Consider the following 55,663-nt stretch of genomic DNA (forward strand, 5'->3'; position numbering starts at 1 on the left):
ACGTCCTGTGGGCGATGATCCGCGACGGCCAGCGCTATCAAGTTTCACCTCCCGCCACTGCTGCGGCTTGACATCACGATTGGGAAGTCCTTTCGCCGACGAACGGATAACGCATTGCACCGCAGATCCGGTATGTCGGAAAAGAACTTGCCGCCGAACTGTCCGGTAAATGTTTGGCCGCGGTGGCGATCGGCCCAGCGCCGGCTCAGTCGGCCGGATCAACCAGCGCGTCCGCCACGGCCGCGATGTCCTCCGGGCGCACCCGGCAGCAGCCGCCGATCACCTGGGCGCCGGCCGCGCGCCAGCCGCGGGCCTGCTCGACCGACAGCCGGGCGCGGCCGGTCCACGCGCGTCGCTGCGCATCCCAGACCTCGCCGCTGTTGGGGTAGACGACGATCGGCTTTTCCGTTGCGGCGCGGGCGATTTCGATCGCGGGCAGCACGTCGTCGGGCGCCGAGCAGTTGACGCCGACCGCGGTGATCGCGTCGCTGCCCGCAGCCACGGCGAACGCTTCCGCCAGCGGCTGGCCGGCGCGGGTCCGCTCGCCGCTGATGGTGAACGACAGCCAGGCCGGGACGTCCAGGCCGGCGACCGCGTCCACCAGCGCCTCCGCCTCGTCCACGTCCGGCACGGTCTCCAGGGCGAAGACGTCGGGGCGAACCTCCGCCAGCACCTCCAGCCGCGGCCGGTGGAAGTCGTGCAGCTGGCGCTTCGTCAGCCCGTAGCGGCCCCGGTATTCCGAGCCGTCGGCGAGCATCGCGCCGTACGGGCCGATCGACGCCGCCACCCAGCGGTGCCGGCCCGGCTCGACGTCGCCGGCCAGCCGGGCCAGCTCCACGCTCCGCCGCATCAGCTTCGCCGCTTCGGCGCGCTCGATGCCGCGCTCCGCGAACCCCTCGAAGCTCGCCTGGTAGCTCGCGGTCGTCGCGATCTCCGCGCCCGCCCGGAAGAACGCGGCATGCGCCGCGACGATCTCCTCCGGCGCGTCCGTCAGCAGGCGCGCCGACCACAGCGCGTCGGAGAGGTCTTGGCCGTGCGCTTCCAGCTCGGTGGCCAGGCCGCCGTCCAGGATCATCGATGCGCCGCTGAGGCTGAACGCGTTCATGCCACCCACCCTAGTGCCGTCCGCCTTCCAGACCGGACCAATGATCACGCTCCGCAGCCGGCGCCGCGCTCCGCGACCCGCGCAATTTCGTGAGAAATCGCCCCACCCGCCGCCAGGAGTGACGGCTCAGCCCTTCACGCTGCCCGCCGCCAGGCCGCTGACGAGGAAGCGCTGCACCAGGTAGAACACGATCACCGCGGGCACCGCCACCAGCACCGATGCCGCCGCCAGGTGGCCCCACTCGGCGCGGTTCTGCTGCACGAACACCTGCAGGCCCACCGCCAGCGTCTTCGACCGGTCGCCGGCCGACAGGAACGCCGACGCGAACGCCACCTCGCTCCAGGCCACGATGAACGAGTAGAACGCCGTCACCGCCAGCCCGGGTTTGGCCAGCGGCAGCACCAGCCGCCAGAACACGCCGAACGGCGACAGCCCGTCCACCCGTCCCGCTTCGTCGATGTCGCCGGGAATCCCGTCGAAGTAGCCCTTCAGCATGTAGGTGCAGAACGGGATCGCGGTGCTGCAGTACACCAGCACCAGCCCGAACACGCTGCCCTGCAGGCCCAGGCTCAGCAGGATGTTGTACAGCGGCACGATCAGCACCGCGAACGGGAACATCTGCACCACCAGGAACGACAGCAGCAGCCAGTGCCGCCCGGGGAAGCGGAACCGGCTGGCGGCGTAGGCGGTGGTGGCCGCCAGCAGCACCCCGAGCACCGTCGTCAGCCCCGCGATGAGCACCGAATTGCCGAACCAGCTCAGGAACGCGCCCTTGGCGCCGGCGAGCACGTCCCGGTAGTTGTCCAAACTGGACTCGTTGAACAGCGTCGGGGTGGCTTCGATCGCTTTGGCGTTCGGCTTGAACGAGACCACCACCACCCAGAACACCGGGAACACCGCGATCAGCGACGCGACGATCAGGGCCGAGTGCAGGCCGATGCTCGCCGCGGTGGACCTCCCGCGCGCCCGGCCCGGCTCGGCTACCGCGGAAGCCGCTTGCAGCGATGCTGCGTCGATGGTCATGTCAGAGCACCTCTCCCCGCCGGGACATCGCCCGGCGGTAGATCGTCGCGAACACCAGCAGCACCGACAGGATCAGCACGCCGTAGGTCGAGGCGATCGCGTAATCCCGCGTCGCGCCGGAGAAGAACCGCTCGAAGGCGTAGCTGACCAGGATCCGGGTGTGCGGGTTGTTCCCGGTGATCAGGTAGATGACCGGGAACATGTTGAACGTCCAGATCACGCCGAGCAGCACCACCGTGCCGGACACCGGCTTCAGCCCCGGCAGCGTCACGTGCACGAACCGGTGCCACGGCGACGCCCCGTCCATCTCCGCGGCCTCGTACAGATCCGCCGGGATGGCCTGCAGTCCGCCCAGCAGCGCCACCATCATGAACGGCACGCCCAGCCACACGTTGACGACGATCACCGACACCAGCGCCAGATCCGACTGCCCGAGCCACACCTGGGCTGGCAGCCCCACCGACTCCAGCACCCAGTTGATCAGCCCGTACTCGGCGTTGAACAGGTACCGCCAGGCGAACGCGCTGATGAACACCGGCACTGCCCACGGCAGGATCAGCAGCACCCGGTACAGCCCGCGCAACCGCATCCGCCGGTTGAGCAGCATCGCCAGCGCCAGCCCGATCGCGTAGTGGCAGAGCACGCACGCGGAGGTCCAGATCAGCGTGCGCACCAGCGTCGACCAGAACGAGCCGAACGCCGGATCGCCGGAGAGCACGTTCAGGTAGTTGGCCGGCCCGACGAACTCGTAGCTCGCGTCGCGGTCCAGCACCGGGTTGGCGATGTTGGTGTCGTTGATGTCGGTGAACGAGAAGAACAACCCCTGCAGCAAGGGGAACACCACGAGCAGCGCGAGCACCGCGACGACCGGCAAGATCATCGCGTAGACGAACCAGTGCCGCGCCAGGAGATTCCGCAACCGCATTGAAGCCGCCTCAGAGCCTGTTGATGAGTTCGGTTGTTTTGTCTTTGAAGCGAGTTAGCCCACCTACGCAACCGGCACCGCCGCGGGTTCTCAGACAGTGCCCACCCCGCCGGGGTTCTTGGCGAGGACAGCCCCGATGCCGCGTATTGGTCATACGCGAGTCGGGGCTCCCACAGCCAGGCGGCGGCCGTAATTCCCGCAGGGGGGGCCGCCATCCGCACCGCCACGCAAAAGGAGTCTGGAAACCGGCTTTCAGCGTTGCGCGTAGTCGGTCAGGACGGAGGTTTTGTAGGTCTGGGCCGTTTCGTCCAGCGCTGTTTGGGCGTCCTTCCGTCCGGAGAGGATGTCGGCGTAGGAGGTTTGCAGCGGTTCCAGGAGTTCGCTGTTCTCCGGGATCCACGGCCGGGAATGCGCGTTGGTCGCCAGCGGCCGGAACGCGGACACCACCGGGTTCTGCGCCACCGCCGGAACGTCGTAGGCGGACTTGCGGGTAGGCAGCAGCCCGAGCTTCTCCGCGACCTTCGCCTGGTTCTCCGCGCTGCTCATGCACTGGACGAACTTCACCGACGCTTCGGTGGCGTCGCTGCCCTGCCGGATCACGTAGTCGTGGCCGCCCACCGGCGACGGCGTCGCGGAGCCCGGAACCGGGGCGATGCCGAGGTTCGACGGGTCGGCGAACTGCTCGGATTCGGTGAACTCCGAGACCGCCCACGGCCCGTCGATGACCATCGCGACCTCGCCGCCGGTGAACGCCGCCTTCATGCTGCTGTAGGAGTTCGGCTGGTCCAGCGCGGTGCGGGCGGCCTTCGCGTCGATCAGGTCCTTGGCGACCTGCACGCCGCGCACCGCCTCCGGCGCGTTCACCGTGATCAGCCGCCCCTCGGTGTCGACCAGGTCGCCGCCGAAGGTGTAGATGAATGGCAGCGCGTAATACTCGTCGTTGTTGATGAACAGTGCTCGGTCGCCGCCGAGCTTCGGCGCGACGGCCTTCAGCTCGTCCCAGCTCTTCGGCGGCGTCACGCCGGCCGCCGTGAGCTGCGTCTTGTTGTAGAACAGCGCGAGCGCGTCGGTGACCTGCGGGACGCCGTAGGTCTTGCCCTGGTACTTGGTGGATTCCAGCGGTGCGGGGAGGAAGTCGCCGGTGTCGGCGGCCAGCGGGGTGCCGGAGAGGTCCTGGATCAGCCCGGCCTGTGCCAGCTGCGCGACCCAGCCGACGTCGGCGCGCAGCACGTCCGGGCCCTGCCCGCCCTGCGCCGCGGTCTTGTAGTTGTTCAGCGCCTGGTCGAAGGCGACCGTCTCGACGCGCACCTGGTAGCCGCCGGTGCGGCCGCACTCGGTGGCGATCTCGCCGAACACCGCGCTCTCCGCGGATCCGCTGGTGTCCCAGAAGATGACCTCGCCGGCGTTCCCGGAGTCGCTCCCACAGCCGGCGGCAAGCGCGCCGACCAGGCCCAGGGCGGCGGTGACCGTGGCCCTTGGTCTCATGTCCGGACCTCCTGGTTGCAAAAATTTGCGATCAACTGGCGTTAAATTGCATACCCAAAATGTGACGTAAGTCAAGGTGTTCAGGTATAAATGGGTAGCGGAGCAACGATCTGCGTTGCGCGGTGATTGCAAAATATTTCGGCCGTGTGCAGGATTGTGGCGGCGGATGATCCCGGTGCGGAGGAGCGGAGCAGTGGCGGGTCTGGCCGATATCGCCCAGGCGGCAGGGGTGAGCGTGTCCACGGTGAGCCGGGTGCTCAACCGCAAGGCCGGCATCAAGGAGGAGACCCGGCAGCGCGTCCTCGAAGTGCTCAACCAGATGCCGCACACCGCGCGCGGCGTCGGCGCGCTGCGCCGCACCGGCGTCGTCGGCCTGCTGGTGCCGGAACTGTCCAACCCGGTCTTCCCGGCTTTCGCCGAAGCCCTGGAAAGCCGCGCCGCGCTGGCCGGATACGCGTCGCTGCTGTGCAACACGCGCGCCGCGATGACCGAGCGGGACTACGTCCGGATGCTGGTGGCGCGGGGCGTCGAGGGCATGATCTTCGTGTCGCCGGAGATCGCCAACCCGGACAACGACGAGCGCAAGAGCCGCAACTACTACGAGGAACTGCGCGCCGAAGGCGTCCGGATGGTGTTCGTCAACGGCGGCGCGCCGAGCCTGGACGTTCCGGACATCACCGTCGACGAGCACCTCGCCGGCTACGCCGCGGCGACGCACCTGCTCGAACTCGGCCATCGGCGGATCGGCTTCGTCAGCGGCCCGGCCCGCGCGCTCCCGTCCCGGCTGAAGCGGGCCGGTTGGGCGGCTGCGCTGGAAGAAGCCGGTGTCGAGCCTGCCGCCGAGCTCGTCGCGAACGCGTCGTTCGGGGCCGAGGGCGGCGCCGAGGCGATGAGTCGGCTGCTCGACGGCCCGCGGCCGACCGCGGTGCTCTGCTCGTCGGACGTCATGGCGCTAGGCGCGATGCGCGAAGCCAAGCGCCGCGGCCTGAGCACGCCCGAGGACATCTCGGTGGTCGGCTTTGACGGCATCCCGCTGGCCGCGTACTGCCAGCCCGCGCTCACCACGCTGGCGCAGCCGATCCACGACATGGCCGCCGCGGCGGTCGACGAGCTCGCGCGGCAGCTCGACCCGGACGAGCCGGGCCGCGGTTCGGCCGGCTTCAGCCGCATGTTCCGCCCGAACCTCATCGTCCGGGAATCCACCTGGCAGATCTGAGATGGCCTGCGGAACGAAGATGCCGAGCGCCAAGGCCGCAAGTTGTCGTCAGGCAAGCGGCGTAGCCGCTTTCTCTTTCGCCACGCACGCAGCTTGCACCGCGGCGGGTTCTCAGACGTCGTCTGGCGAGGACAGCCCCGATGCCGCGTATTAGGTCATACGTAAGTCGGGGCTCCCACAGTCCAGGCGCCGTCTGAGGTTCCGCTACCTGCACCGCTACGGAAATTGACCACACACGTCAAAAAGACGGGAGCAGAGATGTCGCAGAACTGGTGGCGTGACGCAGTCGTCTACCAGATTTACGTGCGCAGCTTCGCCGACAGCGACGGCGACGGCGTGGGAGACCTGGCCGGGGTGCGCGACCGGCTGCCGCACCTGGTGCGGCTGGGCGTCGATGCCGTCTGGCTGACCCCGTTCTACCCGTCCCCGATGGCGGACGGCGGCTACGACGTGGCCGACTACTGCGACGTGGACCCGATGCTCGGCACGATGGCCGACTTCGACGCGCTGCTGGCGCAAGCGCACTCGCTCGGGCTGCGGGTCCTGGTGGACGTGGTTCCCAACCACACCTCCGACCGGCACCCGTGGTTCGCCGAGGCGCTGGCGGCCGCCCCGGGCGCGGCGGCCCGGGACCGGTACGTCATCCGGGACGGGCGGGGCCCGGACGGCGAATCGCCGCCCAACGACTGGGAATCCATCTTCGGCGGCCCGGCGTGGACCAGGCTCGCCGACGGCCAGTGGTACCTGCACCTCTTCGCGCCGGAGCAGCCCGACCTGAACTGGCGAAACCAGCAGGTGCGCGCGGATTTCCGGAAGGTGCTGACGTTCTGGCTGGACCGCGGGGTCGACGGGTTCCGGATCGACGTCGCGCACGGCATGATCAAGCACCCGGACCTGCCGGACACCGGGCTGAACAAGCAGATCTCCCTGCTGGGGCGCGGCGAGCTGCCGTACTTCGACCAGGACGAGGTGCACGAGATCTACCGCGACTGGCGGCAGCTGTTCGACTCCTACGAGGGCGCCCGCATCGGGGTGGCCGAGGCGTGGGCGTCGACCAGCGAGCGGCTGGCGCGCTACGTCCGGCCCGACGAACTGCACCAGGCGTTCAACTTCGCGCTGCTGGAAGCGCCGTGGTCGGCGGCCGGTTTCCGGACCGTGGTCGAAGAATCGCTGGCCACCACCGCCCGGGTGGGCGCCACCACGACGTGGGTGCTCGGCAACCACGACGTGCCGCGGCCGGTGACCCGCTACGGCGACGGGGAGCTGGGGACGCGGCGGGCCCGCGCCGCCGCCCTGTTCAGCTTCGCGTTGCCCGGCTCGGTCTACGTCTACCAGGGCGAAGAACTCGGGTTGCCCGAGGTGCTGGACCTGCCCGACGAGGCGCGGCAGGACCCGATCTGGGAGCGCTCCGGCGGCGCCGACCGGGGCCGCGACGGCTGCCGCGTGCCGATCCCGTGGTCCGGCGAGCAGCCGCCGTTCGGCTTCAGCTCGGCGAACGGCTGGCTACCGGCGCCGGGGGAGTGGGCGGAGTCGACTGTGGCCGCGCAGGACGCCCGCGACGGCTCGGTGCTGCGGACCTACCGCGACGCTTTGGCCCTGCGACTCGAGAATCCGGCGCTCGGTGACGGCACCTTGCAGTGGCTCGACGCGCCGGAAGACGTGCTGATCTTCCGCCGGGAGCCGGATTTCGTGTGCGCCGCGAACTTCGGTGCGACGCCCGTCGAGCTGGACCTGCCGGGAGATCTGCTGCTGCGCAGCGACGGAGCGGCCGACTGGAGCGGAACGCTGCCCGCCGCCACCGCGGTCTGGCTGTCGGCGGGAAAGATTAACCGCGAATCCGCCTAATAGGTCTGTTCTTGCCCGATTCGCCGTGATCGCATGAATCCCCCTGGTACAGGAGGTGGTTCATGTTACGACGATTAGGCACGGGCCTGGCGGCGGTGATGCTCGCCGCGCTCGGCGTGGTCGGTTTCGGGCAGGCGCCCGCGTCCGCCGCGCCGAACTTCCAGGTCCCATTCCAGTGCGGGCAGACCGTCACGGCCGCGACCTTCAGCGGCCACAACCCGCAGTACTCGGTGGACTTCCAGAAGTCCGGCATCACGGGGATGCCGGTGCTGGCCTCGGCGGCGGGCACCGTGACCCGCGTGGCGAACGAGGGCAACGTCAGCTACGGCCGCTGGATCGAGATCGACCACGGCAGCGGCTGGCGGACCCGCTACGCCCACCTGTCGACGCAGGGCGTGTCGGAGGGCCAGCAGGTGAGCCTCGGCACGAAGATCGGCACGGCGGGCGCGACGGGCGGCGTCACCGGCCCGCACCTGCACTACGAACAGCGGCTCAACGGCGCCGTGGTCAAGGCGAAGCTCGACGGCGTCGCGGTGCCCTACTTCGGCCACACCTCGTTCACCAGCAAGAACAACTGCAACGGCAACCCGCACTCGCCGACCGAGGTGTGCGGGTCGGGCTACAGCGTGATCGACTCGGCGGGACTGTCCGGCGCGGGCACGGTCTACCTGCTCTACAACGCCTCGAACAAGAACAACTGCGTCGTGACGCTGAAGGCGACCTCGCTCGGCACCGCCTCGCCGACCGCGGCGTTCCTCGAGGTGGAAGGCAAGACCCGGGTCACCGACTCCGGCAACTTCACGTACTACGCGGGCCCGGTCAGTCAGGCCGCGGGCACGACCTGTGTCAAGTGGGGCGGCTCGGTGGGCGACAAGTCCTACACCAGCCCCTTCGAACACTGCGGCTGAGCCGGCTGCGCACGGGCTCGTGAGTGGTTTGGGCCGCCATGGCGATCCAAAGTGCTCACGAGCCCCGATCAGGCGGCACGTTCATCTGGGCCGACCAGGAAAGCGAACGGCCCGTTCGCCTCGGTAGATGAGGTGAACGGGCCGTTCGCTGCTGGGAATCGTCAGAGGCGGACCGGGTAGTGGGGCTCCGGGACCTCGGGGGACAGGCGGCCCTCGATGAAGATCCCGTGCCAGAGCATGAACACCAGCAGCGCCCACAGGCGGCGGCTGTGGTCCAGCACCCCGGAGCGGTGCTCCTCCAGCAGTTGCAGCACCGCCGTGCGGTCGAGCAGGTGGTCGGTCTGCGACTGCTGGATGATGTTGCGCGCCCAGTCGTGCATCTCGTCGCGCAGCCAGTGCTTGATCGGCACCGGGAACCCGAGCTTGCGCCGGTTGATCACGTGCGCGGGCACCACCTGGTACATCGCCTGGCGCAGCGCGTACTTCGTGGTCTCCCGGGTGATCTTCTGCTCCAGCGGGATGGTGCTGGCGACCCGGAACACCTCCGGGTCCAGGAACGGCACCCGCAGCTCCAGCGAGTTGGCCATCGTCATCTTGTCGGCCTTGACCAGGATGTCGCCGCGCAGCCAGGTGAACAGGTCCACGTGCTGCATCCGCGTCACCGGGTCCCAGCTCGCCGACTGCCGGTACGGGCCGGCCGTGACGTCCTTGTGCGACACGCCCGGGTCGAAGCTGCGCATGACGTTGCGCAGCTGGTCGTCGCGGAAGATGCGCGCGTTGCCGTAGTAGCGCTCCTCCAGGCTCAGCGCGCCGCGGCGCAGCAGGTCCTTGCCGCGCACGCCCTCCGGAATCGCGGTGGACACCCGGCCCATCGCCTTGCGCAGCGCGCCCGGCACCTTCTCGAACGGCGCCAGCGACAGCGGCTCGCGGTAGATCGTGTAGCCGCCGAACAGCTCGTCGGCGCCCTCACCGGAGAGCACCACCTTGACGTGCTGGCGGGCTTCCCGGGCGATGAACCACAGCGGCACCAGCGCCGGGTCGGCCACCGGGTCGTCCAGGTACCAGATGATCAGCGGCAGCGTCTCCATCATCTCCTCGGCGGAGACGGTGCGGACCACGTGCTTGACGCCGATCGCCGCGGCCGACTCGGCGGCCACGTCCACCTCCGAGTAGCCCTGCCGCTCGAAACCGGTGGTGAAGGTGATCAGGTTCGGGTTGTGCTCCTTGGCCAGCGCCGCGATGGCCGTGGAGTCGATGCCGCCGGAGAGGAACGAGCCGACGGTGACGTCCGCGCGCATGTGCTTGGCGACGGAGTCGCGCATCACATTCACGATCTCGTCGTGCAACCGCCGCGCGTCGGCGTCGGTGTTCACCGGCCGCGACTGGAAGTTCGGCTGGAAGTACCGCTCGGTGACCAGCTGGCCGCCCGGCGACACGGTGAACGAGGTGCCCGACTCGATGCGGCGGATCTGCCGGTGCAGCGTCTCCGGCTCCGGCACGTACTGCAGCACCATGTAGTGCTGCAGCGCCTTGTGGTCGAGCTCCTCGGCGATCCGCAGCGTGCTGGCCAGGCTCAGCAGGCTCTTCTTCTCGCTGGCGAACGCCACGCCGCCTGGCCCGGCCGCGTAGAACAGCGGCTTGATGCCGAACGGGTCGCGCGCGCCGAAGACCACCTTGCGCTCGTTGTCCCAGATGAGGAACGCGAACATGCCGCGCAGCCGGCCGACAACGGAGGTGCCGAGGTAGTGGTAGGCGGCGACGATCACCTCGGTGTCGCCGTCGGTGCTGAACCGGGCCCCGAACCGCTCGATCAGCTCGGCGCGCAGCTCCAGGTAGTTGTAGATCTCACCGTTGAAGTTGATGGTGTAGCGCTGCGGGGTCTCCGGCGGGCCCCAGGTCAGCGGCTGGTGCGAATGCTCCAGGTCGATGATCGACAGCCGGTTGAAGCCGAAGACCACCTCACCGCCGTGCCACGTGTCGCTTTCATCCGGGCCCCGGTGTCGTTGACACGGCAGCGCATTGGCCACCGCGTTAACGGCGAAGCCGGCGTTCTCTTCGGTGGGACAAATGAGTCCAAGCAGGCCGCACACGCGTCTGGTGCACCTCTTCGAATCGGCGGTGTCGTCTTCCAGCCCCCCACAGCTCGCCCCAGTATGCCGTCCGTCCGGCCGCGCGCTGCACGCGCGGGTGCCCGCGGGGGCCGCGGTCGAGGCCCGGCGGCGATCTACGCCCCCGGAGCAGTATCGCGGCTACACCTGGGCTAGGCTCTGCGCAGGATTCCGGCGGCAGATCTCCGGTGTCGTCTCAGGGCGAGGCCGGAAATCACCAGGCCGCAGTGGAGAGTTTTGCACGAGGAGGCGTCGCGCAGTGGGCCTGAAGGAGGGGACCCGAGTGCCACGGCTGGTCAAGGTCGCTGGTCTGATCGGCCTGGTTGGTGTCGCGGCCACGGGCTGCACGACCGACGAGGTCCTGCGGTTCGGCTGGCCAGAGGGTGTCACCCCGCAGGCCGAGGCGATGCGGAACCTGTGGACTTGGTCGGTCATCGCGGCACTCGCGGTGGGTGTGATGGTGTGGGGGCTGATCTTCTGGACGGTCGCCTTCCACCGCAAGAAGAAGGGTGAAGAGGAGCTGCCTCGGCAGTTCCAGTACAACCTGCCGCTGGAGCTGATCTACACAGCGATCCCGTTCGTGCTGGTGGTCGTGCTGTTCTACTTCACGGCGGTCACCCAGAACACGGTGCTGGCCAAGCCGGCGAACCCGGATCAGCGGGTGAACGTGGTCGCGTTCCAGTGGAACTGGGAGTTCAACTACCCGGAGTACAAGACCCCGGACGGGCAGCCGGTGCGCACCATCGGCAGCAGCAGCGAGATTCCGCTGCTGGTCGTGCCGGTCGGCGAGCGGGTCGAGTACACCATCGCCGCGACCGACGTCATCCACTCGTTCTTCGTTCCGGAGTGGCACTTCAAGCGGGACACCTTCCCGTACCCGAACAAGAACAACCAGGACAACGTCTTCCAGAACACCGTCAACCGCGAAGGCTCCTTCGTCGGCCGGTGCGCGGAGCTGTGCGGCACCTACCACTCGATGATGAACTTCGAGCTCCGGGCGCTGTCGCAGGACAAGTTCGACCGGTACATGCAGCTGCGGACGCAGGTCAACCCGCAGACCGGCCAGCCCTACACCGCGGCCGAGGCGCTGGGCGCCATGAACTGCGGCGAGCTGTGCACCCCGCACGCGGTGACCGGCGTTCCGTTCAACACCGAGCGCACCGGCGGCGTGCCGTCCGGTCAGGTCGGGGCCAAGTAGGAGTGCCCTCGGCAGGGCGTACGGCGTGAGAGCGAGGACTCCATGAAGGTCGAATCCAAGATCTTCAACTACATCACCATCTTCTTCTTCCTGTCCGCGATCGTGTACGGGGTCTGGGCCAAGGAGCCGGTCGGCACCGTGGCGCTGATCCTGGTCGGCGGTCTGTCCCTGATCATCGGCAGCTACTTCTCGTTCGTGGCTCGTCGCATCGAGGACCGGCCGGAGGACAACCCCGACGCCGAGATCAGCGACGGCGCCGGCGAGCTGGGCTTCTTCAGCCCGGGCAGCTACTGGCCGGTGGGCCTGGCGGCCTCCGCGGCCTTCGCCGGCCTCGCCCTGGCGTTCTTCCACGTGTGGATGATCGTCATCGCCGTCGGCTTCGTGCTGATCATGGTCGCCGGCCTGGTGTTCGAGTACCACACCGGTCAGAGCAACCACTGACGACGACACCGACGCAGGCCCCCGAGTCCACCGGACCCGGGGGCCTGCGTCGGTTTAGGATCTTTTCCAGCCCTCTTCGAGGACGCGAACCGCAGCAGGAGGTTTTTGCCGTGATCACCGCGATCGTGCTGATCCAGACCGCCGCCGACCGCTTGACCGAGGCGGCCCAGGAGATCGCCGACCTCGACGGCGTGGACGAGGTCTACTCCTGCGCGGGCGACGTCGACCTGATCGCGATGCTGCGGGTGTCCCGCCACGAGGACCTGGCCGAGATCGTGCCGGGCAGGATCAACAAGGTCGAGGGCGTCCTGGGCACCGACACCCACATCGCGTTCCGCTCCTACTCCCGCAAGGACACCGAGGCGGCCTTCTCCATCGGCCTCGAAGACCAGTGATCCGACCCGTTCGGGAGCGTTCGCTCCGGTAAGAACCCGCTTCAGCACTCACGACCGACCGAGACGGCTCGTGAGTGCTGACTCCGGCTCTATAACCGGCTTCAGCACTCACGAGCGATCAGGCGCCGAGCTGGGCTCGGAGGGTGCTGGAGCGGGCCGCCCAGCGGTCCAGGAGGTCCGCGGCGGCTCCGGAGTCGATCGCGTTCGCGACGCGCTCCAAACCGGCGCTGAGCTGGCCGCTGAGATCCGCTCCCGGCCCGTCGTAGGCCACGGCCGCGCCGGCCGCGTTGAGCAGCACAGCGTCCCGCACCGGGCCCTTGGCGCCCGCCAGGAGATCGCGGACCGCCTTCGCGTTGACCACCGCGTCGCCGCCCTGCAGGTCCTCCGGGCGGCTGAAGGCGATGCCGAAGTCCCGCGGGTCGAGCCGGTCCTCGCGGACCATGCCGTCGTGCACCGCCCACACAGTGCTGCGGGCCGTGGTGGTGATCTCGTCCATGCCGTCGTCGCCGCGCACCACCAGCGCGGAATTGCCGCGGGCGGCGAACACCTCGGCCACCACCGGCGCCATCCGCAGGTCGGCGCAGCCGATCAGGCCGGCCGCCGGCCGCGCCGGGTTGGTCAGCGGCCCGAGCACGTTGAACGCCGTCGGGATGCCGATCTCGCGCCGCGGGCCGCCCGCGTGCTTGAACGCCGGGTGGAACACCGGCGCGAAGCAGAACCCGATGCCGACCTCTTCGATGCAGCGCCGCACGCCCTCGGGCACCAGGTCGATGGCGACGCCGAGCTCCTCCAGCACGTCCGCGGTGCCGCACTTCGACGACGCCGCCCGGTTGCCGTGCTTGACGACGGTGACGCCGGAGGCGGCGAGCACGATCGCGGCCATCGTGGAGATGTTCACGCTGCCGGAGCGGTCGCCGCCGGTGCCGACGATGTCCACCGCGCGCTGTGTGATCTCCAGGGGCCTGGCGTGCGCGAGCATGGCGTCGGCCATGCCGCGCACCTCGGCGGGCGTCTCGCCCTTGGCTCGCAGCGCGACCACGAAGGCCGCGATCCGCGCCGGGCTGGCCTCGCCGGACATGATCAGGTCCATCGCCCAGGCGGTGTCCTCCGCGGAGAGATCCTCACCCGCGACGAGGCTGCCCAGCAGTCCCGCCCAGTTTCCCGCCTTGGTTCCCACGTTCTTCACTCCGTCTTCAGCGTGCGGGTCGTCAGCGAGCGGCGGCCGAGAGCCGCACTCCCCGCAGCGGCGGTGCCTCCCGCACGGGTGGCCGCGCCGCTGTGCAAATCATCCCGCAACGCGCGTTCAGGCGGGTACTGGCTTGCCCTGCGAGCGCAGGACCTCGGCGACCGTCTCGGCCGCGGCGAGCGGGTCGAGCGGGTGCACCAGGACCGCGTCGGCCTGGGACCAGGTCGCCAGCCACCGGTCGTCCTTGCGGCGCACCACGACCACCACCGGCGGGCACTGCGCGATCTCGTTCTTCAGCTGCCGGGACACGCCCATGCCGCCGGTCGGCTGCGCCTCGCCGTCCAGGATCACCAGGTCCGCGTGGCCCGCGTCGACCTCGCTGAGCACGTCCGCGACGGTGCCCGCCTCGATGTAGTGCAGCCGCGCGAGGTCGGGGGCCGGACGGCGCCCGATCGCTGTGATGATCGCCTCCCGGACCTCGGGGCGATGGCTGAACACGAGAACGTTCGTGGTCGGTGTGCTCATCACTAGCTCCTCGCGGGTCGGCGCAGGATGGGTCCGTCGGATGCTATCGGCCCGACCGGGGCGAACAGTAGCCGCCCGGGCAAATCGATCAACGCGAAGTCGATCGGCTCGGCCGGTCGGCGGCGGGCTGCAGGGCGTCCCAGCCGAAGGATTCGCCGTCGTGCCGCTGCGCGAGGCCGGCCATCCGGGAGCTCTCCTGTGAGCAATGCAACGCGTCGAGTTGCTGGACACGCAGCGCGATCAGCGCGGTCAGGCCCGGCGCGGCGTGTTCGTCGCCGCGCCCACCAGCGCGAACCGTCCAGCCGTCGGCGTCCAGCAGGGCCTTGGCCGACTCGATCGAGTGCCCCGGGAGGGCCAGGTGGTGGCGCAACACCGCAGGTAGTTCGGGCTGCCAGCGCGTCGACCGGGCGAGGACCGCCGAGGCCGCCTCGGTTTCGTCGAACGCGGTCGCGACGATCTCCAGCCCGGGATCGTCGATGCTGATCACGGGCCTGTTCCGGGCCCGCCGACCGGCCCTGAAGGCCGACCAGCTCGCGCGGATGCCTTTCACGGTGCGTTACCTCCGGGTTGCAATCCGATCACCCTGCGGCTGACGTCCGGACCCGAGGGCGCGCGGGGAAAACGTGCAAGACATAATGCGTCGCGTGACAACGGCAGCGCCCTCAATCAGTCAACGCGTGCATTCGCTGAACCGGCCGAACATGGTCAGCGTAGGCACCATCGTTTGGTTGGCCAGCGAGCTGATGTTCTTCGCTGGGCTCTTCGCCATGTTCTTCACGGTGAAGGCGCAACACGAGGGCGAGTGGCCACCACCGCCCACCGAGCTGAACCTCCCGTACGCCCTCCCGTTCACGATCATCCTGGTGGCGTCCTCGTTCACCTGCCAGTGGGGAGTGTTCGCGGCGGAGCGCGGTGACGTGTTCGGTCTCCGCCGGTGGTACGTGATCACCCTGATCATGGGCACGATCTTCGTGCTCGGGCAGGCCGGCGAGTACCACACGCTGGTCACCGAGCACGCGACCACCATCGCGTCGTCGGCCTACGGCACGGTCTTCTACATGACGACCGGCTTCCACGGGTTGCACGTCATCGGCGGGTTGATCGCCTTCATCTTCCTGATCATCAGGACGAAGCTCAGCAAGTTCACGCCGGCTCAGGCCATCGCCGCCATCGTGGTGTCGTACTACTGGCACTTCGTGGACATCGTGTGGATCGGGCTGTTCGCCGTGATCTACCTCGTCCCATGATGGATGAAGCAAGGTCCCATTGATTGGCTTCTCGTACGAGGTCGAAACGAACACCCCGAACCGGACAGCAAGGGTTGCCGCTCTCATGACCACCAACAAGAAACGGAACCGCGCGGGCTCGAAGCTTAAGCGGCGGATCTCCGGTGTACTGGCGTTGGGCATCGCGCTGGTGGGTGCCGGTGGGCTGTACACCGTCGTGACTCCCGAGCCGCAGACCGCGCACGCCGCTGCGGACCCGGCTCTGGTGAGGCAGGGCGAGCAGCTCTACAACAACGCCTGCATCTCCTGCCACGGCGCCAACCTGCAGGGCGTCCAGGACCGCGGCCCGAGCCTGGTCGGCGTCGGCGAGGCCGCCGTGCACTTCCAGGTGGCCACCGGCCGGATGCCGATGGTCCGCCAGGAAGCGCAGGCCTTGCGCAAGCCGCCGAAGTTCAACCCGGAAGAGATCGACGCCCTCGCCGCCTACGTGCAGAGCTACGGCGGTGGGCCGGAGTCGCCGAAGAAGACGGGCGAGGCGCTGCAGGGCGGCAACACCGCGCGCGGCGGTGAGCTCTACCGGCTCAACTGCGCGTCCTGCCACAACTTCACCGGGCGCGGCATCGCGATGTCCTCCGGCAAGTTCGCGCCGAACCTGCACGAGGCCACCGAGCGCGAGATCTACGAGGCGATGCTCACCGGCCCGCAGAACATGCCGAAGTTCTCGGACCGGCAGCTCACGCCGGAGGAGAAGCAGGACATCATCGGCTACATCAAGTCGGTCACCGACGGAAACAACAACCCGGGTGGCAACGACCTGGGCGGCTACGGGCCTGGGCCGGAAGGCGTCATCGCCTGGGTGGTCGGGCTCGGCGCGCTGATCGGCCTCACCCTGTGGATCGGAGCCAGGGCATGAGTGAGCAGAACAAGGAATACACCGAGGCCGAACTGGCCGAGATGAGCCGCGACGAGAAGGTCCGGCTAGGCCTGGCGCTCGACGACGTCGAACTCGTCGAGTACCGGGACAACTTCCCCGTCCAGGGGACCCGGGCCGAGCGCCGGGCGGAGCGGGCGGTCGCCGCCTGGTTCACCCTCGCCGGGCTGTCGGCGCTGGCGTTCATCGCGGTCTTCGTGTTCTGGCCGTGGAGCTACCAGCCGCCGTCGGACGAGCGCGCGCACTTCATCTACTCGCTGTACAACCCGCTGATCGGTTTCTTCTTCGGCCTGTCGATCCTGGCCGTCGGCATCGGCGTCGTGCAGTACCAGAAGAAGTTCATCCCGCACGAGGTCGCCGTCCAGCAGCGGCACGACGGTCACGGTTCCGACGAGGTTGACCGGCAGACCACCGCCGCGCTGCTCGCCGACTCGGGCGTCCGCAGCGGCATCTCCCGCCGGTCGATGATCCGCCGCACCGCCGGCTTCGGCGCCGGTGCGTTCGGCGTCGGCGCGGGCGTGTTCGCGATCGGCGGCCTGGTCCGCAACCCGTGGGCGACCGAGGGCCCGGAGTCGTTGCAGCACACCGAGTGGCTGTCGGAGAACGGCGAGAAGACCTACCTGCGCCGCAACACCGGCAACCCGCACGAGATCTCCCTGCTGCGGCCGGAGGACATCGACGCGGGCGGTTTCGAGACGGTCTTCCCGTTCCGCGAGTCCATGCGGCACGACGAGCACGAGCTCGAAGCCTCGATGCGCAAGGGCGACGCGCCGGTCATGCTGATCCGGCTGCGCCCCAACAGCAAGCCGGTCAAGCGCAAGGGGCAAGAGGACTTCAACTACGGCGACTACTACGCCTACTCGAAGATCTGCACCCACGTCGGCTGCCCGACCTCGCTGTTCGAGCAGCAGACCGGGCGCCTGCTCTGCCCGTGCCACCAGTCGCAGTTCGACGTGGTCAACACCTACGCCAAACCGGTGTTCGGCCCGGCTACCCGGGCGCTGCCCCAGCTGCCGATCGCGGTGGACGAGGACGGCTATTTCGTGGCCAAGGGCGACTTCATCGAACCGGTCGGCCCGGCATACTGGGAGCGTAACGCATGAGTTCGATCACTCGACCGACGAAGTCGGAGAGCGCTGCGTACCGCAAGGTGGCCACGGCGGCCGACGAGCTCGACTCGCGGTTCCAGCTGGCCAAGGGCATGCGGCGGCAGCTGAACAAGGTTTTCCCCACGCACTGGTCGTTCCTGCTCGGGGAGATCGCGCTCTACACGTTCATCATCCTGATCGTGACGGGCGTCTACCTGACCCTGTTCTTCGACCCCTCCATGGAGGAGGTCGTCTACAACGGCGTCTACCAGAACCTCCAGGGCGTCCCGATGTCCCGGGCGATGGAGACGACGCTGAACATCTCGTTCGAGGTGCGCGGCGGTCTGTTCATCCGGCAGCTGCACCACTGGGCGGCGCTGCTGTTCGTCGCGGCGATGGCGGCGCACATGTTCCGGGTGTTCTTCACCGGTGCGTTCCGCCGCCCGCGCGAGAGCAACTGGACCATCGGCGCCCTGCTGTTCATGCTGGGCATGTTCGAGGGCTTCTTCGGCTACTCGCTGCCGGACGACCTGCTCTCCGGTACCGGTATCCGGGCGACCCTGTCCGGCATCGTGCTGTCGATCCCGGTGCTGGGCACCTGGATCCACTGGGCGCTGTTCGGCGGTGAGTTCCCGGGCACGGAGATCATCCCGCGGTTGTACGTGCTGCACGTGCTGGTGATCCCGGGCGTCATGCTCGGCCTGGTCGCGGTGCACCTGGCGCTGGTCTGGTACCAGAAGCACACCCAGTTCCCCGGGGTGCGGCGCAAGGAGAACAACGTCGTCGGCGTCCGGATCATGCCGACCTTCGCGCTCAAGGGCGGTGCGTTCTTCGCGCTGGTCACCGGCGTGTGCGCGATCCTGGCCGGCGTCTTCCAGATCAACCCGGTCTGGAACATCGGCCCGTACAACGCCTCCCAGGTGTCGGCGGCCTCGCAGCCCGACTGGTACCTGATCTGGGCGGACGGCATCCTGCGGATCTGGCCCGCCTGGGAGCTCTACCTCGGGCCGTACACGGTGCCGCCGGTGTTCTTCGCGGGCGTCATCGGCATGGGCATCCTGTTCACGCTGCTGATGGCCTACCCGATGATCGAGCGCAAGCTCAGCAAGGACAACGCGCACCACAACCTGCTCCAGCGGCCGCGTGACGCGCCGGTCCGGACCGGCCTCGGTGCGATGGCTCTGGCGCTCTTCGGCGTGCTGATGATCTCGGGCGCGAACGACATCGTCGCGTTCCAGTTCAACATCTCGCTGAACGCGATGACCTGGGCCGGCCGCATCGGCCTGCTGGTGCTGCCGCCGCTCGCGTACTACATCACCTACCGGGTCTGCCTGGGCTTGCAGCACAGCGACCGCGAGGTGCTGGATCACGGCGTCGAGACGGGCATCATCAAGCGCCTGCCGCACGGCGAGTTCATCGAGGTCCACCAGCCGCTGGGCCCGGTGGACGACCACGGCCACCCGGAGGCGCTGCCGTACCAGGGCGCTCCGGTGCCGAAGAAGATGAACAAGCTCGGCGCGGCCGGCAGCCCGGTGGAGGGCAGCCTGCTCACCCCGGACCCGGCCGAGGAGACCGCAGCGCTGGAGCGGGCTCGGCACGAGCACGCGGCCCGCGAGGCGGAGCGCGAGCTGACGGCCGGCAAGCCGCAGCAGCCCACCGAGTAAAGCGAGTACGCGCGAGGCCCGGTACCCGAGAGGGTGCCGGGCCTCGTCGTTTTCGCGAGCGATCGCGCGGTGGCGGCGGGGCCACTACGTTTGCCGCGTGGCATCGATCAGTGATCCAGAAGTCCGCGCCTTCCTCGAAGCAGGCACCCGCACCGGCATTCTCGGCTTCACCGCGAGCGACGGGCGACCGCTGGTCGCACCGGTGTGGTTCGTGCTGGACGGCGACGACGTCGTGTTCAACACCAGCAAGGACACCGCGAAGGGCCGTGCGATCGTCCGCGATCCGCGGGTCGTGCTGTGCGCGGACCTGCCCGAGCCGCCGTACGCCTTCGTGCAGGTCCAAGGCCTTGCGGAGACGTCCGAGGAGCCCGGCGAGCTGCTCCGGACGGCGACCAAGATCGGCGGCCGCTACATGGGCCAGGACCGGGCGGAGGAGTTCGGGCGCCGCAACGCGGTGCCCGGCGAGCTGGTGGTTCGCATCCGGCCGACGAAGGTGATCGCCGCCCTGGACATGACCGGGTGAGCGCGGCCGGCTGTCAGTCGATAGCGGCGTATGGATTCCGGCCGGTGGTGGCCTTCTCCAGCCAGGCGCGCCAGGAGCCCGCGGCGCCCGCCGGTTCGGCCCACGGGATGCTGCACCGGACCATGCGGGTGCCGCCGGTGGTCAGCCAGCGGTAGACGACCCGTGCCTCGTCGGCCGTCGTGCCGTGCAGCGGTCCCGCGCCGGGGATGACGGTCTCCGCCGACGCCTGCAGCAGGTCCACGATCGGCATCGGCGGGACGCCGCGCCGCGCGTTGCCCGCGGCCGCGAGTCGACCGTGCCGGATCACCGACAGATGCCAGCCGCCACGGCCGTCCGGCCGGGCCGCCACGAGCTCGGGCACGCCGGTAAGGGCGGCCAGCCGCTGCCCGCGGTCCAACGAGCGCACGAGCGCGGCCAGCTGGTCGCGGTGCACGGCGGCGTCTTCGAAGCGTTGCGCCGTGGACAGCCGGTCTAGCTCGCTCCGCAGCTCCTCCAGCAGATCGGAGCTGCGGCCGCGGATGACGTCTCGGATGGAGATCACTGCGGGCTCGTACTCGGCGGCGCTCTGCCGCCCCGCGCAAGGCGCTCCGCAGCGCTCCAGCTCGTACAGGGCGCAAGGGCGGCCGCTGGGTTCGCGCGCCGAAATGCGTTCGGTGCACCGGCGCACGGGCACCGCGGATTGGAGCGCCTCGACGGCGTCGGCCGCCGCTTGGCGGGAACCGAACGGCCCCAGCGCATCGGGTTTCGGGACTCGCACCACCGACAGGCGGGGGAACGGTTCGTCGGTCAGCACCACCCACCAGGCGCGCTGCGGGAACTTCGAGCGCCGGTTGTAGCGCGGCTGGTGCGCGGCCAGCAGCCGGAGCTCCCGCACCTCGGCTTCCAGCGGGTGAGCGCACTCCACGTGATCGACCCGCTCGGAGATCAGCACCATCTCCTTGACGCGGGTGCGCCGCTCCCCGGCGGTGAAGTACTGCCGGACCCGCCGACGCAGGTCGGTAGCCGTGCCGACGTAGAGGACCTCGTCCTTCGGTCCGCGGAAGAGGTAGACGCCCGGCGAGTTCGGCAGCCCGTCGGCAAGGCCGCGTTTGCGCCGCTGCTGCGGCGCGACGTCGGGCAGGTGACCGAGCAGGTCCTCCAGCGTTCGCACCCCGAGCGGGCCCACCCGCTCCAGCAGGGAGTGCAGCACGTCCACGGTGGCGCGCGCGTCGTCCAGCGCGCGGTGCACCGGAACGGTGCGGGCGTTCAGCACCCGGGCCAGCGTGCCGAGCTTGTGGTTGGGCGTCTCGTCCTTGGTCAGCACCCGGCGAGACAGCCGCACGGTGTCCACCACCTGCGGCTTCGGCCACCGCAGCCCGAGCCGCTCGCAGTTGGCGCGCAGGAATCCGATGTCGAACGGGGCGTTGTGGGCTACCAGCACGCTGCCGCGGCTGAACTCCAGGAAGGCGGGCAGCACCGTGCCGAAGCTGGGCGCGTTGACGACCATCGCCTCGGTGATGCCGGTGATCGACACGACCGCGGGCGGGATGCCGCGCTCCGGGTTGACGAGCGTGGCGAACTCGCCGAGCACTTCGCCGCCGCGGACCTTGATGGCACCGATCTCGGTAACCGCGTCCTCGTTGCGGTCACCACCGGTGGTCTCCAGGTCGACGACGACGAAAGTCACCTCGTGCAGCGGGACTTCCTCGGTGGTGGCGAGCTCGTCGAAGGACAGTTGCGGGTGCGCGGACATCGGCGATCACGTTACGTCCCGCTACCGACAGGCCCGGCGGATGCGGGGTTCCGGGACCTGGGCCATTAGCCTGTGGGGGTGGTACCGCCGAAGCCGGGGTCAGCCGACACCCCCACCCCCGACGAGTCTGCTGTGGACAGTGCACAGCAGGCCGGCGGTGGCCCGCCGATCGACTGGGACGCGCTGCCCGGTCCGCTGCGCCTGCGGCTCGCGGAACTGGCCGCCTGTTCGCTGGGCGAGATGCGCTCGTCGGACGTGCCGGCCCAGCTCCGACCGGTGGTCCGCTTCGCGCCGGCCAAGCGGGCCAAGCTCGGCCAGCCGGCGCTGATCGCCGCGCTGCGCGACTCCGCGGTGTTCCGCACCGCGGTCGTGGACTGGTGCGGCAACCACCGCCCGGAGGCGCTCGCCCTCGACGACCCCGACCCGGTCGCGGTCGCAGCGGCCGCCGTGCTGCTCGGCTCGCCGATCGCGCCGCACTACGTGGAACTGATCGCGTTCCGCGCAGAACAGGGCCAACTGCGTAGCGAGCGCGATTCCGCGACGGCGCGGGTCGAGCGGCTGACCGCCGATGTCGAGCGCCTGCGCGGAGAGCTCGCCGAGGCCAAGCACGCTGCCGACCGAGTAGGCGACGAGAACAGCGTGGAGGCGGACCGGCTGCGCAAGCGCCTGCGAGAGCAGGGCGTGCGGCTCAAGGAAGCCAAGGACGCCGCGGAGCACGCGCGCAGCGAGCTGGAGAAGGTTCGTGCGGAGCACGGGGCGGAGATCGAGGAGATCGCTGCGGAGCGCGACCGCGAGCGGACGCGAGCGCAAGAGGAGCGACGGCGTGCGGAGCGCGCGAGCTCCGAGGTGGAGGTGGCGCGGCAGTCCGCCCGAGAAGCCCGCCAGGGCGACGAGGTGCGGTTGGCGCTGCTGCTGGAGACGCTGGAGGGCGCCGTAGGCGGCCTGCGACGCGAGCTCGGGGCGAGCGGGAGCGGGCCTCGGCCCGCGGACGTCGTGCAGCGCGTCAGGGCGCATTCCGGCACGACCGGTGAGGTGCCGGACGTCGCCGCGCTGGACCGGTTGCTGGCGCTGCCCGCCGTGCACCTGATCGTCGACGGCTACAACGTGACCAAGACCGGGTATCCGGAGTTGCCGCTGTCCGATCAGCGGGATCGGTTGGCGCACCAGCTCGCCGCGTTGTCGGCGCGGACCGGCTCGGAGGTCACCGTCGTCTTCGACGGCGCCGACGTGCTGTCAGTGCCGACCGCCGGGCCGCGCGGGGTTCGGGTGTTGTTCAGCGAGCCCGGGGTGCAGGCCGACGACGTGATCCGGGATCTCGTGTCCGCCGAGCCGAAGGGGCGGCAGGTCGTGGTCGCGACTTCGGACCGGGCCGTGGTCACCTCGGTTCGCCGGCGGGGCGCCTACGCCGTCTCGTCCGCGATGTTGCTGGCCCGGCTCAACCGCGTCTAGCAGCTTGCCGACGCGACCGACCGCCTGGCGATTCGCCGCACGTGGCCGATGTCATAACCGATCACCAGCGTGTCATGCGTCTCTCGATCGAGTGGGTTTGAATACAACAATTCCAGGTGAAGGACCTGCACGATCCGTCACCGTGAGCGCATGACTCTCATCCGTTAGGGACCTTGTGCATTGAGGCACAAATTTTTCGACCCACTTCTGGACCTTGCGGCTCACCTTTCGTAACCTACTCGGGACCTCGTGGCGATCAGTTGCCCAGACCGGGCGGCCCGCGGGGCACCGTTGCACTGACTTGTCGGGGAGTCGGGCCGCGCCGGGTAGGGGGCATCCGGTCGGTAAGCGGGCGACCAGAAGGAGCAGTGCGCGACGTGGAGTCGCACCGACTTAAGCGCTCTTTGCGAGGTGCCCTGGCCGCAACCGCGGTCGCAGCCGTCGTTGGCATGACCTCCGGGCCGGCGCTCGCAGACCCACAACTCCCGAACAACGCCTCGGACGCGGCCAAGCAGGTGCAGGAGCTCCAGCACCAGGCGGAGCAGCTCACCGAGGAAGCCAAGAAGGCCGAAGACGACCACGACGCCAAGAGGGCGGAGCTGGATCGGGCGAACCAGGAGGCCGGCCAGGCCGAGCAGGTCGCCAACCAGGCCCGCGCCGAGGAAGAGCGGTTCCGCGGCCAGGTCGACCAGCTCACCCACGCGTCCTACCAGGGTGCCCGGCTGAACAAGCTGTCGGCGCTGCTGGTGAGCGAAACCCCGGAAGACTTCCTCAACCGCGCGTCCGCATTGGACGTGCTGGCCAAGGACAACAACGACGCGGTCAAGGCGCTGTCCTCGGCCCGGCAGCAGGCGGAGACCGCCGAGCGCGCCGCGCAGGACGCCCGCAACCGCGCCGTGCAGGCCGAGGCCGATGCCGGGCGCATCGCCAACGACCTGGACCAGAAGACCAACGCGATGAACGACCAGATCGCCAGGGTCAAGGCGCGCTACAACCAGCTCAGCAGTGCCGACCGCGACTCGCTGAAGTCCGACGGCGATACCGGCGTCGGCTCGATCGCCGGTGCCGGTGCGGCCGTCGCCGCGGTGAACGCCGCGCTGGGCAAGCAGGGCTCGGACTACGTGTGGGGCGCGAAGGGGCCGTCGACCTTCGACTGCTCCGGCCTGATGTACTGGGCCTACAAGCAGGCCGGTGTGACCATCGGCGGCTCGACCAAGACCCAGGTCACCCAGGGCCGCAGCGTGTCGGCAGGCGACCTCAAGCCGGGCGACCTGATCTTCTACTACAGCCCGGTCAGCCACGTCTCCATGTACATCGGCAACGGCAAGGCGGTGCACGCCCCGACCTCGGGCGACGTCGTCAAGGTGACCGACTACAAGAAGATCGGTCCGGTGACGGCGATCCGCCGCGTCGCGGGCTGAGCTGATTTCCGCCTTCGGGGCCGGCACCGCCAGGTGCCGGCCCCGAAAGCATGTCGGGGGGACCCGGGCGGGCCGCCGATGTGATCGGGAATACCATGCGCCCCGTGCATGCACCGGGGGTGTTTCGGGCGTGGCTGGCGGTTGCCGCCGCCGGCGCCGTCCTGGCCGGGGTCTCCTCGATTTCGCTGCCGTCGCCGGAACTTCCGCGCACCGCGTCGGCGCGGGCCGGCTTCGCCGTGCCGGCGACGCCGGACGTAGCGGTGCGCGGCCTGCTGGATCGGCGGGCCGCCGCGGTCCGGGTCGGCGACGAGGCGGCGTTCGCGACCACAGTGGACCCCGAATCGCCGCCGGACTTCCAGCGGCGTCAGCACGAACTCTTCCGCAACCTCACGACGATCCCGGCCACCGAGTGGACCTACGAGCTGGTCGGCACGGCCGGTGCCCGGCCGCCGGTGCCGGCGGCGGACGAGACCTGGGCCCCGCGGGTGGTGTTGCGTTACGCGCTGACCGATGTGGACAGCGTGCCGACCCAGCGGACGCTCGGCTACGTGTTCGCCCGGCGCGGCGATTCCTGGTACCTCGCGGACGATGCCGGGCCGGGCGTCTGGCGGGGCCCGTGGGACTTCGGGCGGTGCCACGTGCGCCGCACCGCCACCGGCATGGTCATCGGCCACGATCCGGAACCGGTGGAGCGGGTTTCCCGGCTGCTGGACGCCGCCGTGGCCGACGTGACGGAGATCTGGGGGCCGGGCTGGCCCCAGAGCGTCGGCGTGCTGGTGCCGGCGTCCCAGGAGGAGCTGCGTTCGCTGGTGGGGCCGGAGTTCGCGGTGGACGGCATCGCGGCGGTCGCGGTGGCCGACCGGGTGGACACCGGCGCTCGCCGGGCGGAGGGCCAGCGGGTGGTGCTCAACCCCAAGGCGGCCGACCGGCTTTCCGACGTCGCCCTGCGCGTGGTGCTGCGCCACGAGATCACCCACGTCGCGGCCCGCGCGGACACGGCGGCCGAGGCTCCGATGTGGATGCTGGAGGGCTTCGCCGACTACGTCGGCTACCGCGAGAGCGGGGTGGCTCCGAAGGACATCGCCCCGGACCTGGCCCGCCGGATCCACGAGGCCGGACCGCCGGCGAAGCTGCCCGAAGACGGCGATTTCCACCAGGCCGGCCGCCGCCTGGATCTGGCCTACCAGCAGTCCTGGTCGGTGGTGAGCCATCTCGCCGACCGGCTCGGCGAACGACGCCTGGTGGATCTCTACCGCCGCGTGGCGGCGACCGACTCACCGGCCGAAGTGGACGGTGCCCTGCGCGAGGCCACGGGCCTCACCAAGGCCCAGCTGGTGGCCGACTGGGGTGCCGGCCTCCGCCGCACCTTCGGTTGATTCTCTTGAGGCGAAGGGCGGCTTCGAGCGAGAAGGTGCGCGGATCGCTGCCGCACCCCGCCGCTTCCGCCGGAGCTAGCTGAGGTTGGTCAAGGTGTCGTCGGCGATTCGCATCGCGGGATCGGATCGGTTCGACCGCGCCCAGTCGGCCAGTTCACCGACCAGTGTCTCGATCTCCGACGCCGCGAAGTGCGATGCGTCCCAGGCGGCGTACAGGGTAACGCTCAACGGTTTTCCGCCGCTGCGCAGATTCGCCGTGCGCAGGCCGAATCTCGGTGACTCGATGACCACCGCGCCCGGTCGGCTTCGGGAGAGGAGCCGTGATGCTGAAGATCGACGCGATCTTCCGGGGCGGCTGCATCCGCGCACACGCTGGGCGTGCACAACGGTCGCCTGATCGGATTCGACGAGGAACTCGACGGTGTCACCGCCGAACAGGCCCACGACCTCGCGGGGGCATCGGTGCTGCCGGGGTTAAACGATGCTCACCAGCACGTGTCGCGCCGCGGGCGGATCCTGGCGACCCTCGATCTCCGCGTGGAGTTGGTGACGTCGCTCGACGAGCTCTACGAGGCGGTGCGGCGCTACGCCACGGGCCTCGGCCCCGAGCAGTGGAAGTTCGGTTGGGGTACGACCAGAACAAGATCACCCCACCGCGGCGGCGCTGGACCGCGCGGCCGGCGGCCGTCCGGTGTGGCTGGACCACGTCTCGGGGCACATGGGAGTGGCGAACACGATCGCGTTCGAGCGGGCCGGTTTTCCCGGCGGCCTCGGCGTGCCGGACGTCGACGGTGGACACGTCGTGCGGATGGCGGACGGGCGGGCGGAAGGGCTGCTGCAGGAGCGCGCCAAGTCCCTGATCCAGCGGATCACCCGCCCGGTTCCCGTGGACGAGGTGCTCGACTACCTGAAGCTGTCGTCGGATCGGGCGCTGTCGGAAGGACTCACCAGCGCGACCGAACCGGGCCTGGCCGCGCACGAGCACATGGGCTTCTCGCCGGCGGATTTCCACACCTCCCAGCTCGCCCGCGAACGCGGCCTGCTGCGCATCCGGATGACGGTGATGCCCTACATCACGGCGCTCCACTACCTGGGCGGCTTCCGGGAAGCGACGGAGTGGTTCGGGCTGGACACCGGGATCCGGACCGGCTTCGGCGACGATCGCCTCCGCATCGGAGCGGTCAAGATCCTCACAGACGGTTCGCTGATCGGGAAGTCCGCCGCGATGAAGTGCTGCTACCACAGCGAACCCGACAACCACGGGTTCATGCTCTTCGAACCGGACGAGATCCGCGAACTCCTCGCCGCCGCCCACCGGTCGGGCTGGTCCGTCGCCGCGCACGCCATCGGCGACGCGGCGGTGGACTTCGCCCTGGACGCCATCGAGGCCGCCCAGCTCGCCGCTCCGAGATCCGATGCACGGCACCGCGTAGAGCACTTCGGAGTCACCTCCGACGAGCAGGTCGCCCGCCTGGTGCGGCTGGGCGTGGTGCCGGTGCCGCAGGGCCGGTTCATTTCGGAACTCGGCGACGGGATCCTCCGGGCCCTCGGCCCCGAGCGGAGTCGCCAGGCGTACCGGATGAAGTCGCTGCTGGATGCGGGGGCGGTCCTGCCCGGCAGCAGCGACGGGCCAGTCGTGGACGCGGCGCCGCTGCTGAACATCCACGACATGGTCAACCGCCGCACCGCCGCTGGTGATGTGCTGAACGCGGACGAGCGCCTGACGGTGCAGGAGGCGGTTCGCGCCTACACGTACGGATCCGCTTACGCCGCAGGCGAAGAAGCGGTCAAGGGCACGCTGACGCGCGGAAAGCTCGCCGACTTCGTCGTGCTGTCGGACGACCTCTGGGACGTCGACCCGGCCGGGCTGAAGGACGTCGCCGTAGGTGCCACCGTCGTCGGCGGAGTTCCGGAGTACGACGACGGAGCACTCGCGTAGCTGAGAGCACGAGGGCCGCCGATTTCGCGGGAAATCGGCGGCCCTCGCGCACGCGAAGCGGATGCTCCTACTTGGCGTAGATCGCTTCGATGGTGGCCGCGTGGTTCTCGGCGACCTTGTTCCGCTTGAGCTTCATGCTCGGCGTCAGCTCGCCGGTGGCCTCCGTGAAGTCCTCCGGCAGGATCCGGAACTGCTTGATCTGCTCCGCCCGGGATACCGCCTTGTTGGCCTCGTCGACCGCCTTCTGCACTTCGGCGCGCAGCTCCGGATCGTCGACCAGCTCGATCGCCGGGGTGTTGTCCGGGCGGGAGTTGTTCGCCAGCCAGGACGGCAGGAACTCCGGGTCGAGGGTGATCAGGGCGCCGATGAACGGCTTCTGGTCGCCGACCACCATGCACTGGCTGATCAGCGGGTGCGCCCGCAGCGCGTCCTCCAGCATCGCCGGGGCGACGTTCTTGCCGCCCGCGGTGACGATGATCTCCTTCTTCCGGCCGGTGATCTTCAGGAAGCCCTCGTCGTCCAGCGAGCCGAGGTCGCCGGTGTGGAACCAGCCGTCCTCAAGGGACTCCTTGGTGGCGGCCGGGTTGTTCCAGTACTCCTTGAACACCACGTCGCCCTTGACCAGCACCTCGCCGTCCTCGGCGATGCGCACCGACGTGCCGGCCACCGGCTTGCCGACGGTGCCGACCTTGAACGCGCTCTCCACGTTCACCGCGGCCGCGGCGGTCGTCTCGGTCAGCCCGTAGCCCTCCAGCACCGGCACGCCGACGCCGCGGAAGAAGTGCGCGAGCCGCTCGCCCAGCGGCGCGCCGCCGGAGACCGCCGCGATGCAGCGGCCGCCGAGCGCCGCCCGGAGCTTGCCGTACACGAGCTTGTCGAACAGCGTGTGCTTGAGCTTCAGCCCCAGGCCCGCGCCGCCTTCCTCCTGAGCTCGGCTGAACGCGACCGCGGTGTCCTCGGCGAGGTCGAAGATCCGGCCCTTGCCGCTGCCGTGCGCCTTCTGCTTGGCGGTGTTGTAGACCTTCTCGAACACCCGCGGCACCGCCAGCACGAACGTCGGCCGGAACGAGCCGAGGTCGGCGACGAGGTCCTTGATGTCGCTGGTGTGGCCGAGGGTGACCCTGCCGTACACGCACATCACGGTGATCGCGCGGGCCAGCACGTGCGCCATCGGCAGGAACATCAGCATCGAGTTGCCGGGCCTGGTCAGCTGCGGGAAGGCCTCGATGTCCGCGCGGACCTCGGCGAGCATGTTGCGGTGCGTGAGCACGCAGCCCTTGGGGCGGCCGGTGGTGCCCGACGTGTAGATCAGCGTCGCGACGTCCTCCGCGCGCACCGCGCGGCGGCGCAGGTGCACATCCCGGTCCTCGACCTCCGCGCCGAGCGCCGTCAGCTCGTCCACCGCGCCGGCGGCTCCGCCGCTGGTCGGGCCCTCGATCTGCCAGACGTGGGAGACCTCGGAGAGCCGGTCCACGACCTTGTCCACCTCGGCGCGGTGCGAGTCGGTCTCCACGATCACGGCCTTGGCCGCCGAGTCGGTGAGGATCCACTCCACCTGGTCGGCCGCGGAGGTCTCGTAGATCGGCACCGTGACGCAGCCGGCCGTCCAGATCGCGAAGTCCAGCAGGCTCCACTCGTACCGGGTCCGCGACATCAGGCCGACCCGGTCACCGGGCTCCAGACCCGCTGCGACCAGGCCCTTGGCCACGGTCAGCACCTGCGCGGCGAAGTCGGCGGCCGTGACGTCGACCCAGGTGCCGTCCACCCGGCGCCGGAAGCTCACCGTGCTTCCGAAGCGCTCCGCGTTGGCCCACACCATGTCGGTGAGGTTCTCGTCCTCGGCCACAGTCGTTGTGGCGGGTGCGCTGAACTCTCGCACGTCGAAACCTCCGAAAACACACCAGTCAGTGGGGCACAACCTAACGCTGATAGTTACTGAGCGGTAGTCCCCGTTGTGCGCCCGCTTCAGTCAACACAGCGTAGTTGCCCCGTTGATCGGCATGGTGCCGCCGGTTGGCTGCTTGCGCCGCCCGAACGGTGCAGGTGGGAAACGGGTGCTCCCAAAGGGGCGCTCGGACGGATTAGGTTCGGGGGAGGAGTTGTCGGCGGAGGGGAGTGTGGAGTTGCGCGTCCACGTCGTTTCGGACGTCCACGGCAACGTCGAGGACCTCAAGCGCGCCGGGGACGGCGCCGACGCGCTGGTGGTGCTCGGCGACCTGATCGACTTCGTCGACTACCACGATCACGGCAAGGGCATCCTGGGGCGGGTGTTCGGCCCGGAGAAGGTGGCCCGGTTCGCCGAGCTGCGGCGCAGCCACCGCGGCCCGGAGTTCGGTGCCTACGTGCGCTCGCTGTGGGCCGGGCTGACCGACCCTGCGGCGGTGGTCGAGGAAGCCGTGCGCGAGCAGTACGCCGAGCTGTTCGCGGCGCTGACCGCGCCCACCTACGCCACCCCGGGCAACGTCGACGCGCCGCACCTGTGGCCGGAGTTCGTCCGCGAAGGCATCCGGGTGCTGGACGGCGAGAGCGTCGAAATCGGCGGCCTGACCTTCGGTTTCGTCGGCGGCACGGTGCTGCCGGCGGGTGTGACGCTGCGCCGCCACGCGGCCTGGGTGCCGTACCTGCGGCCCGAGGACGAGTACGACGCGGCGGTCGCGGCACTGCCCGAAGTGGACGTGCTGTGCACCCACCTGCCGCCCGCCGTGGCGGAGCTGACCTACGACGTGGTGGCGCGGCGGCCGGAGAGCGGTTCGGCCGCGCTGGTCGAGCGGATCGCCTCCGACCGGCCGCGGTGGTCGCTGTTCGGGCACGTGCACCAGCCGCTGGCGCAGCGCATGCGGATCGGGCGCACCGAGTGCGTCAACGTCGGGCATTTCCAGCGCACCGGGCGGCCCTACGTGCTCCGGTGGTGAAGGTGAGGAAAAACCCTGCTCCTCCACGCCGCTGCCGCCACCCGCACCCGGTAACCTGCGGCGCATGGTCGATCAGTCCACCCAGTCCATCGTGATCGAGGCCCCGGCCGCGCAGATCATGGCAGCGATCGCGGATTTCGGCGCCTACCCGGAGTGGGCGGAAGCGGTGAAGGAGACCGAGGTGCTCTCGCGAACCTCGGGCGGCGACGCGGAGCGGGTGCGCTTCGTGCTGGACGCCGGAGTGGTCAAGGACACCTACGTCAACGTCTACGACTGGGCGGGCGACGGGCTGTCGGTGAGTTGGAACCTCGTCGAGGGCCAGGTGCAGAAGGCGCAGCGCGGCAGCTACCGGCTCGACCCGCTGTCCGACGACCGCACCGAGGTGACCTACAGCCTGGCCGTGGACCTGGCCATCCCGATGATCGGCCTGTTCAAGCGGAAGGCCGAGAAGATGATCATGGACACGGCGCTGAAGGAGCTCAAGCGCCGCGTCGAAGGCGCGAAGTAAGCAAGCATCCGTTGCGAATCCTGCTGTTCACCGGAAAAGGCGGCGTGGGCAAGACCACCCTCGCCGCCGCCACCGCCGCCCGCGTGGCCGGGCACGGCGGCAAGGTGCTCGTCGTCTCCACCGACCCGGCGCACTCGCTGGCCGATGCGCTCGACGTCGAACTCGGCGCGCAGCCGCGGGAGGTGCGGCTGGACGGTTCGCGCGCGGCGCTGCACGCCGCCGAGGTGCAGACCCGCGAGCTGGTCGACGGCGCCTGGCGCGAGCTGCGCGAACACCTGCGGACCATGCTGCAGGGCGCCGGCGTCGACGAGGTCGACGCGGAAGAGCTCACGGTGCTGCCCGGGGTGGAGGACCTGCTGGCGCTCACCGAGGTGCACCGGCTCGCCGCGAGCGGGTTGTGGGAGACCGTGATCGTCGACTGCGGGCCGACCGCCGAAACGCTGCGGCTGCTCGCGCTGCCCGAATCGCTCGCCGGCTACCTGGAGCGGCTGTTCCCGGCGCACCGCCGGGCCGTGCGCGGCTTGCTGGCCGGCATCGCCGGCAGCGAGCAGGTGGAGCGCTGGGACTCCGTCGCGGACGGGCTGGGGCGGCTCGCGGAGCGCCTCGCGGGCCTCAAGGACATGCTCGGCGACGCCGGGACCAGCGTCCGGCTGGTGCTCACGCCGGAGTCGGTGGTGGCCGCCGAAACCCGCCGGACGCTGACCGCCCTGGCGCTTCAGCAGATCCGGGTGGACGGCCTGGTGGCCAACCGCGTGGTGCCGCACCCCGGATCGGCTCGCGGCGCCGCGGCGGGATGGTTGCGCACCCGCCGCCGCGAGCAGGAGAAGGTGCTCGACACGCTGCGGGCCGCGACGGATCTGCCGCTGCGCGTGGTCGAGCACCGCGCCGCCGAACCGGTCGGCGCGGAGGAGCTGCTGGCGCTCGGCGACGAGCTCTACGCCGATACCGATCCGCTGGAAAACCCGTCGAACCCGCCGTCCATGCAGGTCACCGGCGGTGGCCGCACGCTGGACGCGGAGTACTCGCTGCGGATCGCGCTGCCGCTGCACCCGGCGGCGGAACTGGACCTGGCGCGGATCGGCGACGAGCTGGCGATCACCGTCGACGGCCGCCGGAGGCTGATCGCGCTGCCAGCGGTGCTCCAGCGGTGCACCGTGACCTCGGCGGTCGCCGGCGATGACGGGCTGACGGTGCGGTTCCGGCCCGACCCAGAGTTGTGGATGCGGTGATTCCGGTGGACGAGATGCGCGACGAATCCCGGCACGACCAGCTCCTCGACGAGCTCCGGCTGCTGCTCGACGTGATCGCGGGCAAGGCGGAGGACTACCTGCGCGGCTGCGACCAGGGCACCGAGCCCGAAAGCGGAGCGGGCTGCGGCTGGTGTCCACTGTGCGCGGTGGTGGCGCTGCTGCGCGGCCGCCGCCCGGAGCTCAACGACCAGCTCGCCGGGATCGTGCAGGTGCTGCGGCAGATGCTGGCCGATCAGCGCCCGGCGGCCGAAGATCCCGAAGAGTCCGAAGAGGACGTTCCGGCGCCGTCGAAGGTGCAGCGGATCGCGGTCCGGCGGGTCGACGGCCCGGTGCTGGCAGACGGCGAGGCCGCGTCGAGGTGCTGACCATCGGAGTGGACGTCGGCGGAACCAGCGTGCGGGCCGGCGTGGTGGATCAGCACGGCGAGATCCTGGAAACCCACCGCGTCCCGACGCCGGCCACCGGCGCCGAGCTGAACGCGGCGATCGCGGACACGGTTCGCGCGCTGTCGGACCGGTACCCGGTCGCCGGGGTCGGCCTGGCCGTCGCCGGGTTCGTCAGCGAGGACCGCAGAGTGGTGCGCTTCGCGCCGCACCTGGCGTGGCGGCACGTCGCGGTCGCCGACGAGCTCGCCAACCGGCTCGGGCTGCCGGTGGTCCTGGAGCACGACGCGAACGCCGCGGCCGTCGCGGAGCAGCGCTTCGGCGCGGCCGTCGGCGCGCGAGTGGCCGCGCTGGTGGCCATCGGCACCGGCATCGGCGGCGCGCTGGTGATAAGCGGCAAGGTGTTCCGCGGGGCCTACGGCGTCGCCCCGGAGCTGGGCCATCTGCGCGTCGTCCCGGACGGCAGGCCGTGCTCGTGCGGCAAGAACGGCTGCTGGGAGCGGTACTGCAGCGGTACCGCACTGGCGGCCACGGCGCTGGAGTTCCGCCGGGCGGCGGGGGATCCGGTGCTGGTCGAGCCGACCGGCGTCGACGTGGCCCACGCGGCAGAAGCGGGCGACCCGGTCGCGCTCCGCGCGGTCGCGGAACTGGCCCGCTGGCTCGGCGAGGGCCTGGCGCTCGTCGCCGACGTCTACGACCCGGAGGTCGTGGTGATCGCCGGTGGTGTCTCCGACTCGGCGCACCTGTTCCTCGACGCCGCCCGCGAGCACTACGCCAGAGCCGTCACCGGAGCCGGGCACCGCCCGCTGGCGCGGATCGCGGTGGCCCACCACGGGGATTCGGCGGCCATGATCGGCTCGGCGGCCCTGGCCCGCGAACACGTCCTGACCAAAGCCCCGCACCTGACCTGACGACGCGATTTCAACGGAAATCGACGGTCTGATCTCCATTGAAATCGCGGGACGGCATCAGACCTGGGCGCCGTCGTCGTTGTCGGAGTTCGGCGGCGGGCCCTGGCGCAGCCTCAGCAGGAGCCAGCCGATGCCCGCGCTGATCAGCACCAGGCCCAGCGGCATCGCGAGCGAGCTGTACATCCCGGCGAGGCCGGGCACCAGCAGGATCAGCACTCCGACCGCGATCACCGCGATCCCGAGCAGCGTCGTCGGTCGCGGGGTGGGCAGCGGCGGCGGCTCCGGCGGGACGAAGTGCTCTTCCTCCTCGTCGGGCCCCGGCGCCCAGTCCCGCGGCCCGGCGTCGCGCGCGGCCTTCGGCTCGACCTCGGCGACATCGGCGACCGCGCTCGCGGTGCCTGCGGTGTCGGTGGAGTTCGCGGCGTCGTCGGGGACGTCCTCGGGCCACCGCGCGAACGTCGAGTCCCGCTCCAGATCGGCGACGATCTCGGCGAATGCGGCGTCGATATCCTCCGGCCCGTCGGGGTTGTCGCGGCGCGTGTTCATACGACTTCCTCGGCCCGTTCGAGGTGGATGCGTTGCAGGAATTCGACGCTACCGCTGAACACCGCCGGCGCGTCATGGTCCAACGTCGCCACGTGGAAGCTGTCGGCCAGCACGACCTCCGCGAGATCGCTGCTGGCGACCCCGTCCAGCACGAGCGCGGAATTGACCGGCTCCACGATGTGGTCGACGGTCGACCGGAACAGCAGCAGCGGCTGGCGCACCCGGCCCAGGTCGCCGCGCACGACGCCCCACAGCTCCTGCAGGCTGGCCATCGCGCGCAGCGGCAACCGCTGGTAGGCGAGCTCGAAGCCGTCTGGCTTGGCGATGTCACCGGGAATCCCGCCGATCGCGGGCCACACCTTGCTCAGCAGCGGCAGCAGCCGGGAGCCCTTGCGCAGCGTCATCACCGACGGGTTGACCAGCACGATCCCGGCGATGTCGGGATGCTGCTCGGCCAGCCGCAGGGTGAGCGTGCCGCCCATGGACTGGCCGAACACGAACACCGACCGGCAGCGGCCGAGCAGTTCGGCGAGCTCGCCCTCGACGGTGGCGTACCAGTCCCGCCAGCCGGTGCGGTTCAGATCCGGCCACCGGGTGCCGTGGCCGGGAAGCAGCGGACAGCGGACCGTGAACCCCTCCGCCGCCAGGTGCTCGCCCCAGGCCCGCATGCTCTGCGGGGTGCTGGTGAAGCCGTGGCAGAGCAGCACGCCGATGTCCTCCGATCCGTTGTGCGTGAACGGTTCGGCACCGGGGAGCACGGGCACCGCGGCCTCCCAACAGCATCGGCGAGCCAGTACCGCTTCATCGTCGCATGCGCGGCCGACATGTGGGGCGGACTTGGTGGTGCGGTCGTGATCGCGCCAAGAGCCGGTCGAGATCACCACATCGAGCCCGCATTGTGCCCGATGTCGGGGCTCCGTAGGCTGAGCAGGGAACTCGGCGGGGCAAGGAGGCGGCAGCGCGGTGTTGTACTGGGTGATGAAGCACTTACTGCTCGGGCCCGTGATGAAGCTGTTCTGCCGTCCGAAGGTCGAAGGCGTCGAGCACGTGCCGGCCACCGGCGGCGCGATCCTGGTCAGCAACCACCTGGCCGTCGCCGACTCGTTCTTCATGCCGCTGATGATGCCGCGCCGGGTGACGTTCCTGGCCAAGCGCGAGTACTTCACGGGCAAGGGCTTCAAGGGCAAGTTCAAGAAGTACTTCTTCTCCGGCGTCGGCCAGGTGCCGATCGACCGCTCCAGCGGCGCCGCCGCGCAGGCCGCGCTGGACACCGGCATCCGCCTGCTGCGCGAAGGAAAGCTGCTGGGCGTCTACCCGGAGGGCACCCGGTCGCCGGACGGCCGGCTGTACAAGGGCAAGACCGGGGTCGCGCGGATGGCGCTGGAGTCGAAGGCGCCGGTGATCCCGATCGCGATGTTCGGCACCGACCGGGTCAACCCCATCGGATCGAAGATGTGGTACCCGCACAAGGTCGTGGTGAAGGTCGGGCCGCCGCTGGACTTCTCCCGCTACGAGGGCATGGCGGGCGACCGGTTCGTGGAGCGGTCCATCACCGACGAGATCATGTACGCCCTGATGGAGCTCTCCGGCCAGGAGTACGTCGACGTCTACGCCGCCAAGGTGAAGGACGACCTCGCCGCGCAGGGCAAGCAGGTGGCGGGCTGGAAGGCGCAGAAGCCCGCCGAGCGGCTCCCGGAGTCCAAGGCCGGCTGACGGCCTGATCGTCCTGCGATCATGTTCGGATGAGCCGACAGTCGTCCAAGGCACTGGTGCTCGCACTCGTGGCTTTCAGCAGTTGCTCTGCCGGATGCTCGCTCGTTGGCGCTGACGATGAACCGTCCGGGCCGCCTGAACCGGCCGCGTCCTACTCGGCACTGGAAACATTTCCCTGGGCCTTCAACCGCGCGGGGAGTTCGTGCAACGGGCAGTCCTTCACCATCGACTTCGACAACGTCGGACGTGCACCGGTAGGCGTTCCCGGCGCCCCGGACTTCGGCTACTCGGGCGAGGACTGCCTCGTCGTGGGCTGGCCGCTGGGCTCGTCCGGGCCTGATTCGTTCGCGGCCATGGTCGGTCCGGGCGAGGCGTTGGCCCCTCGCGAATGCCATCTGGCCGCAGTGCGGGAGGCCACCGGGCCCGATTTCTACCCACCGCGCGATCCGGAGGCCGCGGACTTGGGCATCGTCGAGGGAGCGGCGGTGTGCGTGCTCACCGATCAGCGCCGGGTCGTGCGGGCTCGGATCGACGCGATCATCGGGGAGGACGGGACAGCCACCCCTGCGGTGCGTGGTGAAGCCACGATGTGGTTGCCCGCCGAATGAGGGGCACGCGAGTCACTTCGGCTCCCAGATGATGGCTTCCCCGCTCAGTTCGAGCACCACGTCCTTGACGAAGTTCTCGGTGTCATCGACCACCCGGTCGATCCGGGCTCGCACGACCCGCCCCCGATCGGTGAGCACGCACAGCGCCGCACCTTCGACCAGGCGAGCTTCCTTGCGGGTTCGGGGCTCGATGTAGTTGGGTAGCGCCCCCGCCAGCGCGGCACTGCGGCAGGTCAACGGGTCGTGCGCCTGATCCGCGGTGACCAGGCCGCCCTTCGAACCGTCGAGCGCGAAGATCCGGGTGTAGTCAGAGCACGTGGTCTGCTGCTGATACCCGATGTCGTCCGCACCGGGGTCGGGGTCGCCGACCACGTCGTCCCAGTTGATGGTCTGGCCGTCCGCGAGGACGCCGTTTCCGCAGCCGTCGCCGGGAAACCGCAGTCCCCAGTTCAGGATCTTCGGCGGGCCGTACGCCAGGTGCTGACGTGGTTCGGTCGTGGGAGCGGCGGACTCGGCGCGGTTGGTCTCGGCAGGTTCCGGGGGCGGTGGAGGGCTGGTCGGCGAGCCGAAGAAGCGGTCCCACAGGCTCAGCCCGCCGTCTAGGATGCCGATGTAGAGGCCGATTGCGGCCAGGATGGCGACGATCACGCTTCCGATGGTCTTGCCACCAGCTTGCATACCAGCTCGCATCCGCTCTCGCGCCCACGCGGCGAGTTCCGCTTGTCGGGAGTCGTTCGTTGATCATTGTGGCGCATCGGCCGCGTTTCGGGAGCTGGATCGGTCTCGATACCGGCCGACGGCCCCCATACGCTGCTGGAACGGCTGCCGCCTACCCTTGCCCGGTGCGGTACTTCTACGACTGCGAGTTCATCGAGGACGGACACACCATCGAGCTGGTGTCGATCGGGATGGTCGACGAGTCCGGCCGCGAGTTCTACGCGGTGTCCACCGAGTTCGACGCGTCTCGGGCCGGTGCCTGGGTGCGGCAGCACGTGCTGCCGCAGTTGCCCCCGCCCGCCGATCCGTGCTGGCGCTCCCGCGCCCGGATCCGCGAGGATCTGTACTCCTTCCTGACCGCCCGCAACGGGAACGTCGAGTTGTGGGCCTGGTACGCGGCCTACGACCACGTGGCGCTGGCGCAGCTGTGGGGCGCGATGCCGATGCTGCCGTCGCGGATCCCGAAGTTCACCCGCGATCTGCGGCAGCGCTGGGAGGACCTCGGCAAGCCGAAGCTGCCTGCCGCGCCGGACAACGCGCACGACGCCCTGGCCGACGCCAAGCACAACCTGGAACGGTGGCAGGTGATGGAGGAGGTCCGCCGCAAACGCGGCTTCGCCTGACGACGAGAGGGCGATTTCGCGCGAAATCGCCGCCGCCCACGCGTGGCGGAAGCCGGTTTCGCGCGAAATCGGCGGACGGTGCGTGGGCCTCGTGCGTTCCCAGCTCGTTCGTCGCGACCGGTAACTTCCCGGATACTTGCTGCAACGATCCAGTTCGTGCCACGCTGTGGCCAGGGGGAGATGCAGATCACTTCTGTCCAGGCTGGATTCGAGGAGGCGGCGAAAAGCGATGCCGGCTGGAATGCGTGTCGGAGTGCTCACCGGTGGCGGCGACTGCCCCGGGCTCAACGCGGTGCTCCGCGCGGTGACCCGCAAGGGGATTTCGGTGCACCAGCACGAGATCCTGGGATTCCGCAGCGGTTGGCTGGGCCCGGTGGAGGGCCTGACCATGCCGCTGACCCTCGACAAGGTGGAGGACATCCTCAACCGGGGCGGCACCATCCTGGGCTCGTCGCGCACCAACCCGTACAAGGTCGACGACGGGATCACCAGGCTCAAGGCGACCCTGGAGGAGCACCGGGTGGACGCGCTGATCGCGATCGGCGGCGAGGACACCCTCGGCGTCGCCGAGCAGCTCACCCACGACGGCGTGCCGGTGGTCGGCGTGCCCAAGACGATCGACAACGACCTGGACGCCACCGACTACACGTTCGGCTTCGACACGGCGGTGCACATCGCCACCGAGGCCATCGACCGGCTGCGCACCACGGCGGAGTCGCACCACCGGGCGCTGGTGGTCGAGGTGATGGGCCGGCACGCGGGGTGGATCGCGCTGCACTCCGGGCTGGCGGGCGGCGCGAACGTCATCCTCGTGCCGGAGCAGCCGTTCAGCGTTGAGAAGGTCTGCACCTGGGTGGAGCAGCGCTTCGAGCGGCAGTACGCGCCGATCATCGTGGTCGCCGAGGGCGCGGTCCCGGAGGGCGGCAAGGAACTGCTGCTGACCGGTGAGAAGGACGCCTTCGGCCACGTCCGGCTGGGCGGCGTCGGCACCTGGCTGGCGGAGGAGATCGCGGCGCGAACGGGCAAGGAGTCGCGCGCGGTGGTGCTCGGCCACGTGCAGCGCGGCGGCACGCCGACGGCCTACGACCGGGTGCTGGCGACCCGCTTCGGCCTGCACGCGATCGACGCGATCACCGAGGGCGACTACGGCAAGATGGTCGCGCTGCGCGGCACGGACATCGTGCGGGTGCCGCTGCGCGAAGCGACCGCGTCGCTGAAGACGGTGCCTCTGGAGCGCTACGCGGAAGCCGAAGTCCTCTTCGGCTGAGACTCGACGAAGGGCGCCGTCGCCTGGCCCGGCGACGGCGCCCTTCGTTCGGCCCTGAAAAACTGCGTCACCGAGCGACGAGGGCTGACCGAACCAGGGCTCAGGTGACCCGCACAACCACGTGCGACGCTGCTTCGTTCCAGCATGTGGACGCATTCGTTCCACCGGTTAGGCTAACCCCTCGCTCGCGCCTGCGGGCACGATCCAAGGAATTTCGGAGGGGTGCAACCGTGTCCACGCAACCGGTCGCCGAGCGGGAGCCAGTGCTCATCCGCTCGGCGCGGGACGTCACCGAACTGGTCAACTCGGGTGCGGCACGGGGCAGCCACGCGAAGATGATCGTGCTGCTGGCGCTCGGCGGGATCTTCCTGGACGCCTACGACCTCACGTCGCTGGCCTACGGCATCACCGACATCAAGCAGCAGTTCGGGCTCTCCCCGGCCGGGGCCGGCGCGGTCACCGCCTCCATCAGCGTCGGCGCGATCTTCGGCGCGTGGCTCGGCGGCCTGCTGGTGGACCGGCTCGGCCGCTACCGCGTGTTCATGGCCGACATGCTGTTCTTCGTGGTCTCCGCGCTCGGCTGCGCGCTCGCGCCGAACATGGAGATCCTGATCTTCTTCCGGTTCCTGATGGGCTTCGGCGTCGGCATGGACATCCCGGTCGCGATGGCCTTCCTGGCCGAGTTCTCCCGGCTGAAGGGCAAGGGCAGCAAGGGCTCCCGCACCGCGGCGTGGTCGCCGGCCTGGTACGTGGCCACCAGCGGCTGCTACCTGGTGATCATGGCGCTGTACTTCGTGCTGCCCGACGAGCACCACGGCCTGCTGTGGCGGTTCACCGTCGGCTTCGGCGCGGTGCCCGCGCTGGTGATCCTGCTGGTGCGCAACAAGTACATGAACGAGTCGCCGTCGTGGGCGGCCAACCAGGGCGACCTGGAGCGGGCCGCGAAGATCCTGCGCAAGTCCTACGGCGTCAACGCCGTCGTGGCGCCGGACGCGGAGGTGGTGAAGCCCCAGGCCGAGCGTCGCGGGCTGCGGGACTTCGCGCAGCTGTTCCAGCGCCGCTACCGCGCCCGGACGTTCCAGGCGCTGGCCATCGGCCTCGCCCAGACCTTCGGCTACAACGCGGTCGCCTACGGGCTGCCGATCATCATCGCGAGCATCCTCGCCCAGGGCGCGCTGAACACGATCAGCGCCTCGCTGGTGCTCAACCTGGTCTTCGCGGTCACCGGTGGCCTGCTCGGCATCCGGCTGGCCAACAAGACTGGTGCCTGGAAGCTGACGTTCATCGGGTTCGCCGTGCAGCTGGCGTCGATGGTGGTGCTGGCGCTGATCGGCAAGCCGTCGGCGACCGCGTACGTGCTGTTCGCGATCTGCGCGCTGGGCGCGTTCATGTTCGCGCAAGCCTCCGGGCCGGGCGCGCACTTCATGAGCTTCGCGTCGCTGAGCTACCCGACGACGATGCGCGGCACCGGGATCGGCTTCAACCAGGGCACCCTGCGGGTCGGCTCCACGCTGGCGCTGTTCTTCTTCCCGGTGCTCAGCGCATCGCTGGGCAGCGGCGTGTTCTGGGTGATCGCGCTCGCCCCGCTGATGGGCCTGGTGGCGCTGCTGGCCAAGTGCTGGGAGCCGGTGGGCTACGACGCCGACGCGGTCGAGGCCGAGTGGCAGCGGGAGAAGGTTTCGGCGAGCTGAGCTAGCTCGGCTTCTTCCAGACCACGACGTCCAGCGTCAGCTGCTGCGATTCCTGGTTGTCGCGGACGACGATCCGCCCATAGGTGCCGTTGCTCGTCTTTACGCAGAACGCGGCTCCGGTGACGAGATCGTACGAGTTGACGTAGCTGTGGTAGCCAGCCCGCACGCAGTCCTCGAACGTCGCCTGCGCGGTGGCTGGCGCGACGTGCCAGTCCGCGTAGAGGTAGCCGCCGCCGTATTCGAGGTCCTGCCCGGAGTAATCCTTCGTCGGCTTGGCGACCCACAGCGGTTCGCTGGAGTCCAGATCCAGGGCGTAGCCGCTCGTCAGCACGATCGGCTTGTCGCCGCTCTCGCGGCTGATCGCAGGATCGCCGGAGGCGGAGCTGGTCGGCGACGCCGAGGTGGTGGCCGGCGGCTTCGGCGTGGTCGGTTCGGCCGTCGAGTCGCTCTGGCGTGTTTGGTCGGCCGCCTGGCCGCTCGGCTGATCTGGCACCGCCAGCAGTGCTCGGGTGGCCACCACGGTGATCAGCACCGCGCCCGCGACGACGCCGATGATCGAGAGGACGACCCAGCGGTCCATCTGCCTGCCGAAACTCGCCCACAGGTGCACCACGCCCAGCAGCAGCGCAACCGCGGCTATGACCACGGCGACGTTCTGCGTCGAGCTCATCAGCAGCGCGACCACCGCGGCGACGTCGGCGAGGATGCTGATGGGCCACAACCGCTGGTGCGTCGGCTTGCGCCCCGGCGGCGGTTCCTGCGGTGGTTGCTGGCCCGGTCCCCACGTCACAGGCTGCTCCTCTCGCCTCGTCGACGAGGCGAGAGCCTAGCGCCGGCGGTGTCGCGGCAGGGCCGATTCGGATGATCTTCGCCAGTTGGGCGGACTCGGGGTCTTCGTTGACGCGATGGGGTCTCCCGGAACAAGATCGGCAGACCACCGGCCCAGCGGAAACGGAGCGTTGCAATGTCGCGTCGCGGCCAGATCACCATGTCCGAGGACGAGATCGTCGACTTCATCTCCCAGCGCCGGATCGTCGTGCTGGCGACGGTGAAGAGCGACGGGCGGCCGCATCTGGTGCCGATGTGGTTCGTGCACGACGGCCCGGTGATCGAGGTGTGGTCCTACGGTCAGTCGCAGAAGACGCTGAACCTGCGCCGCGACCCGCGGGCCACGCTGCTGCTGGAGACCGGCACGGAGTACGGCGAGCTGCGCGGCGTCTCGCTGGAGTGCGACGTGCAGCTCCTGGACGCGCCGGAGGACGTCGAGCGCATCGGCCTGAGCCTGGCCGAGCGCTACGGCTCGGCGGCCCCGGGCGAGCTCATGGCCAGCGAGGAGGCCCGGACGGCCCTGCGCGCCAAGGCCGCGAAGCGGGTCGGGCTGCGTTTCACCCCGACCCGGACGATCACCTGGGACCACCGCAAGCTCGGTGGCGGCTACTGAATCGAAGCCCGCAGGGCTTCCGCGATGTGGGACGCCTCTCCCGGCGTTAAAGGAGTAGCGCGCAGCCCCTATTCTGGGAATGTGAACTGGACCGTCGACGTCCCCGTAGATGACCTGCCCGAGCTGCCGCCGCTGCCGCCGGAGATGCGCGCCCGCCTGGACGACGCGCTGGCCCGCCCTGCCGCGCAGCAGCCGCAGTGGCCGAACCCGGACCAGGCCGGCAGCGTCCGGAAGGTGCTGGAGAGCGTCCCGCCGGTGACGGTGCCCTCCGAGGTGGACGAGCTCCGCCAGCACCTCGCGGCGGTCGCCCGCGGCGAGGCATTTCTGCTGCAGGGCGGCGACTGCGCGGAGACCTTTGCGGACAACACCGAGCCGCACATCCGCGGCAACATCCGCACGCTGCTGCAGATGGCGGTGGTGCTGACCTACGGCGCGAGCATGCCGGTGGTCAAGGTCGGCCGGATCGCCGGGCAGTACGCCAAGCCGCGCTCCAGCAACACCGACGCGCTGGGCCTGCAGTCCTACCGCGGCGACATGATCAACTCGCTGGTCGCCACCGAGGACGCGCGCCGCCACGACCCGTCGCGGCTGATCCGCGCCTACGCCAACGCCAGCGCCGCGATGAACCTGTCCCGCGCGCTGACCAGCGCCGGGATGGCCGCGCTGACCAAGGTGCACGACTGGAACAAGGACTTCGTGCTCAACTCGCCGGCCGGCGAGCGCTACGAGTCGGTCGCCGCCGAGATCGACCGCGGCCTGCGCTTCATGGCCGCCTGCGGCGTGGACGACTCCAGCCTGCACTCGGTGGAGTTCTACGCCAGCCACGAGGCGCTGGTGCTGGACTACGAGCGCGCCATGCTCCGGCTGGACACCACCGGCGACCGGCCGCGGCTGTTCGACCTGTCCGGGCACTTCCTGTGGGTGGGGGAGCGGACCCGCCAGCTCGACGGCGCGCACATCGCGTTCGCCGAGCTGATCTCCAACCCGATCGGCCTCAAGATCGGCCCGGGCACCACGCCCGAGCAGGCCGTGGAGTACGTCGAGCGGCTGGACCCGAACAACGAGCCGGGCCGGCTCACCCTGATCAGCCGGATGGGCAACGGCAAGGTGCGCGACGTGCTGCCGCCGATCGTGGAGAAGGTCACGGCCTCCGGGCACCAGGTGATCTGGCAGTGCGACCCGATGCACGGCAACACCCACGAGGCGAGCACCGGCTACAAGACCCGGCACTTCGACCGGATCGTGGACGAGGTGCAGGGCTTCTTCGAGGTGCACCACCGGCTCGGCACCCACCCGGGCGGCATCCACATCGAGCTGACCGGCGAGGACGTCACGGAGTGCGTCGGCGGCGCCCAGGAGATCTCCGACGCGGACCTGGCGGGCCGCTACGAGACGGCCTGCGACCCGCGCCTGAACACCCAGCAGTCGCTGGAGCTGGCGTTCCTGGTCGCGGAGATGCTGCGCGGCTGAAGTCACATCGAAGAAGGCCCCGGAACCACCTGGTTCCGGGGCCTTCGTTCTGCCGGTGATCGCCCGTGAGTCTTTTGGGCTGCTATAGAGGCTGTTTCCAAACTCGATCTGCTTGGCGGTGCGGGTGGCGGAACCTCAGGTGCCTTCTCGCTGTGGGATCCCCGACATCATGAATGCCAATTCACCACGTCGGGGCTGTCCTCGCGAGAAGACACCTGAGAACCCGCGGTGGTGCAAGCTGCGAGGGTTGGCTAAGCGGCTTCGCCGCTTCAAATACAAAACGCCCGCGTTACCACATCCGCACGTCACCACATCCAAAACAGCCTCTATAGCGACCCAAAAGACTCACGGCCGCTCCGTCACTCGGCGAGTGCGATGTCGAGGGCGTGCGCGACGTGCAGGCGGGTGGAGTCGAACAGCGGCAGCGGGCTTTCGCCGGGGCCGATCAGCAGGGTGATCTCGGTGCAGCCGAGGATCACGGCCTCGGCGCCGCGCTCGGCCAAGCCGCGCACGACCCGCACGTACTGCTCGCGGGAGCCGTCCTCGACGCGGTTGCGGGTCAGCTCCCGGTAGATGACGTCGTGCACCAGGGTGCGGTCGGGCTCTTCCGGGACGATCACGTCGATGCCGTGCCGGTCGCGCATCCGCGCCCGGTAGAAGTCGAGCTCCATGGTGTAGCGGGTGCCCAGAAGGCCGACCCGGGTGAGGCCGGCTGCCGCGATCCGCGCGCCGGTGGCGTCGACGATGTGCACGAACGGCACGTCGATCGCCGCCTCGATCGCCTCTGCGACCTGGTGCATCGTGTTGGTGCAGAGCAGCACCAGATCCGCCCCGGCACGCCGCACCCGCTGCGCGGCGTCGGCGAGGTGCCGTCCCGCCGCTGCCCAGTCCCCGGCCTCCTGCATGGCCACGACCTCGGCGAAGTCCACGCTGTACAGCACGCTCGGCACGGTGTTGTACCCGCCGAGCCGAGCGCGGCTCTCCTCGTTCAGCAGCCGGTAGTACTCGGCGGAGGACTCCCAGCTCATCCCGCCGAGCATCCCGATCGTGCGCATGCGTCCTCCTCGTCGAACGGCCCTTGTGCCCGACAGCCTCGCCTGCGGCAGCCGGTTCCGGTAGCCGGGTCTTGGTTCGCCGGTGCCGCCGCCTCGCCGAGGCGTGCCGAACCGCGCCCGTGTTCACCCGGAGAACCACCACGAAACGGACGCGGACCAGGAACACGGGCTGGGCTGCGTCAGCGCTGTGATCCGTGCACTTCGCGCGGCAGGTGGGCGGTCGTGACCGTGCGCGAGAACTTGCCGAAGGTGCTGCTCAGGCCCAGCGGGTCGAAGCGGACCAGGGACAGCGCGCCGAGCACCGCGGCGCCGATGCCGACCGCGACGAACGGCCAGTTGTACATCGCCTGCTCGCCGTCGGGGTAGTAGGCCAGCACCAGCGCGATCGAGGCGCCGACCACGCAGGACAGCGCGCGCGGCGTCCAGGCGAAGGCGCTGCCCAGCGCCAAGCCCCAGGTCGTGTACCACGGCAGCAGGACCGGCGACAGGAGCGCGCCGCAGCACAGGACGATCGCCGCGCGGCGCACCGCCTCGGGTCCGCCATCCCGCGCCTGCCACCAGTTCCAGGCGAGGATCGCCACCAGCAGCACCGAGCCCAGCGTGCGCGTGGTGCCCACGAACGGCCAGATGTTGGTCTCGCCGAACAGCGACACCAGGCTGTGCACCGCCTGCCCGACGGCCGTCGGAGTGGAGAGGTAGTTGACGATCATGCCGGGCGCGGACAGCGCGGAAAGCCAGCCGAACCCGACCTTGGCGAGCGCCGTGCAGGCGCCGAAGACCACCGCGAACACGCCCAGCGCCGGGAACACGGCGCGGACGAATCGCCGCCACAGCGGCCCCTCCAGCCGGGACGCCCAGATCCACACCAGGAACGGCAGCGCGAGCCCGGCGGTCGCCTTGATCGCCATCCCCGCCGACACCAGCGCGATCCCGCCGACGTTCTTGCCTTCGAGCATCAGCAGCGTGCCGACCGCCAGCAGCCCGATCATGAGCATGTCGTTGTGTGGGCCGCCGACGAGGTGCACCACCGTCATCGGGCTGGCCGCGACCAACCACAGCGCCACCGGCAACCGCCCGCCGAGGTGCCGGACCAGGCCCGGGAGGGCGCAGATCAGCATCACCAGGCCACCCAGCAGCACCAGCCGCATCACGATGACGCTGGCGATGACGTCGTGGCCGGCCAGCAGGATCACGCCCTTGGCCACGCCCATGAACAGCGGCCCGTACGGGGCGGGCGTGGTTTGCCAGGTGGGGTGCACGTTCTCCGGGATCGGCCCGGTCAGCGCGGACGGGCCGACGCCGTAGGGGTCGAGGCCGTTGAGCGCGAGCAGGCCCTGGCCCAGGTAGCTGTAGACGTCGCGGGTGAACAGCGGCGGCGCGATGAGCATCGGGCCGAGCCAGGCGGCGGTCGCCCACAGCACGCCGCGGGAGGTCACCAGGCGCGCGATCACCCCGCGGCCGAGCCGCACCCACGCCCACACCAGCAGCGCGAAGCCGACGTAGACGACCGTGACCGCCACGTCGCGGCCGTGCCCGTAGCGCAGCGCCGAAAGCGGCCCGGAGCCGAGGACGGGATCGTGGACGAGCGTGCCGCCGGCGCCGAAGGAGCCGACCAGCAGCAGCACGGACCCGATCGCACCCAGTGCGATGGTGCGCAGGGGCAGCGGACGACGAGGCCGACGTCCGCCGAGACTGGGCTGGCCGGCTGTGGTGTTGTTGGTCCGTTCGGACCAGTCGGGAGCCGACTCGATCGAAACACTCGGGGGCATTGTGCTGCCAATAATTCCACAACCGGCCGCTCGAGCCGCTGTGACCAGGCGAGATCGGTCGTGTCGTGGCTCGCGCTCCCGCTTTTCGGTGATAGCCGGCCGCCGAGTACCCGCTGGTAGACCCCGGCGGAGGGGAAACGTTACACCGCCGAGAAGAGATCAGGATCACATTGCGGATCGTGTGGTTCTGCCGGGCCGTGGGCGCGCACCACGACCCGGGGCCTCAGAACGCGGTCGCGTGGATCGTCGATCCGGGCTCGACCTTGCTGCCGGGAAGCGGTAGCTGCCCCAAGATCACCATGCCGTCGCGCTCGAAGAACGCCTGCACGTCCAGCTGCAGGCCCAGCGCGGCGACCTGCTGCTTCGCCTCGTCCACCCGAACGCCGTTGAGGCTGGGCACCTCCACCGCGTTGGACAGCACCACGCCGATCCGCGGCTTGCCGACCAGCCGGATCTCGCTGCCGATGGCCGGATCGGTGCTGATGACGTGGTCGCCGGCGACGTCCGAGTCGAACTGGCGGCCCGCCTCGTAGGGATCGAACCCGGAGTTGCTCAGCGTGGTGAACGCGTCGGCCTTGCTCATCCCGCGCACGTCGGGCACCTTCACCGGGGGCGGGCCCTTGCTGACGATCAGGGTGACCTCGGCGCTGATGTTCAGCGGTGTGCCGGGGCCGGGGTCGACGCTGATGACCCGGCCTTCGGGCACCGTGGTGTGGAACTGGTCGGCGGACTCGTCGTGCTTGGGTTGCAGCTTGACGTTGCGGATCGCGCTTTCCGCCTCGGCGAGCGTGGTGCCCTCGGCGATCTCCGGGACCTTGGGCTTGCCCAGCGAGACGACGAGGTCCACGGTGCTGCCGCTGCCCGCCTGGGTGCCCTCGCGCGGGTTGGAGCTGATCACCACGCCTTCGGCGACGGCGTTGTCGTAGGTCTTGGTGACGTTGCCGGTCAGCCCGGCGCCTTCAAGCGCTTGCTGTGCGACGGCCTCCTGCTCGCCGACGAGGCGCGGCACCTGGACTGAACTGCCGAGACCCAGCCAGAACGCGGCGCCGCCGACCAGCGCGGCCAGCGCCAGGACCACGACGGTCCACACCAGCACCGTCCGCCTGCCGCGGAGCCGGTCCCGCTGGGGGCCGGCGGCCGGGGCGGCGACGGCGGAGAACTCCTGGGTGTGGTCGCCGGTGGCGGGGCGCGCCATCGCGCGGGTGCGCTGCGGCCCGACGGGCCGCGTGTCGCGGACGGCCGGGATCTGCTCGGTCGGCGGGTCCGCGGCCGCGGGCGCCATCTGCGTGGTGCGCTCCTCGGACGCCGGGACCGGCACGGCCACCGGTGCGATGCCGAGGTCGTCGCGGACTTGCTGCAGCTCGGCGAGGAACACCTCGGCGTTCTCCGGGCGCTGCGCGGGATCGCGGCGCGTCGCGCGGAACACGAGGTCGTCGATGGCCGGCGGGATCTCCGGGACCAGCTCGCTCGGCGGCGGCACGTCGTCGTTGACGTGCCGGTACGCCACCGACAGCGCGGTGTCGCCCACGTAGGGCGGGCGGCCGGTCAGCATTTCGAAGAGCACGATCCCGGCGGCGTACACGTCGGAGCGCGCGTCGGCGGCGCCGGTGGTCACCTGCTCCGGCGACAGGTATGCGACGGTGCCCAGGATGATGCTGCCGCTGGTCGTGCCGGCTTCCGCTGCGGCTCTGACCAGCCCGAAGTCGGCGACCATGACCGAGCCGTCCGTGCCGATCAGCACGTTCTCCGGCTTGACGTCGCGATGCACCATGCCGGCCTGGTGCGCGGCGGCAAGCGCCGAGAGCACCGGCGCCATGACGCTCAGCGCCATCGCCAGCGGCAGGCGGCCGCCGCGATCCATGATCAGGTCTCGCAGCGTGCAGCCCTCGACGAGCTGCATCACCAGGAACACGTGATCGCCGTCCGGGCGGTGGTCCACGCCCTGGTCGTAGACGGCGACGACGTCGGGATGGTGCAGCCGGGCCGCGGCGCGCGCCTCGCGCTCGAAGCGGTCGACGAACGACCGGTCGCCGGAGTACCGCGCGTCCATCACCTTGAGCGCCACCGGCCGGTCCAGCCGGGTGTCCAGGCCTCGGTAGACCGTGGACATGCCGCCGCGGGCGATCAGCGAATCGACCCGGTAGCGGCGTTCGAGCATGGCTCCGACGAGGCTCGCGCCACCACCGGAACGTGTCTCAGGAGTCATTTTCCGCCCACCGCCGGGTAACCTTTCCGACCCGATTGTTGCAGGCCGCCCGGGCGGCACCGGGGATGCCTCCGCGCTCGGGCTCGGGATCGATCACGATCATGATCGTAGCCGGGCACAACGCGTGCGGCGTGCGGCATCGCGGTCGGTCATGTGGCAAGGTGTGCAGCGTGAGTGCGATCCCCGCTGCCCCGGATGTGCTCGCTCCCGATGTGGAGGTTGTCCCGCTGCCCGACGTCGCCGAGCGACTCGGTCAGCCCGTGACCCGGGTGCACCAACTAATCCGTGATGGCCACCTGCTCGCCTTGCGCAGGAACGGCGTGCTGGGCGTGCCCACCGCGTTCCTCTCCGACACCGAAGTGGTGAAGGGTCTGGCGGGCACGGTCACCCTGCTCCGGGATGCCGGCTACCAGGAGGACGAGATCCTCCGGTGGCTGTTCACCCCGGACGACTCCTTGCCCGGCACGCCGATCGACGCACTGCGCGGCGACCGCGGGCGAGAGGTGAAGCGGAGGGCCCAGGCGATGGGCTTCTGAGGTCGTCCGGTTCGGGCCGCGCAAGCCCGGACCGGCTTGATGCTGTTCCACCCGCTCAGGGCCCGTGAGTGCCTTGGGGCGTCATAGCACCCCAAACCATTCACGGGGCCGTTGAGCTGGGTGAACGTGGCATTCGGCGCCGGTCAGCCGGTGATGCGCCGGGCGGCGAGCTTGCCGGACAGCAGGACCGGCGGAACGCCCACGCCAGGTGTCGTGCCCGAACCGGCGAGCACCGCGTTGGCCAGGCCGCGCACCAGGTTGCGCGGCCGGAACGGGCCGGTCTGCGCGAACGTGTGCGCGGCCGAGAACGGTGTGCCGGCTGCGTGGCCCTGCGCCGCCCAGTCCGCCGGGGTGATCAGCTGCTGCGCCTCGATCGCGGCGCCGAAGCCGGTGAACCCGCGCCGCTCCAGCTCGCCCAGCAACTCGTCGCGGTAGGCGGGGCCGATCCGGTCCCAGTCGATCGGCCCGGTGCGCAGGTTCGGGCACGGCGCGAGCACGTAGTGCAGCTCGCGGCCGTCGGGCGCCAGCGACGGATCGGTCGCGGTCGGCCGGGTGATCAGCAGCGACGGATCGGTCATCAGCCTGCCGTCGCGGATGATCTCGGTGAACGTGCCGTGCCAGGCCTCGCCGAAGGAGATCGTGTGGTGGGCGTCGGACCAGCCGCGGGTGGTCCCGGCGTGCAGCACCACCGCCGACGGTGACCAGCGCAGCCGCCGCCGCGGGCGGTGGCCGAGGAGCTCGTGCACGACCGGCAGGTCGGGCGTGAGCACGAACGCGTCGGCCGCGATGCGCGCGCCGTCGGACGTGCGCACCGCGGTGATCCGGTCGCCGCGCCGCTCCAGCTCGGTCACCTCGGCGTCGTAGTGGAACGTGACGCCCGCGCCCGCTGCCGCGTCGGCGAGCGCGGTCGGAACCGCGTGCATGCCGCCACGCGGGAACCACACGCCGTTGACGGTGTCCATGTAGGAGATGACCGCGTACAGGGCGAGCGCTCGGCGCGGGTCCAGGCCCGCGTAGAGCGCCTGGAAGGAGAAGACCCGGCGCAGCCGCTCATCCGCCAGGAACCGGCCGATCGCCGGGCCGAGCCGGCCGAAGCCGCCGAGCGCCGCGAGGCGCACCAGCTCCGGTGACAGCAGGCCCAGCGGCGAGTCGAAGTTCGCGTCGATGAAGCGGTGCATCTCCGCCCGGTACACCTCGGTCAGCCAGTGCCGCAGCCGCCGGTACCCGGCCGCTTCCGCGGGCCCGGCGAACCGCCGCACCTCCTGCTCCATCGCGGCGGCGTCGGTGTGCACGTCGAGCGTCGAGCCGTCCGCGAACCGCGCCTGGTAGGCCGGGTGCAGCGGGATTAGGTCGAGGCGGTCGTCCACCGATTCGCCGACCGCGTGCAGTGCCTCGTCGACGAGCTCGGGCATGGTCAGCACGGTCGGGCCGGTGTCGATCCGGTACCCGGCGACCTCGTGCAATCCGGCCCGCCCGCCCGGCAGGCCGGCCCGTTCGACGACCGTCACCCGCCGGCCCGCGCCAGCCAGGTGCAGGGCCGCCGTCAGCCCGGCCAGCCCCGCACCGACGACCACGACGTGATCGGTGCGGCCGGTGACGGTGCGCATCAGTGGCTGCGGTCGGTGACCGCGATCGCGAGCTCCGCCAGCCGGGACGCGGCCGGCTCGGCCAGCCCCGCGGCGTGCAGCGCGAGCATCGCCGAACCGGTCAGGTCGGTGATCCGCTTCTCGACGGCCTCGACCGCGCCGAGCCGGGTGAGCACCTGCCGGGCCTGCTGGACGCGGTCCGCGTCCAGCTCGGGATCGCCGAGCACGTCGCGCAGCAGGTCCAGCGCGGGCCGGTCGGCCTGCTCGCGGGCCGCCGCCACGGCCTCGGCGATCAGCACCGTCCGCTTGCCTTCGCGCAGATCGTCACCGGCGGGCTTGCCGGTCACCCCGGGGTCGCCGAACACGCCGAGCAGGTCGTCGCGGAGCTGGAAGGCGACGCCGATGTCGGAGCCGAACCGGCGCAGCGCCTGCAGCGCGTCCGGGCCGGCCCCGGCGGCCTCCGCGCCGAGTTCCAGCGGGCGCTGGATGGTGTAGGACGCGGCCTTGAGCTGGCAGATCCGCAGCGCGGCCTGCGGCGTCTCGTCGCCGCGGAACTGGCCGAGCACGTCGAGGTACTGGCCGGCGAGCACCTCGGTGCGCATCGCGCGCCACGGGCGCAGCGCCCGGGCCAGCGCCTCCGGCGGGATCCCGGCGCTGTGCAGCAGGTCGTCGGCCCAGGACAGCGCCAGGTCGCCGAGCAGCACCGCGGCGGCCCGCCCGAACTGGGTGCCGGCACCGGAGAATCCGGACTCGCGGTGGATCTGCTCGAACTTGCGGTGCACGGTCGGGTTGCCCCGGCGGGTGTCCGATTCGTCGATCAGGTCGTCGTGCACCAGCGCGCAGGCCTGCAGCAGCTCCAAGGCGCTCGCGGCCCGCAGCATCGCCTGCGCCGCCGGGCCATCGGCGGGCCCACCGGCCGCGCGCCAGCCCCACCAGGCGAAGGTGGGGCGGATCCGCTTCCCACCGCCGAGGACGAACCCGTTCAGCTCGGCCACCGCGGCAGCGAACGCCGGGTCGAGGGCGGCTGCCTCGGCGCTGCGGGTCTGCAGGTAGTCGGTCAGCGTCCGCTGGACCTGACCGGGGAGGTCGGTTTCCACGACGACGGAATCCTTGCCGGTCGCTTGCACTGCGGTCGATTGCGATGGGGGCACGCCTCCATCCTCCGCGACGCCATCGGGTGACGGCCGCCGGGGCCGCTCCCAGCCGCTGGGACGATGCCGGAGGAGCCCGGGAACCGTCCTTATCCTGTTCGGCATGACGGCGGTGGTGGATCGGTTGCGGACCGAGAAGACGACTTTCTCGGTGGAGTTCTTCCCGCCGCGCGGCGACGACGAGGAGCGCATCCTCTGGCGGGCGATCCGGGAGCTGGAGCCGCTGGATCCCGCCTTCGTCTCGGTGACCTACGGCGCGGGCGGCTCCAACCGGGACCGCACCATCCGAACCACCGGCCGTATCGCGCAGGAGACCACGCTGACGCCGATGGCGCACCTGACCGCCGTGGACCACTCGGTCGCCGAACTGCGCAACGTCATCGGCTGGTACGCCGCGTCCGGGGTGCAGAACGTGCTGGCCGTGCGCGGTGACCCGCCGGGCGACCCGAACGGCGAATGGCATCAGCACCCCGAGGGCCTGAACTACGCGGAGGATCTCGTCCGGTTGGTGCGGGAGCTCGGCGAGTTCTGCGTCGGTGTGGCGGCCTTCCCGCACGGCCATCCGCGCTCCGCGGACCTGGACACCGACGCCGACCACCTGGTGCGAAAGATCCGCGCGGGTGCGGGTTTCGCCATCGCCCAGTTGTTCCTGGAGCCGGAGTACTTCCTGCGGCTGCGTGACCGGATGGCCGCCCGCGGCTGCGACGTGCCGCTGCTGCCGGGAGTCATGCCGATCACCACGCCGCGGGTGCTGGGCAAGTTCGGCGAGCTCGCCGGGGTGCCGGTGCCTGCCGAGGTGTCGGAGCAGCTGCTGCCGCTGGCGGAGGATCCGGCGGGGTTCCGCGCCGCAGGCGTGGATCTGGCGACGCGGTTGTGTGAGCGGCTGATCGCCGAAGGCGTCCCGGCTTTGCACTTCTACACCCTCAACCGCTCGAAGGCGACGCGCCAGGTGGTGGCGAATCTCGGCCTAGGAGCGGGCTAGACGTTCTGCTCTGCACGGCTGCGCAGGTGGGCGCGCAGCGCGAGGACCGCCACGACGGCGGCGGAGCCGAGAGTGAGCGCGCCGACCAGCAGCGCCCAGCCGATCCAGTCCATGCCGGTGGCGTTGGAGTACTGGTAGGTGGCCGACAGCTCGCTGACCGCGCCGGGCTGCAGCGACCAGGAGACCGTGCCGGCGCTTTCCTGGCCGTTGGTGTTGGTGATCTCGCCGGGCGCGCTGATCTTCAGGTCGACGCCGGAGTCGGTGTCGGCCAGCGGCGTCAGGTCCGCCGAGCCCTCGAAGATCACCAGCGAGCCGGATCGGGACAGGTGCAGCCGGTATCGGGCGTCGGGGCTCAGCGCCTCGGCCAGCTGCTCTACCTCCGGGAAGGTCAGCTCGCGGAACGACAGGTGCGAGCCGACGCGGTCGGCGTCGCGGTACGGCGTGACCTGAACCCGGTCGGCGAGGGTCTCGGGCGGCTGCAAGCGGAGCGGGGCCTGGCCGTCGGCGACCTGGGTGGCGAGCAGGACCTCGCCGGACACCTGGTCCTCGCCGGAGATGTTTAGCGAGGCGTTGGCGTGCAGGCACCCGCTGAGCAGCGAGCCGAACACGGTGATCAGGACCAGCAGGAGCGCGGTGCGGCCGCGCGGTGTCTTGTCCTCCACCTGGGCGATCTTCGCATCCGGCGGGCGTTTTCGCCGCCTGCGAATGCCTGTTTCGTCGAAGCGCGTGACCGTCGTCGCCGCGCGATAGCGTGGCGGGCATGGGAGTTGACCACAGCGGTGTGCACGAAATCAGCGACCAGTTCGTATCCGAGCTGGTCGCTCTCGACCCGGTCGCCGGAACCTACCTGGGCGTACCCGGCCGCGACGAGGAACTGACCGACTACTCGCCGGACGGGCACCGGGCTCGCGCGGAACTCGCCCGCCGCAGCCTCACGGCGGTGCAGGCGGCCGAACCCGCCGACGATTCGGAGCGGGTCGCGCAGGCGGTGTTCGCCGAGCGCGTCGGTCTCGACCTGGAACTGCACGAGGTCGGCGCGGACATGGCCGCGCTGAACGTGATCGCCAGCCCGGTGCAGGGCCTCCGGCAGGTCTTCGACCTGATGCCGACCGACACCCCGGAGCAGTGGCGCACCATCGCCCGCCGCCTGTCGGTGATGCCCGAAGCGGTGCTGGGCCTGCGCGCCGGACTGCTGACGGCGGCAACCGACGGCAATGTGGCGGCGGTCCGGCAGGTCAGCAAGGTCGCGGAGCAGTGCGACACCTGGTCCGGGCGCGGCGGTCAGTCGTTCTTCGCGGCGATGGTCGGGCGCGCCGAAGGCGTGGACGAGTCGCTGCGCCGCGACCTGGACACCGCGGCCGAATCGGCAGCCGAGGCGTACGCCGGGCTCGCCGACTTCCTGCGCGGCGAGCTGCTGCCGAAGGCCCCGGAGAAGGATGCCGTGGGCGAGGAGCGGTACCGGTTGTGGTCGCGGTACTTCACCGGTGCCCGCCTCGACCTGCGGGAAGCGTACGAGTGGGGCTGGCAGGAGTTCTCCGGCATCGAGGCGGAGATGAAGCAGATCGCGAACCGGATCAAGTCGGGCGCGACGCTGGCCGAGGCCGCGGCCGTGCTGGACGCCGATCCGCGCTACCAGGTGCGCGGGCAGGACCGGTTCGAGGAGTGGATGCAGCGGCTTTCCGACCAGGCGCTGCAGGACCTGCGCGGCACCCACTTCGAGATCCCGGACCCGCTGATGCGGTTGGAGTGCCGGATCGCCCCGCCGGGCGGCGGCGTCGGTGCCTACTACACCGGCCCGACCGACGACTTCTCCCGGCCCGGCCGGATGTGGTGGTCGGTGCCCGCCGACCGGCAGGACTTCCCGACCTGGCGCGAAGTTTCCACCGTGTACCACGAGGGCGTGCCCGGGCACCACCTGCAGGTCGCGACCGCGGTGCATGAGGCGCAGCGGCTCAACAAGTTCCAGCGGCTGGCGTGCTTCGTCTCCGGGCACGGCGAGGGATGGGCGCTGTACGCCGAGCGCCTGATGCGCGAGCTCGGCTACCTCGAGGACGACGGGAACCTGCTCGGCATGCTCAACGACCAGCTCTTCCGCGCGGCGCGCGTGGTGGTCGACATCGGCATGCACCTGGAGCTGGAGATCCCGGCGGGCACCGGCTTCCACGAGGGCGAGCGCTGGACGCCGGAACTGGGCCTGGAGTTCATGCTGAGCCGGACCATCACCGACCCGGCCCAGGTCCGCGACGAGATCGACCGCTATCTGGGCTGGCCGGGCCAGGCCCCGTCGTACAAGCTCGGCGAGCGGCTGTGGCGGGCGGCCCGCGACGAGGCCAAGCAGCGCCACGGCGCGGCCTTCGACGTGAAGGAGTTCCACACGCAGGCCCTGAAGATGGGCGGCATGGGCCTCGACACCCTCCGCGAGCAACTCGCCCTGCTGTAGTTCTGCGGCGGCTTCCTGCGGGCGTGGGCCAAGCCCGCGCCATCACATCTCGAACGGCCTCCGCGGGCACTCCGGCCGTGAGTCTTTTGGGTTGCTATAGCTTGTTGTTTAACCTCGGGTGCTGGTGTTGCGGCCCCGGTTGATCATGGATGAAGCCCTTGGTTGATCCTTCCTCTTGCGACAGATGGA

Annotated in this window: 50 protein-coding genes and 1 pseudogene; 30 read left to right on the forward strand and 21 right to left on the reverse strand. The window is 70.2% G+C overall.

What is annotated here, in order from left to right:
- Positions 1–205: 205 nt before the first annotated feature.
- The 4 genes from mmuM to AB0I53_RS34920 form a co-directional block, all read right to left on the reverse strand.
- Positions 206–1,105, reverse strand: a complete 900-nt coding sequence (mmuM, locus tag AB0I53_RS34905) for a homocysteine S-methyltransferase (protein ID WP_358612750.1) — start codon at positions 1,103–1,105, stop codon at positions 206–208.
- Between the two features lie 126 nt (positions 1,106–1,231).
- Complete coding sequence (locus tag AB0I53_RS34910; protein ID WP_358612752.1) at positions 1,232–2,128, reverse strand: carbohydrate ABC transporter permease; 897 nt, start codon at positions 2,126–2,128, stop codon at positions 1,232–1,234.
- A gap of 1 nt (position 2,129) precedes the next feature.
- Positions 2,130–3,053: a sugar ABC transporter permease gene (locus tag AB0I53_RS34915; RefSeq protein ID WP_358612754.1), complete on the reverse strand. Its 924-nt coding sequence runs from the start codon at positions 3,051–3,053 to the stop codon at positions 2,130–2,132.
- 252 nt (positions 3,054–3,305) lie between these two features.
- Complete coding sequence (locus tag AB0I53_RS34920; RefSeq protein ID WP_358612755.1) at positions 3,306–4,538, reverse strand: extracellular solute-binding protein; 1,233 nt, start codon at positions 4,536–4,538, stop codon at positions 3,306–3,308.
- 193 nt (positions 4,539–4,731) lie between these two features.
- On the opposite strand from AB0I53_RS34920, the gene AB0I53_RS34925 reads away from it, so the two are divergent.
- From AB0I53_RS34925 to AB0I53_RS34935, 3 genes are all read left to right on the forward strand, one after another.
- Complete coding sequence (locus AB0I53_RS34925) at positions 4,732–5,754, forward strand: LacI family DNA-binding transcriptional regulator (protein ID WP_358612757.1); 1,023 nt, start codon at positions 4,732–4,734, stop codon at positions 5,752–5,754.
- 258 nt (positions 5,755–6,012) lie between these two features.
- On the forward strand, positions 6,013–7,599 hold the full coding sequence (locus AB0I53_RS34930; RefSeq protein ID WP_358612759.1) for a glycoside hydrolase family 13 protein: 1,587 nt from the start codon (positions 6,013–6,015) through the stop codon (positions 7,597–7,599).
- A 62-nt stretch (positions 7,600–7,661) separates the two neighbouring features.
- The gene (locus AB0I53_RS34935; protein ID WP_358612760.1) at positions 7,662–8,507 is read left to right on the forward strand and encodes a M23 family metallopeptidase; all 846 of its coding nucleotides are present in this window, start codon (positions 7,662–7,664) and stop codon (positions 8,505–8,507) included.
- Positions 8,508–8,668: 161 nt separating this feature from the next.
- Here AB0I53_RS34935 and asnB read toward each other — a convergent pair whose 3' ends face one another.
- Entirely contained in the window at positions 8,669–10,597 is a 1,929-nt protein-coding gene (gene asnB, locus AB0I53_RS34940; RefSeq protein WP_358612761.1) for an asparagine synthase (glutamine-hydrolyzing), read from the reverse strand.
- 277 nt (positions 10,598–10,874) lie between these two features.
- Between asnB and coxB the strand changes: the two genes are divergently transcribed.
- The 3 genes from coxB to AB0I53_RS34955 all read left to right on the forward strand — a co-directional run bounded on the left by coxB (position 10,875) and on the right by AB0I53_RS34955 (position 12,649).
- Entirely contained in the window at positions 10,875–11,813 is a 939-nt protein-coding gene (coxB, locus tag AB0I53_RS34945) for a cytochrome c oxidase subunit II (protein ID WP_358612763.1), read from the forward strand.
- A gap of 42 nt (positions 11,814–11,855) precedes the next feature.
- Positions 11,856–12,254 carry a cytochrome c oxidase subunit 4 gene (locus AB0I53_RS34950; protein ID WP_358612765.1) on the forward strand — a complete coding sequence of 133 codons (399 nt, stop codon included), beginning with the start codon at positions 11,856–11,858 and terminating at the stop codon, positions 12,252–12,254.
- 110 nt (positions 12,255–12,364) lie between these two features.
- Complete coding sequence (locus tag AB0I53_RS34955) at positions 12,365–12,649, forward strand: Lrp/AsnC ligand binding domain-containing protein (RefSeq protein ID WP_132482756.1); 285 nt, start codon at positions 12,365–12,367, stop codon at positions 12,647–12,649.
- 118 nt (positions 12,650–12,767) lie between these two features.
- Here AB0I53_RS34955 and trpD read toward each other — a convergent pair whose 3' ends face one another.
- The 3 genes from trpD to AB0I53_RS34970 form a co-directional block, all read right to left on the reverse strand.
- Positions 12,768–13,826, reverse strand: a complete 1,059-nt coding sequence (trpD, locus tag AB0I53_RS34960) for an anthranilate phosphoribosyltransferase (protein WP_358612767.1) — start codon at positions 13,824–13,826, stop codon at positions 12,768–12,770.
- 126 nt (positions 13,827–13,952) lie between these two features.
- On the reverse strand, positions 13,953–14,360 hold the full coding sequence (locus tag AB0I53_RS34965; RefSeq protein ID WP_358612769.1) for a hypothetical protein: 408 nt from the start codon (positions 14,358–14,360) through the stop codon (positions 13,953–13,955).
- An 88-nt stretch (positions 14,361–14,448) separates the two neighbouring features.
- Positions 14,449–14,847, reverse strand: a complete 399-nt coding sequence (locus AB0I53_RS34970) for a hypothetical protein (protein WP_358612771.1) — start codon at positions 14,845–14,847, stop codon at positions 14,449–14,451.
- Positions 14,848–14,995: 148 nt separating this feature from the next.
- On the opposite strand from AB0I53_RS34970, the gene AB0I53_RS34975 reads away from it, so the two are divergent.
- The 5 genes from AB0I53_RS34975 to AB0I53_RS34995 all read left to right on the forward strand — a co-directional run bounded on the left by AB0I53_RS34975 (position 14,996) and on the right by AB0I53_RS34995 (position 19,792).
- The gene (locus tag AB0I53_RS34975; RefSeq protein WP_358612773.1) at positions 14,996–15,607 is read left to right on the forward strand and encodes a heme-copper oxidase subunit III; all 612 of its coding nucleotides are present in this window, start codon (positions 14,996–14,998) and stop codon (positions 15,605–15,607) included.
- Between the two features lie 85 nt (positions 15,608–15,692).
- Entirely contained in the window at positions 15,693–16,499 is an 807-nt protein-coding gene (locus AB0I53_RS34980) for a cytochrome c (RefSeq protein WP_358612775.1), read from the forward strand.
- Positions 16,496–17,620: a ubiquinol-cytochrome c reductase iron-sulfur subunit gene (locus AB0I53_RS34985; RefSeq protein WP_358612777.1), complete on the forward strand. Its 1,125-nt coding sequence runs from the start codon at positions 16,496–16,498 to the stop codon at positions 17,618–17,620. The genes AB0I53_RS34980 and AB0I53_RS34985 overlap by 4 nt, the downstream gene beginning before the upstream one ends.
- On the forward strand, positions 17,617–19,269 hold the full coding sequence (locus AB0I53_RS34990; RefSeq protein WP_358612779.1) for a cytochrome bc complex cytochrome b subunit: 1,653 nt from the start codon (positions 17,617–17,619) through the stop codon (positions 19,267–19,269). Before AB0I53_RS34985 ends, AB0I53_RS34990 begins: the two co-directional genes overlap by 4 nt.
- 97 nt (positions 19,270–19,366) lie before the next feature.
- The gene (locus tag AB0I53_RS34995) at positions 19,367–19,792 is read left to right on the forward strand and encodes a PPOX class F420-dependent oxidoreductase (protein WP_358612781.1); all 426 of its coding nucleotides are present in this window, start codon (positions 19,367–19,369) and stop codon (positions 19,790–19,792) included.
- Positions 19,793–19,805: 13 nt separating this feature from the next.
- On the opposite strand, the gene AB0I53_RS35000 is transcribed toward AB0I53_RS34995, so the two are convergent.
- Positions 19,806–21,524 carry a DEDD exonuclease domain-containing protein gene (locus AB0I53_RS35000; protein WP_358612783.1) on the reverse strand — a complete coding sequence of 573 codons (1,719 nt, stop codon included), beginning with the start codon at positions 21,522–21,524 and terminating at the stop codon, positions 19,806–19,808.
- A 132-nt stretch (positions 21,525–21,656) separates the two neighbouring features.
- On the opposite strand from AB0I53_RS35000, the gene AB0I53_RS35005 reads away from it, so the two are divergent.
- The 3 genes from AB0I53_RS35005 (at position 21,657) to AB0I53_RS35015 (ending at position 25,770) form a co-directional block, all read left to right on the forward strand.
- Complete coding sequence (locus AB0I53_RS35005) at positions 21,657–22,973, forward strand: NYN domain-containing protein (RefSeq protein WP_358612785.1); 1,317 nt, start codon at positions 21,657–21,659, stop codon at positions 22,971–22,973.
- Between the two features lie 368 nt (positions 22,974–23,341).
- Positions 23,342–24,394 (forward strand): NlpC/P60 family protein, encoded by a 1,053-nt coding sequence (locus tag AB0I53_RS35010; RefSeq protein ID WP_358612787.1) that lies wholly within the window; start codon positions 23,342–23,344, stop codon positions 24,392–24,394.
- A gap of 95 nt (positions 24,395–24,489) precedes the next feature.
- On the forward strand, positions 24,490–25,770 hold the full coding sequence (locus AB0I53_RS35015) for a hypothetical protein (RefSeq protein WP_358612789.1): 1,281 nt from the start codon (positions 24,490–24,492) through the stop codon (positions 25,768–25,770).
- 75 nt (positions 25,771–25,845) lie between these two features.
- On the opposite strand, the gene AB0I53_RS35020 is transcribed toward AB0I53_RS35015, so the two are convergent.
- Positions 25,846–25,998 (reverse strand): hypothetical protein, encoded by a 153-nt coding sequence (locus tag AB0I53_RS35020; RefSeq protein WP_358612791.1) that lies wholly within the window; start codon positions 25,996–25,998, stop codon positions 25,846–25,848.
- A gap of 421 nt (positions 25,999–26,419) precedes the next feature.
- Between AB0I53_RS35020 and AB0I53_RS35025 the strand changes: the two are divergent.
- Positions 26,420–27,709: pseudogene (locus tag AB0I53_RS35025) on the forward strand (amidohydrolase); the annotation flags it as partial.
- A 67-nt stretch (positions 27,710–27,776) separates the two neighbouring features.
- Here the strand turns inward: AB0I53_RS35025 and AB0I53_RS35030 are convergent.
- Positions 27,777–29,588 carry a long-chain fatty acid--CoA ligase gene (locus tag AB0I53_RS35030; RefSeq protein ID WP_358612792.1) on the reverse strand — a complete coding sequence of 604 codons (1,812 nt, stop codon included), beginning with the start codon at positions 29,586–29,588 and terminating at the stop codon, positions 27,777–27,779.
- A 244-nt stretch (positions 29,589–29,832) separates the two neighbouring features.
- On the opposite strand from AB0I53_RS35030, the gene AB0I53_RS35035 reads away from it, so the two are divergent.
- The 5 genes from AB0I53_RS35035 (at position 29,833) to AB0I53_RS35055 (ending at position 33,673) form a co-directional block, all read left to right on the forward strand.
- Positions 29,833–30,621, forward strand: a complete 789-nt coding sequence (locus AB0I53_RS35035) for a metallophosphoesterase (RefSeq protein ID WP_358612836.1) — start codon at positions 29,833–29,835, stop codon at positions 30,619–30,621.
- A 64-nt stretch (positions 30,622–30,685) separates the two neighbouring features.
- Complete coding sequence (locus AB0I53_RS35040) at positions 30,686–31,129, forward strand: SRPBCC family protein (RefSeq protein WP_358612794.1); 444 nt, start codon at positions 30,686–30,688, stop codon at positions 31,127–31,129.
- Positions 31,130–31,140: 11 nt separating this feature from the next.
- The gene (locus AB0I53_RS35045; RefSeq protein ID WP_358612796.1) at positions 31,141–32,358 is read left to right on the forward strand and encodes an ArsA family ATPase; all 1,218 of its coding nucleotides are present in this window, start codon (positions 31,141–31,143) and stop codon (positions 32,356–32,358) included.
- 14 nt (positions 32,359–32,372) lie between these two features.
- Positions 32,373–32,744: a hypothetical protein gene (locus AB0I53_RS35050; protein WP_358612838.1), complete on the forward strand. Its 372-nt coding sequence runs from the start codon at positions 32,373–32,375 to the stop codon at positions 32,742–32,744.
- Positions 32,738–33,673, forward strand: coding sequence for an ROK family protein (locus AB0I53_RS35055; RefSeq protein WP_358612798.1), 936 nt, complete (start codon positions 32,738–32,740; stop codon positions 33,671–33,673). The genes AB0I53_RS35050 and AB0I53_RS35055 overlap by 7 nt, the downstream gene beginning before the upstream one ends.
- A 57-nt stretch (positions 33,674–33,730) precedes the next feature.
- Here AB0I53_RS35055 and AB0I53_RS35060 read toward each other — a convergent pair whose 3' ends face one another.
- Together AB0I53_RS35060 and AB0I53_RS35065 are read right to left on the reverse strand one after the other, a co-directional pair.
- Positions 33,731–34,219 carry a DUF308 domain-containing protein gene (locus tag AB0I53_RS35060; RefSeq protein WP_358612800.1) on the reverse strand — a complete coding sequence of 163 codons (489 nt, stop codon included), beginning with the start codon at positions 34,217–34,219 and terminating at the stop codon, positions 33,731–33,733.
- A complete protein-coding gene (locus AB0I53_RS35065; protein WP_358612802.1) occupies positions 34,216–34,983 on the reverse strand; it encodes an alpha/beta fold hydrolase in 768 nt (255 codons plus the stop codon). The genes AB0I53_RS35060 and AB0I53_RS35065 overlap by 4 nt, the downstream gene beginning before the upstream one ends.
- Positions 34,984–35,182: 199 nt before the next feature.
- On the opposite strand from AB0I53_RS35065, the gene AB0I53_RS35070 reads away from it, so the two are divergent.
- Both AB0I53_RS35070 and AB0I53_RS35075 read left to right on the forward strand, forming a co-directional pair.
- Entirely contained in the window at positions 35,183–35,932 is a 750-nt protein-coding gene (locus tag AB0I53_RS35070; protein ID WP_358612804.1) for a lysophospholipid acyltransferase family protein, read from the forward strand.
- Between the two features lie 29 nt (positions 35,933–35,961).
- On the forward strand, positions 35,962–36,540 hold the full coding sequence (locus AB0I53_RS35075) for a hypothetical protein (RefSeq protein ID WP_358612805.1): 579 nt from the start codon (positions 35,962–35,964) through the stop codon (positions 36,538–36,540).
- Positions 36,541–36,552: 12 nt separating this feature from the next.
- Here AB0I53_RS35075 and AB0I53_RS35080 read toward each other — a convergent pair whose 3' ends face one another.
- Entirely contained in the window at positions 36,553–37,188 is a 636-nt protein-coding gene (locus AB0I53_RS35080) for a hypothetical protein (RefSeq protein ID WP_358612807.1), read from the reverse strand.
- A gap of 194 nt (positions 37,189–37,382) precedes the next feature.
- Between AB0I53_RS35080 and AB0I53_RS35085 the strand changes: the two genes are divergently transcribed.
- From AB0I53_RS35085 to AB0I53_RS35095, 3 genes are all read left to right on the forward strand, one after another.
- Complete coding sequence (locus AB0I53_RS35085; protein ID WP_358612809.1) at positions 37,383–37,880, forward strand: polyadenylate-specific 3'-exoribonuclease AS; 498 nt, start codon at positions 37,383–37,385, stop codon at positions 37,878–37,880.
- A 241-nt stretch (positions 37,881–38,121) separates the two neighbouring features.
- Positions 38,122–39,147, forward strand: coding sequence for a 6-phosphofructokinase (locus AB0I53_RS35090; RefSeq protein WP_358612811.1), 1,026 nt, complete (start codon positions 38,122–38,124; stop codon positions 39,145–39,147).
- A gap of 230 nt (positions 39,148–39,377) precedes the next feature.
- Positions 39,378–40,838 carry an MFS transporter gene (locus AB0I53_RS35095; RefSeq protein ID WP_358612813.1) on the forward strand — a complete coding sequence of 487 codons (1,461 nt, stop codon included), beginning with the start codon at positions 39,378–39,380 and terminating at the stop codon, positions 40,836–40,838.
- A 1-nt stretch (position 40,839) separates the two neighbouring features.
- Here AB0I53_RS35095 and AB0I53_RS35100 read toward each other — a convergent pair whose 3' ends face one another.
- A complete protein-coding gene (locus tag AB0I53_RS35100) occupies positions 40,840–41,628 on the reverse strand; it encodes a hypothetical protein (protein WP_358612815.1) in 789 nt (262 codons plus the stop codon).
- Positions 41,629–41,802: 174 nt separating this feature from the next.
- Between AB0I53_RS35100 and AB0I53_RS35105 the strand changes: the two genes are divergently transcribed.
- Together AB0I53_RS35105 and AB0I53_RS35110 are read left to right on the forward strand one after the other, a co-directional pair.
- Positions 41,803–42,279, forward strand: coding sequence for a PPOX class F420-dependent oxidoreductase (locus tag AB0I53_RS35105; protein ID WP_358612816.1), 477 nt, complete (start codon positions 41,803–41,805; stop codon positions 42,277–42,279).
- 81 nt (positions 42,280–42,360) lie between these two features.
- Complete coding sequence (locus AB0I53_RS35110) at positions 42,361–43,749, forward strand: class II 3-deoxy-7-phosphoheptulonate synthase (protein WP_358612818.1); 1,389 nt, start codon at positions 42,361–42,363, stop codon at positions 43,747–43,749.
- A 359-nt stretch (positions 43,750–44,108) separates the two neighbouring features.
- On the opposite strand, the gene AB0I53_RS35115 is transcribed toward AB0I53_RS35110, so the two are convergent.
- The 3 genes from AB0I53_RS35115 to pknB form a co-directional block, all read right to left on the reverse strand.
- Entirely contained in the window at positions 44,109–44,804 is a 696-nt protein-coding gene (locus tag AB0I53_RS35115) for an aspartate/glutamate racemase family protein (RefSeq protein ID WP_358612820.1), read from the reverse strand.
- A gap of 179 nt (positions 44,805–44,983) precedes the next feature.
- Positions 44,984–46,468, reverse strand: a complete 1,485-nt coding sequence (gene mptB, locus AB0I53_RS35120) for a polyprenol phosphomannose-dependent alpha 1,6 mannosyltransferase MptB (RefSeq protein WP_358612840.1) — start codon at positions 46,466–46,468, stop codon at positions 44,984–44,986.
- A gap of 328 nt (positions 46,469–46,796) precedes the next feature.
- Positions 46,797–48,779: a Stk1 family PASTA domain-containing Ser/Thr kinase gene (gene pknB, locus AB0I53_RS35125; protein ID WP_358612822.1), complete on the reverse strand. Its 1,983-nt coding sequence runs from the start codon at positions 48,777–48,779 to the stop codon at positions 46,797–46,799.
- Positions 48,780–48,949: 170 nt separating this feature from the next.
- Here pknB and AB0I53_RS35130 point away from each other — a divergent pair, with 170 nt between their 5' ends.
- Positions 48,950–49,315 carry an Rv2175c family DNA-binding protein gene (locus tag AB0I53_RS35130; RefSeq protein WP_358612824.1) on the forward strand — a complete coding sequence of 122 codons (366 nt, stop codon included), beginning with the start codon at positions 48,950–48,952 and terminating at the stop codon, positions 49,313–49,315.
- A 143-nt stretch (positions 49,316–49,458) separates the two neighbouring features.
- Here AB0I53_RS35130 and crtI read toward each other — a convergent pair whose 3' ends face one another.
- Together crtI and AB0I53_RS35140 are read right to left on the reverse strand one after the other, a co-directional pair.
- Positions 49,459–50,922: a phytoene desaturase family protein gene (gene crtI, locus AB0I53_RS35135; RefSeq protein ID WP_358612826.1), complete on the reverse strand. Its 1,464-nt coding sequence runs from the start codon at positions 50,920–50,922 to the stop codon at positions 49,459–49,461.
- Positions 50,922–52,052: a polyprenyl synthetase family protein gene (locus tag AB0I53_RS35140; protein WP_358612828.1), complete on the reverse strand. Its 1,131-nt coding sequence runs from the start codon at positions 52,050–52,052 to the stop codon at positions 50,922–50,924. The genes crtI and AB0I53_RS35140 overlap by 1 nt, the downstream gene beginning before the upstream one ends.
- 103 nt (positions 52,053–52,155) lie before the next feature.
- Here AB0I53_RS35140 and metF point away from each other — a divergent pair, with 103 nt between their 5' ends.
- Complete coding sequence (metF, locus tag AB0I53_RS35145) at positions 52,156–53,034, forward strand: methylenetetrahydrofolate reductase [NAD(P)H] (RefSeq protein WP_358612830.1); 879 nt, start codon at positions 52,156–52,158, stop codon at positions 53,032–53,034.
- Here the strand turns inward: metF and AB0I53_RS35150 are convergent.
- Positions 53,031–53,696 (reverse strand): DUF3153 domain-containing protein, encoded by a 666-nt coding sequence (locus AB0I53_RS35150; protein ID WP_358612832.1) that lies wholly within the window; start codon positions 53,694–53,696, stop codon positions 53,031–53,033. The two genes, metF and AB0I53_RS35150, sit on opposite strands and share 4 nt — an antisense overlap.
- A gap of 98 nt (positions 53,697–53,794) precedes the next feature.
- Between AB0I53_RS35150 and AB0I53_RS35155 the strand changes: the two genes are divergently transcribed.
- The gene (locus AB0I53_RS35155) at positions 53,795–55,474 is read left to right on the forward strand and encodes a DUF885 domain-containing protein (RefSeq protein WP_358612834.1); all 1,680 of its coding nucleotides are present in this window, start codon (positions 53,795–53,797) and stop codon (positions 55,472–55,474) included.
- The last annotated feature ends 189 nt before the right edge of the window (positions 55,475–55,663 follow it).

This window comes from Saccharopolyspora sp. NPDC050389 (genome assembly GCF_040655595.1).
Classification (GTDB): domain Bacteria; phylum Actinomycetota; class Actinomycetes; order Mycobacteriales; family Pseudonocardiaceae; genus Saccharopolyspora.

Bases quoted from the DNA above. Each gene is read 5' to 3' on its own strand.
- AB0I53_RS34980 (WP_358612775.1), top strand. From the start codon at position 15,693: ATGACCACCAACAAGAAACGGAACCGCGCGGGCTCGAAGCTTAAGCGG.
- crtI (WP_358612826.1), bottom strand. From the start codon at position 50,922: ATGCGCACCGTCACCGGCCGCACCGATCACGTCGTGGTCGTCGGTGCG.
- AB0I53_RS35015 (WP_358612789.1), top strand. From the start codon at position 24,490: ATGCGCCCCGTGCATGCACCGGGGGTGTTTCGGGCGTGGCTGGCGGTT.
- AB0I53_RS35090 (WP_358612811.1), top strand. From the start codon at position 38,122: ATGCGTGTCGGAGTGCTCACCGGTGGCGGCGACTGCCCCGGGCTCAAC.
- AB0I53_RS35105 (WP_358612816.1), top strand. From the start codon at position 41,803: ATGTCGCGTCGCGGCCAGATCACCATGTCCGAGGACGAGATCGTCGAC.
- AB0I53_RS34935 (WP_358612760.1), top strand. From the start codon at position 7,662: ATGTTACGACGATTAGGCACGGGCCTGGCGGCGGTGATGCTCGCCGCG.
- AB0I53_RS34990 (WP_358612779.1), top strand. From the start codon at position 17,617: ATGAGTTCGATCACTCGACCGACGAAGTCGGAGAGCGCTGCGTACCGC.
- AB0I53_RS34910 (WP_358612752.1), bottom strand. From the start codon at position 2,128: ATGACCATCGACGCAGCATCGCTGCAAGCGGCTTCCGCGGTAGCCGAG.
- AB0I53_RS34920 (WP_358612755.1), bottom strand. From the start codon at position 4,538: ATGAGACCAAGGGCCACGGTCACCGCCGCCCTGGGCCTGGTCGGCGCG.
- metF (WP_358612830.1), top strand. From the start codon at position 52,156: ATGACGGCGGTGGTGGATCGGTTGCGGACCGAGAAGACGACTTTCTCG.
- AB0I53_RS35050 (WP_358612838.1), top strand. From the start codon at position 32,373: ATGCGCGACGAATCCCGGCACGACCAGCTCCTCGACGAGCTCCGGCTG.
- AB0I53_RS34950 (WP_358612765.1), top strand. From the start codon at position 11,856: ATGAAGGTCGAATCCAAGATCTTCAACTACATCACCATCTTCTTCTTC.
- AB0I53_RS35075 (WP_358612805.1), top strand. From the start codon at position 35,962: ATGAGCCGACAGTCGTCCAAGGCACTGGTGCTCGCACTCGTGGCTTTC.
- AB0I53_RS34930 (WP_358612759.1), top strand. From the start codon at position 6,013: ATGTCGCAGAACTGGTGGCGTGACGCAGTCGTCTACCAGATTTACGTG.
- AB0I53_RS35060 (WP_358612800.1), bottom strand. From the start codon at position 34,219: ATGAACACGCGCCGCGACAACCCCGACGGGCCGGAGGATATCGACGCC.
- AB0I53_RS34915 (WP_358612754.1), bottom strand. From the start codon at position 3,053: ATGCGGTTGCGGAATCTCCTGGCGCGGCACTGGTTCGTCTACGCGATG.
- AB0I53_RS34965 (WP_358612769.1), bottom strand. From the start codon at position 14,360: ATGAGCACACCGACCACGAACGTTCTCGTGTTCAGCCATCGCCCCGAG.
- pknB (WP_358612822.1), bottom strand. From the start codon at position 48,779: ATGACTCCTGAGACACGTTCCGGTGGTGGCGCGAGCCTCGTCGGAGCC.
- mmuM (WP_358612750.1), bottom strand. From the start codon at position 1,105: ATGAACGCGTTCAGCCTCAGCGGCGCATCGATGATCCTGGACGGCGGC.
- AB0I53_RS35040 (WP_358612794.1), top strand. From the start codon at position 30,686: ATGGTCGATCAGTCCACCCAGTCCATCGTGATCGAGGCCCCGGCCGCG.
- AB0I53_RS34975 (WP_358612773.1), top strand. From the start codon at position 14,996: ATGCGTCGCGTGACAACGGCAGCGCCCTCAATCAGTCAACGCGTGCAT.
- AB0I53_RS35155 (WP_358612834.1), top strand. From the start codon at position 53,795: ATGGGAGTTGACCACAGCGGTGTGCACGAAATCAGCGACCAGTTCGTA.
- AB0I53_RS34985 (WP_358612777.1), top strand. From the start codon at position 16,496: ATGAGTGAGCAGAACAAGGAATACACCGAGGCCGAACTGGCCGAGATG.
- AB0I53_RS35115 (WP_358612820.1), bottom strand. From the start codon at position 44,804: ATGCGCACGATCGGGATGCTCGGCGGGATGAGCTGGGAGTCCTCCGCC.
- AB0I53_RS35000 (WP_358612783.1), bottom strand. From the start codon at position 21,524: ATGTCCGCGCACCCGCAACTGTCCTTCGACGAGCTCGCCACCACCGAG.